53 protein-coding genes and 2 pseudogenes (2 of these 55 cut by a window edge) are annotated in these 57,671 nt (G+C 47.2%); 10 read left to right on the top strand and 45 right to left on the bottom strand.

Annotation, left to right across the window (positions count from 1 at the left end; all coding sequences use genetic code 11):
- The 18 genes from AAIH57_RS25940 to AAIH57_RS25855 form a co-directional block, all read right to left on the bottom strand.
- Positions 1 to 1,359 carry the 5' portion of a cbb3-type cytochrome c oxidase subunit I gene (locus AAIH57_RS25940; RefSeq protein WP_175395296.1) on the bottom strand. 612 nt of this gene lie to the left of the window's left edge, so 1,359 of the gene's 1,971 nt are visible here — the first part of the coding sequence; the start codon lies at positions 1,357 to 1,359; its stop codon lies beyond the left edge, outside the window.
- 21 nt (positions 1,360 to 1,380) lie between these two features.
- Positions 1,381 to 2,340 carry a ubiquinol oxidase subunit II gene (gene cyoA, locus AAIH57_RS25935; protein ID WP_175395295.1) on the bottom strand — a complete coding sequence of 320 codons (960 nt, stop codon included), beginning with the start codon at positions 2,338 to 2,340 and terminating at the stop codon, positions 1,381 to 1,383.
- A 318-nt stretch (positions 2,341 to 2,658) separates the two neighbouring features.
- Positions 2,659 to 2,922: a hypothetical protein gene (locus tag AAIH57_RS25930; protein ID WP_024631414.1), complete on the bottom strand. Its 264-nt coding sequence runs from the start codon at positions 2,920 to 2,922 to the stop codon at positions 2,659 to 2,661.
- Positions 2,923 to 3,254: 332 nt separating this feature from the next.
- Complete coding sequence (locus AAIH57_RS25925; RefSeq protein WP_175395294.1) at positions 3,255 to 4,601, bottom strand: GH1 family beta-glucosidase; 1,347 nt, start codon at positions 4,599 to 4,601, stop codon at positions 3,255 to 3,257.
- Between the two features lie 19 nt (positions 4,602 to 4,620).
- A complete protein-coding gene (locus tag AAIH57_RS25920; protein ID WP_430023537.1) occupies positions 4,621 to 6,999 on the bottom strand; it encodes a glycoside hydrolase family 95 protein in 2,379 nt (792 codons plus the stop codon).
- A gap of 278 nt (positions 7,000 to 7,277) precedes the next feature.
- On the bottom strand, positions 7,278 to 8,981 hold the full coding sequence (locus AAIH57_RS25915; protein WP_376768951.1) for an ABC transporter substrate-binding protein: 1,704 nt from the start codon (positions 8,979 to 8,981) through the stop codon (positions 7,278 to 7,280).
- Between the two features lie 338 nt (positions 8,982 to 9,319).
- The gene (locus AAIH57_RS25910; protein ID WP_175395292.1) at positions 9,320 to 11,017 is read right to left on the bottom strand and encodes an ABC transporter substrate-binding protein; all 1,698 of its coding nucleotides are present in this window, start codon (positions 11,015 to 11,017) and stop codon (positions 9,320 to 9,322) included.
- Positions 11,018 to 11,388: 371 nt separating this feature from the next.
- Positions 11,389 to 13,080: an ABC transporter substrate-binding protein gene (locus AAIH57_RS25905; RefSeq protein ID WP_430023536.1), complete on the bottom strand. Its 1,692-nt coding sequence runs from the start codon at positions 13,078 to 13,080 to the stop codon at positions 11,389 to 11,391.
- 183 nt (positions 13,081 to 13,263) lie between these two features.
- A complete protein-coding gene (locus AAIH57_RS25900) occupies positions 13,264 to 14,166 on the bottom strand; it encodes a carbohydrate ABC transporter permease (protein WP_175395290.1) in 903 nt (300 codons plus the stop codon).
- Between the two features lie 15 nt (positions 14,167 to 14,181).
- Complete coding sequence (locus tag AAIH57_RS25895; protein WP_175395289.1) at positions 14,182 to 15,165, bottom strand: ABC transporter permease; 984 nt, start codon at positions 15,163 to 15,165, stop codon at positions 14,182 to 14,184.
- Between the two features lie 279 nt (positions 15,166 to 15,444).
- Positions 15,445 to 18,327: a glycoside hydrolase family 2 protein gene (locus AAIH57_RS25890; RefSeq protein ID WP_430023535.1), complete on the bottom strand. Its 2,883-nt coding sequence runs from the start codon at positions 18,325 to 18,327 to the stop codon at positions 15,445 to 15,447.
- 191 nt (positions 18,328 to 18,518) lie between these two features.
- The gene (locus AAIH57_RS25885; protein WP_430023534.1) at positions 18,519 to 20,108 is read right to left on the bottom strand and encodes a response regulator; all 1,590 of its coding nucleotides are present in this window, start codon (positions 20,106 to 20,108) and stop codon (positions 18,519 to 18,521) included.
- Positions 20,101 to 21,891, bottom strand: coding sequence for a cache domain-containing sensor histidine kinase (locus tag AAIH57_RS25880; RefSeq protein ID WP_430023533.1), 1,791 nt, complete (start codon positions 21,889 to 21,891; stop codon positions 20,101 to 20,103). Before AAIH57_RS25880 ends, AAIH57_RS25885 begins: the two co-directional genes overlap by 8 nt.
- Before the next feature lie 321 nt (positions 21,892 to 22,212).
- Positions 22,213 to 22,635: an OsmC family protein gene (locus AAIH57_RS25875; RefSeq protein WP_076311998.1), complete on the bottom strand. Its 423-nt coding sequence runs from the start codon at positions 22,633 to 22,635 to the stop codon at positions 22,213 to 22,215.
- A 150-nt stretch (positions 22,636 to 22,785) separates the two neighbouring features.
- On the bottom strand, positions 22,786 to 23,532 hold the full coding sequence (locus tag AAIH57_RS25870; RefSeq protein ID WP_175395285.1) for an amino acid ABC transporter ATP-binding protein: 747 nt from the start codon (positions 23,530 to 23,532) through the stop codon (positions 22,786 to 22,788).
- A gap of 16 nt (positions 23,533 to 23,548) precedes the next feature.
- A complete protein-coding gene (locus AAIH57_RS25865) occupies positions 23,549 to 24,193 on the bottom strand; it encodes an amino acid ABC transporter permease (RefSeq protein WP_175395284.1) in 645 nt (214 codons plus the stop codon).
- A gap of 31 nt (positions 24,194 to 24,224) precedes the next feature.
- The gene (locus AAIH57_RS25860) at positions 24,225 to 25,052 is read right to left on the bottom strand and encodes a substrate-binding periplasmic protein (protein WP_376768952.1); all 828 of its coding nucleotides are present in this window, start codon (positions 25,050 to 25,052) and stop codon (positions 24,225 to 24,227) included.
- Between the two features lie 132 nt (positions 25,053 to 25,184).
- The gene (locus AAIH57_RS25855) at positions 25,185 to 25,817 is read right to left on the bottom strand and encodes a TetR/AcrR family transcriptional regulator (RefSeq protein ID WP_430023532.1); all 633 of its coding nucleotides are present in this window, start codon (positions 25,815 to 25,817) and stop codon (positions 25,185 to 25,187) included.
- A gap of 242 nt (positions 25,818 to 26,059) precedes the next feature.
- Between AAIH57_RS25855 and bacA the strand changes: the two genes are divergently transcribed.
- Entirely contained in the window at positions 26,060 to 26,848 is a 789-nt protein-coding gene (gene bacA, locus AAIH57_RS25850) for an undecaprenyl-diphosphate phosphatase (protein ID WP_246310831.1), read from the top strand.
- 70 nt (positions 26,849 to 26,918) lie between these two features.
- On the opposite strand, the gene AAIH57_RS25845 is transcribed toward bacA, so the two are convergent.
- The 5 genes from AAIH57_RS25845 to AAIH57_RS25825 all read right to left on the bottom strand — a co-directional run bounded on the left by AAIH57_RS25845 (position 26,919) and on the right by AAIH57_RS25825 (position 30,149).
- Complete coding sequence (locus AAIH57_RS25845; protein ID WP_413037295.1) at positions 26,919 to 27,245, bottom strand: thioredoxin family protein; 327 nt, start codon at positions 27,243 to 27,245, stop codon at positions 26,919 to 26,921.
- An 84-nt stretch (positions 27,246 to 27,329) separates the two neighbouring features.
- Positions 27,330 to 28,238, bottom strand: coding sequence for an aldo/keto reductase (locus AAIH57_RS25840; RefSeq protein ID WP_430023531.1), 909 nt, complete (start codon positions 28,236 to 28,238; stop codon positions 27,330 to 27,332).
- Positions 28,239 to 28,388: 150 nt separating this feature from the next.
- Positions 28,389 to 28,556, bottom strand: a complete 168-nt coding sequence (locus AAIH57_RS25835) for a hypothetical protein (protein ID WP_175395278.1) — start codon at positions 28,554 to 28,556, stop codon at positions 28,389 to 28,391.
- Positions 28,557 to 28,748: 192 nt separating this feature from the next.
- Positions 28,749 to 29,492: a 2,3-diphosphoglycerate-dependent phosphoglycerate mutase gene (gene gpmA, locus AAIH57_RS25830; RefSeq protein ID WP_175395277.1), complete on the bottom strand. Its 744-nt coding sequence runs from the start codon at positions 29,490 to 29,492 to the stop codon at positions 28,749 to 28,751.
- A gap of 72 nt (positions 29,493 to 29,564) precedes the next feature.
- Entirely contained in the window at positions 29,565 to 30,149 is a 585-nt protein-coding gene (locus tag AAIH57_RS25825; protein WP_175395276.1) for a DUF420 domain-containing protein, read from the bottom strand.
- Between the two features lie 378 nt (positions 30,150 to 30,527).
- On the opposite strand from AAIH57_RS25825, the gene AAIH57_RS25820 reads away from it, so the two are divergent.
- Entirely contained in the window at positions 30,528 to 31,718 is a 1,191-nt protein-coding gene (locus AAIH57_RS25820) for a cation:proton antiporter (protein ID WP_430023530.1), read from the top strand.
- A 202-nt stretch (positions 31,719 to 31,920) separates the two neighbouring features.
- Positions 31,921 to 32,566, top strand: a pseudogene (locus tag AAIH57_RS25815) (transcriptional regulator).
- 261 nt (positions 32,567 to 32,827) lie between these two features.
- Here AAIH57_RS25815 and AAIH57_RS25810 read toward each other — a convergent pair.
- The 10 genes from AAIH57_RS25810 to AAIH57_RS25765 form a co-directional block, all read right to left on the bottom strand.
- A complete protein-coding gene (locus AAIH57_RS25810) occupies positions 32,828 to 33,313 on the bottom strand; it encodes a DedA family protein (RefSeq protein WP_175395274.1) in 486 nt (161 codons plus the stop codon).
- A gap of 14 nt (positions 33,314 to 33,327) precedes the next feature.
- Positions 33,328 to 33,873 (bottom strand): CDP-diacylglycerol--serine O-phosphatidyltransferase, encoded by a 546-nt coding sequence (gene pssA, locus AAIH57_RS25805; RefSeq protein WP_175395273.1) that lies wholly within the window; start codon positions 33,871 to 33,873, stop codon positions 33,328 to 33,330.
- A 21-nt stretch (positions 33,874 to 33,894) separates the two neighbouring features.
- Positions 33,895 to 35,652 carry a sensor histidine kinase gene (locus AAIH57_RS25800; protein WP_430023529.1) on the bottom strand — a complete coding sequence of 586 codons (1,758 nt, stop codon included), beginning with the start codon at positions 35,650 to 35,652 and terminating at the stop codon, positions 33,895 to 33,897.
- On the bottom strand, positions 35,649 to 36,329 hold the full coding sequence (locus AAIH57_RS25795; protein WP_175395271.1) for a response regulator transcription factor: 681 nt from the start codon (positions 36,327 to 36,329) through the stop codon (positions 35,649 to 35,651). The genes AAIH57_RS25800 and AAIH57_RS25795 overlap by 4 nt, the downstream gene beginning before the upstream one ends.
- Positions 36,330 to 36,567: 238 nt before the next feature.
- A complete protein-coding gene (gene thiD / locus AAIH57_RS25790) occupies positions 36,568 to 37,380 on the bottom strand; it encodes a bifunctional hydroxymethylpyrimidine kinase/phosphomethylpyrimidine kinase (protein ID WP_175395270.1) in 813 nt (270 codons plus the stop codon).
- Positions 37,381 to 37,485: 105 nt separating this feature from the next.
- Entirely contained in the window at positions 37,486 to 38,184 is a 699-nt protein-coding gene (locus AAIH57_RS25785; RefSeq protein ID WP_175395269.1) for an ABC transporter permease, read from the bottom strand.
- A complete protein-coding gene (locus tag AAIH57_RS25780; RefSeq protein WP_430023528.1) occupies positions 38,177 to 39,100 on the bottom strand; it encodes an ABC transporter ATP-binding protein in 924 nt (307 codons plus the stop codon). Before AAIH57_RS25780 ends, AAIH57_RS25785 begins: the two co-directional genes overlap by 8 nt.
- Before the next feature lie 127 nt (positions 39,101 to 39,227).
- The gene (locus AAIH57_RS25775; RefSeq protein WP_430023571.1) at positions 39,228 to 40,151 is read right to left on the bottom strand and encodes a sensor histidine kinase; all 924 of its coding nucleotides are present in this window, start codon (positions 40,149 to 40,151) and stop codon (positions 39,228 to 39,230) included.
- A 5-nt stretch (positions 40,152 to 40,156) separates the two neighbouring features.
- A complete protein-coding gene (locus AAIH57_RS25770; protein WP_430023527.1) occupies positions 40,157 to 40,876 on the bottom strand; it encodes a response regulator transcription factor in 720 nt (239 codons plus the stop codon).
- Positions 40,877 to 41,048: 172 nt separating this feature from the next.
- The gene (locus tag AAIH57_RS25765; protein ID WP_175395267.1) at positions 41,049 to 41,891 is read right to left on the bottom strand and encodes a DegV family protein; all 843 of its coding nucleotides are present in this window, start codon (positions 41,889 to 41,891) and stop codon (positions 41,049 to 41,051) included.
- A 305-nt stretch (positions 41,892 to 42,196) separates the two neighbouring features.
- On the opposite strand from AAIH57_RS25765, the gene AAIH57_RS25760 reads away from it, so the two are divergent.
- The 4 genes from AAIH57_RS25760 (at position 42,197) to AAIH57_RS25745 (ending at position 45,536) form a co-directional block, all read left to right on the top strand.
- Entirely contained in the window at positions 42,197 to 42,973 is a 777-nt protein-coding gene (locus AAIH57_RS25760) for an ABC transporter permease (RefSeq protein ID WP_175395266.1), read from the top strand.
- Positions 42,970 to 43,770: an ABC transporter permease gene (locus AAIH57_RS25755; protein ID WP_175395265.1), complete on the top strand. Its 801-nt coding sequence runs from the start codon at positions 42,970 to 42,972 to the stop codon at positions 43,768 to 43,770. Before AAIH57_RS25760 ends, AAIH57_RS25755 begins: the two co-directional genes overlap by 4 nt.
- Positions 43,771 to 43,792: 22 nt before the next feature.
- Complete coding sequence (locus AAIH57_RS25750) at positions 43,793 to 44,761, top strand: ABC transporter ATP-binding protein (RefSeq protein WP_175395368.1); 969 nt, start codon at positions 43,793 to 43,795, stop codon at positions 44,759 to 44,761.
- 94 nt (positions 44,762 to 44,855) lie between these two features.
- The gene (locus tag AAIH57_RS25745) at positions 44,856 to 45,536 is read left to right on the top strand and encodes a deacylase (protein ID WP_430023526.1); all 681 of its coding nucleotides are present in this window, start codon (positions 44,856 to 44,858) and stop codon (positions 45,534 to 45,536) included.
- A gap of 167 nt (positions 45,537 to 45,703) precedes the next feature.
- Here AAIH57_RS25745 and AAIH57_RS25740 read toward each other — a convergent pair whose 3' ends face one another.
- From AAIH57_RS25740 to AAIH57_RS25730, 3 genes and pseudogenes are all read right to left on the bottom strand, one after another.
- A complete protein-coding gene (locus AAIH57_RS25740) occupies positions 45,704 to 46,168 on the bottom strand; it encodes a choice-of-anchor X domain-containing protein (RefSeq protein WP_430023525.1) in 465 nt (154 codons plus the stop codon).
- Between the two features lie 17 nt (positions 46,169 to 46,185).
- Complete coding sequence (locus AAIH57_RS25735) at positions 46,186 to 46,638, bottom strand: disulfide oxidoreductase (RefSeq protein WP_430023524.1); 453 nt, start codon at positions 46,636 to 46,638, stop codon at positions 46,186 to 46,188.
- Between the two features lie 129 nt (positions 46,639 to 46,767).
- A pseudogene (locus tag AAIH57_RS25730) lies at positions 46,768 to 46,968 on the bottom strand (winged helix-turn-helix transcriptional regulator); the annotation flags it as partial.
- A 467-nt stretch (positions 46,969 to 47,435) separates the two neighbouring features.
- On the opposite strand from AAIH57_RS25730, the gene AAIH57_RS25725 reads away from it, so the two are divergent.
- A complete protein-coding gene (locus AAIH57_RS25725) occupies positions 47,436 to 47,642 on the top strand; it encodes a hypothetical protein (protein WP_175395260.1) in 207 nt (68 codons plus the stop codon).
- Between the two features lie 12 nt (positions 47,643 to 47,654).
- Here the strand turns inward: AAIH57_RS25725 and AAIH57_RS25720 are convergent, their stop codons facing one another.
- A complete protein-coding gene (locus tag AAIH57_RS25720; RefSeq protein ID WP_430023523.1) occupies positions 47,655 to 48,530 on the bottom strand; it encodes a phosphotransferase in 876 nt (291 codons plus the stop codon).
- 219 nt (positions 48,531 to 48,749) lie between these two features.
- Here AAIH57_RS25720 and AAIH57_RS25715 point away from each other — a divergent pair, with 219 nt between their 5' ends.
- Both AAIH57_RS25715 and AAIH57_RS25710 read left to right on the top strand, forming a co-directional pair.
- Positions 48,750 to 49,853, top strand: coding sequence for a stalk domain-containing protein (locus tag AAIH57_RS25715; RefSeq protein ID WP_430023522.1), 1,104 nt, complete (start codon positions 48,750 to 48,752; stop codon positions 49,851 to 49,853).
- A gap of 196 nt (positions 49,854 to 50,049) precedes the next feature.
- A complete protein-coding gene (locus AAIH57_RS25710; protein WP_175395257.1) occupies positions 50,050 to 50,325 on the top strand; it encodes a WXG100 family type VII secretion target in 276 nt (91 codons plus the stop codon).
- A 79-nt stretch (positions 50,326 to 50,404) separates the two neighbouring features.
- On the opposite strand, the gene AAIH57_RS25705 is transcribed toward AAIH57_RS25710, so the two are convergent.
- The 8 genes from AAIH57_RS25705 to AAIH57_RS25670 form a co-directional block, all read right to left on the bottom strand.
- Positions 50,405 to 50,671 carry a DUF4176 domain-containing protein gene (locus AAIH57_RS25705; RefSeq protein WP_175395256.1) on the bottom strand — a complete coding sequence of 89 codons (267 nt, stop codon included), beginning with the start codon at positions 50,669 to 50,671 and terminating at the stop codon, positions 50,405 to 50,407.
- Between the two features lie 13 nt (positions 50,672 to 50,684).
- Positions 50,685 to 51,422: a hypothetical protein gene (locus AAIH57_RS25700; RefSeq protein WP_175395255.1), complete on the bottom strand. Its 738-nt coding sequence runs from the start codon at positions 51,420 to 51,422 to the stop codon at positions 50,685 to 50,687.
- Positions 51,423 to 52,385, bottom strand: a complete 963-nt coding sequence (locus AAIH57_RS25695; protein ID WP_246310824.1) for a hypothetical protein — start codon at positions 52,383 to 52,385, stop codon at positions 51,423 to 51,425.
- Positions 52,386 to 52,424: 39 nt separating this feature from the next.
- A complete protein-coding gene (locus tag AAIH57_RS25690; protein WP_430023521.1) occupies positions 52,425 to 53,249 on the bottom strand; it encodes a hypothetical protein in 825 nt (274 codons plus the stop codon).
- Positions 53,250 to 53,436: 187 nt separating this feature from the next.
- Positions 53,437 to 54,483, bottom strand: a complete 1,047-nt coding sequence (locus tag AAIH57_RS25685) for a hypothetical protein (RefSeq protein WP_430023520.1) — start codon at positions 54,481 to 54,483, stop codon at positions 53,437 to 53,439.
- Between the two features lie 51 nt (positions 54,484 to 54,534).
- Positions 54,535 to 55,317, bottom strand: a complete 783-nt coding sequence (locus tag AAIH57_RS25680; RefSeq protein WP_430023519.1) for a DUF6138 family protein — start codon at positions 55,315 to 55,317, stop codon at positions 54,535 to 54,537.
- Positions 55,314 to 56,240: a DUF6138 family protein gene (locus tag AAIH57_RS25675; protein WP_430023518.1), complete on the bottom strand. Its 927-nt coding sequence runs from the start codon at positions 56,238 to 56,240 to the stop codon at positions 55,314 to 55,316. Before AAIH57_RS25675 ends, AAIH57_RS25680 begins: the two co-directional genes overlap by 4 nt.
- Before the next feature lie 530 nt (positions 56,241 to 56,770).
- On the bottom strand, positions 56,771 to 57,671 hold the 3' portion of the coding sequence (locus AAIH57_RS25670) for an extracellular solute-binding protein (RefSeq protein ID WP_430023517.1). It continues 752 nt past the right edge of the window; 901 of the gene's 1,653 nt are visible here — the last part of the coding sequence; its start codon lies off the right edge, out of view; the stop codon is at positions 56,771 to 56,773.

Here is a 57,671-nt window from a genome sequence, read left to right as displayed (position 1 = left end):
GCCCAGTTTCTCTTCAAGTTGGAAACCGAACATTTTTGGCCACCAGTAGTACAGACCCGCGAAGTATCCGAATACTACACCACCGATCAATACTTGGTGGAAGTGGGCAATCAGGAAGTAACTGTTGTGGAACTGGAAGTCAGCAGGTGCAACGGACAGCAGAACCCCCGTCATACCCCCGACGATAAAGCATGGAATAAATGCGATTGTCCATAACATCGGGGTGGCCATCCGAATCCGTCCACGATACATCGTAAACAGCCAGTTGAAGATTTTAACCCCTGTGGGAATCGCGATCAACATCGTTGTTACAGCGAAGAAGGCATTAACGTCCGCTCCCGAACCCATCGTGAAGAAGTGATGCGCCCATGTGAAGAAGGACAGGAAGCTAATGATTAGCATCGCGAATACCATCGATTTGTAACCAAACAATTTTTTCTTCGAGAAGGTACTTACAATCTCGGAGAACACACCGAATGCCGGCAAGACCACAATGTATACCTCAGGGTGACCCCACATCCAGATCAAGTTGATATACATCATCGGGTTACCGCCCAAATCAAGCGTGAAGAAATGCGCCCCGCCGAATCGATCCAGGAAGAGCAATGCAAGTGTCACAGTCAAGATTGGGAATGCAAACAAGATGATAATACAAGTGGAGAATACCGACCATGTAAACATCGGCATTTTCATCCATCTCATGCCTGGCGCACGCATTTTAATGATGGTAACCAGGAAGTTGATACCGGTAGCCAGGGAACCGATACCCGATATCTGTATACCCCATATATAGAAGTTCTGCCCTACCCCCGGACTGTGTGACAGCTCCGATAGAGGCGGATAACTCAGCCATCCTGCATCAGGTGAACCACCGATAACGAAGGACAGGTTAAACAGCATCGCTCCCAGGAAGAATAACCAGAAGCTTAGTGCATTCAGGAACGGAAATGCGACGTCCCTTGCCCCTATTTGAAGAGGCACAATTACGTTAAACAAACCGAACATAAACGGCATCGCCATGAACAGGATCATGATGGTACCGTGAGTCGTAAAGACTTGGTTATAATGTTCAGGATGCAAGAAATCCATGTTAGGCATAGCTAGCTGAAGACGCATCATCAGCGCATCGACACCACCACGGAACAACATGATGATGGAAGCAATGATATACATAATACCGATCTTTTTATGATCGACGGTTGTTAACCAGTTACGCCAGAGCCAGCCCCATTTTTTGAAATAAGTCAGCACCGCTACGATGGTAATCATCGTAATCCCGATGGCCACGTCCGCACCATAAATCAGCGGGTCACCGGTAACGAAAAACTCCGATGCAAACTCCTTAAGTCTCTCTAACATTGGGGGCCTCCTTTCGAATCTTTAGTTAGCACTCTTGTCCACTTCAGTGGACACATTTTTCGCGGCGCCTGAAGCTTCTTCCGAAGTTCCATGATTATGAGCGCCTGAACCTTCGACAACATACTTGGTCACAATGTCTTGGAACAATCCTTCAGGGAAGGAAGAATAATAAGCGACATTGCTTGTTCCCGGTTCCGCCAATGTGTTATACGTCTCTTGCGTCAGCGGCTGGGATTGTTGTTTTACTTCAGTCACCCATTGATCGAATTCTTCATCTGATGTTGCATTGACGTCGAAACGCATTTGGGCAAAATGTTCACCAGTAAAGTTGGCACCCGAACCGAAGTAAGTCCCTTCGTGATCAGCTTGCAAATACAAGGTCATCGCCATACCCGACATCGTATAAATTTGTCCACCAAGCTGCGGAATCCAGAACGAGTTCATCGGTGAATCCGCAGTAAGCTCAAATTTCACGGGCCGGTCTGCCGGAATATTCAACGTATTGACCGTTGCAATGCCTTGCTCAGGATACATAAACAACCATTTCCAGTCCAGTGAAGATACTTGAATGGTAATGGGTTCTTTCTCAGAAGCCAGCGGCTTCGAAGGTTCCAAATCATAGGTATAGCGTACAGTTACGATCGCAAGCAAACCAATGATAACAATTGGAACCGTCCACCAGATAGCCTCGGCTTTGGTACTATGAGACCAGTTCGGCTCATAAGCAGCTTTATTGTCCGGCTTGTCGCGGTAACGCCAAACGATTACAGCAGACAAAATCAACACAGGTACGATAACGATCGCACAAAGAATCGTCGAAATGACAATCAAATCTCTCTGCGAAGCGCCAATTGGTCCCTTCGGATCCAGAACAACGTACTGCCCGCCTGCCAGCATTGGCCAGACAATCAATGCAATTGTAACCAACGTCAGGACAACCGGAATAATAATCCGGGCTAGCGACCTAGGTTTCTTGTTCATCTTGATCCCCTCTCCTTAAATTCGCTCATACTGAAAAATCAGTATACTACTCTCTTCCTTCTAAAGATATCAGAAATGAGCAACTTTTTTGTTCTTGTTAACAAATTTGTCGATTTTACACCTTAAATGTGTGAATTTTTTCTCACAAATCGCTTGCACACTTGATATTTCTTCATTGTAATCATTACACTTCGAGTCACAAAATAAAACCCTTTGCAGTCCCGTTGAACAGTATCAACGAATCCGCAAAGGGCTTTATTGACTGGATTCCGGGTACTCATCCAGTCTTATTATGAACGAAAGATCGCCAGATTATAATTAATCGGCTCCTTCGTCTTCCCGGCGTGTATGAACAAGACCAATCGATTTGGCGATTACATAAATAAACACACTACCTACCAGAAAACCAATACCGACCATCAAGCCAAGATTACGGTCATTAAAATCGTTCAGGTTAATCAGGCACATAACCACTCCCGTAATGAGAGCGATCCAGGCCAGAACTGTCATCGTCAAGACTGCGCGCCGCATATTCTTATCTTTGCGCTCCAATTGGCTTACCATTGCTGTCTTCGATGCCATAGTAAACACTTCCTTTTCCCTTTTTGTAAGTGCTTTCCTAATACCAATATACCACATCAGTATGATTTTTAGTCAACAAATGTTCAAATTTATTTCGCAATTTGGACACTTTATTTAAAATTAAACTGTTGACAAACGCTTATTTTATCTTCTTGTTATGTATAACCCAAAAACAACCTCTTCATAACAGGAATAAGGTGTAACCTTATGAAAGCTTTATGAACATGTCTCATTCCGAGAAAAACCAGAACAAAAAAACGGCGATCCGGATAAACCGAATACACCGTCTTTTATCTTTATCCTATAGTGTAATGAAGCGATAGATCATCCAACTAGTTACGCGTTTCCAGCCAGTTGTTCTTGATCACATTTTGGTACCAGTAAAAACTCTCCTTCGGTGTTCTAACCAACGAGCGATAGTCCACATGAACAAGACCAAAGCGCATCCGGTATCCTTCTGCCCATTCAAAATTGTCCATCAGAGACCACGCCATATATCCCTTCAGGTTAATGCCATCGTTAATAATCCGGTGAATTTGGGCTAAATGCTGTTCATAATAGGAGATCCGGCGATCATCATTGATCTTGCCATTGTCCAGATCATCATTGATGCAAGCACCGTTCTCGGTGATGTAGACATCGACGTTTCCATACTTTTGCAAATAATGCATGAACTCATACAGTCCACGGGATTCGATCGGCCAACCAATATCCGTCTTGGTCAGTCCCATATCCACTTCCTCAGACTGCAAAGCTCCTGCCTCCGGATTGAAGCGATTGATTCCCATGGTGTAATAGTTAATGCCCAGCAAGTCAATCGGCTGCGAGATGATCTCCATATCGCCTTCCTGGATCGGCACTGTGGCACCTGCTTGAGCAAACCAATCGACCATGAATTGCGGGTAGGTACCTTTGTAGATCGGATCAAGGAACCAGTCTGTGTTGAGCGCGATGGAGCGGTCGCATGCCGCCTGATCCTCAGGTGACTTGCTGTAAGGCTCAGCCCAGCACACATTTGGTGCAATACCGATCTGCCCCGTTATGCCCAGCCTGCGGAAGGATTGCACCGCTTTACCATGAGCAACAAGCAGTCCATGGGCCACATTAAGGGATGTCTGCAGATCCTTGTTCCCTGGTGCATGAACCCCCAATAGATTGGACAGGAATGCGATACACCATGGTTCATTAAACGTCAGCCAAAATTTGATTTTGCCAGTGAACTCCTTGAAGATAACTTCTGCATATTTAACAAACGCATCGACGGTTCTGCGGTTTCCCCAGCCCCCGTCATCCTCCAGCACTTGCGGAAGATCCCAGTGATACAGTGTGCAGAAAGGCTCAATGCCTGCCTCTAGCAGCTTGTCCACGAAGCGGTGGTAAAAGTCCAGGCCTTCGCGATTGATCTCACCATCTCCGTCCGGTATAATACGCGGCCAGGCAATGGAGAATCGATACGTGTTGATACCAAGTTTCTTCATCAGCTCGATATCTTCTTCATAACGGTGGTAACTGTCGCAAGCGACATCCCCATTGTCTCCATTAAATACTTTACCAGGTGTACGTGCAAATGTATCCCAGATGGATACTCCGCGTCCGCCTTCCTGTGCTGCTCCTTCTATTTGATAGGAAGCTGTAGCTGTTCCCCAGCGAAAATCTTGCGGAAATTGAAAAATAGTCATTGGTTTCTCCCTCGTCTCCTCATGATACGCGGACGGTCTGTCCTGCGGTCATGGTTAAAGTAATTACATAATCTCCTTGAGGTGTTAGCTCAGCCTGTTGCTGCTCCTCATTATCCACCCGCAGCACATGTGCGCTTCGAATGGTGATCGAACCATCACGTTCTGCCTTGATTTCGGCAGAAACCAATTGGCTGTCCGCCCACTCCATGGATAGGGTATAACCGCCTCGTGCACGCAAACCTGTTACGCTGCCTTGTGTCCATTGCTCTGGCAGGGCCGGCAGCAAGTGCAGTTCATTCAGATGGCTCTGCAGCAGCATCTCGGCAATGCCGGCCGTACCACCGAAATTGCCGTCAATCTGGAATGGTGGATGGTCATCGAACAGATTGGGATGAGTTGACCGGGCCAGCAGTGTACGCACAAACTCATGCGCCTGCCCGCCATCAAGCAGACGTGCATACAGATTGATCAACCAAGCACAGCTCCATCCGGTATGCCCACCCCCCTGCGATATGCGACGTTCAAGCGATATGCGTGAAGCCTCAACAAGCTCCGGCGTATGGATTCGATTGATCAGTTCTCCTGGATACAGGCCATACAGATGGGACACGTGACGATGTCCTGGTTCCGATTCAGCGAAGTCCTTAAACCATTCCTGCAGATGCCCTTCACTGCCAATCCGGAACGGATATAACCTGCTCAGACTGTTCTCCAGCTCAATGACCAATGCCCGGTCGACCTCAAGTGTCCCTGCTGCCTCAATACATCTGGTGAACAATTCACGAATCAATGTCATATCCATTGTCGACGCCATCGAAATGCTGCGGGCTTCTCCTTCTTCTGTCAGGAACTTGTTCTCCGGAGAGGTTGAAGGAGCAGTAACCAGATAGCCATCCGGTCCTTCAATCAACCAATCCAGACAGAATAGTGCTGCCTCCTTCATGACCGGATAAGCACGTTCTTGAAGAAAATCTTGATCCCCGGTAAATAGGTAATGCTCCCACAGATGGGATGTCAGCCAGACACCACCCATCGGCCAGAATGCCCAGCTGGCATCACCGCCTGTAGGTGTTGTCGTTCTCCAGATATCCACGTTGTGATGGGCTGTCCATCCACGTGCGCCGTACAAAATGCGAGCTGTTCTGCGCCCAGTTTGACTCAGGTCCTCCAACAAACTGAATAGCGGTTCATGACATTCGCTCAGATTGCATACTTCGGCTGGCCAGTAATTCATCTCGGTATTGATATTAATTGTATAATCACTGTGCCAAGGCGGCTCAACCTGATGATTCCATATGCCCTGCAGATTGGCCGGCTGGGTGCCCGGGCGCGAACTGCCCATTAACAGATATCTGCCATATTGAAAATAAAGTGCTTCTAGCCCGGGGTCTTGAACTCCAGACTGGTAAGCTATAAGCCGCTCATCAGTAGGCAGCTCCCCATTAGGCGTGGATCCCAGATCAAGACTGACACGTGAAAATAAAGACTGGTGATCAGCTTCATGCCGAATACGCAGACTTTCATGACCTAAGCTCATCGCTTTTGCTATGACATCTTTACAACCTTGTTCCAGCAACTGCTCATCCTTGGTTGGAATAACATCGTAATTCTCGAAAGCAGTAGCTGCCGCCAAGTAAAATACGACCTGTTTAGCTCCCTGAACATGAAGCTTGCCATCCATAGTAGAAACCTTTGCCTCTTTACCGATTACTGTAACAGCCAAACGAACCGCGTATGCAGTCCCCCGATCCTCTTCATAGATAACCGATTCGGGATGGTCCCGGAAATAGTTCGATTCCACATGACTTGGACAACGACTGAACATCGTCACTCCGTTTTCTGATTCCTGGGTTGTGTACGGATGCGGGCTGTCCAAATGAGCAATGGCATTCACAGCTCCGTCCCGATCAGCCGTAAGCGTACATACCATTAGATCATCCGGGGCACTGGTATACACCTCACGAACAAAACGAACACCTTCATAGGAATAACTCGCCTTAACAATTCCGGATTCCAGGTCAAGTTCACGTTCAAACTCTTCATAATCCTGCTCCCGAAGTCCCTCCTGCTGTATCATGAAATGACCCATCGGTTGGTAGGCTTCTACATCGCGACCCAGCATTTCACGGTTCAGAAGCTCTTCAGCTTCACTATATTGTCCGGACATAATGAGTTCGCGGGTTTGCTTCAAGTACCGCTGGCTGCTGTACTGAATGGTGTCACGCGGAAAACCAGACCATAGGGTATCCTCGTTTAACTGGATACGCTCTTCGGCAGCTCCTCCGTACACCATGCCTCCGAGTCGTCCGTTCCCAATAGGAAGGGCCTCTTCCCAGCGGGTGGCAGGCTGTCGATACCATAGACGATTTATTTTTGTTTTCTCATTGAATGGGGACATAAAATAACTCCTCTTCATGAATCATCTATTATTTTTATAAAGGATACTAAAACGTTTTCGGATACTACATTATGTAAGAAATATTTTGTATCCACAGGCTCTTTGCTTGGACAAATCCGCTGCCCTAATAGCCTTCAACTGAAAGTGCTTTCAGTAAGAAAAGTATATTGGATTTATATATCTGCGTCAATGTAAAACATCACAAGAAAAAGCAAGAAAGAGACCCTGAATCAGGGCCTCTTTCTTGCAATGGATGATTTTCCATCCACACGCTTATATTACTTCACTTCTTTGCCTGTCCACAGAGATATACGATCTTTAACCCATACCGTATATTGTTTCTCCATTTCCACTGCACCAGCTTTGTCCAGCTCTGCGAGGAAGTCATCATACACTTTATCGAAGTTCGCTGACGAGGTCAGAACAGCTTCAGGAATCCGTTTGCGTACGATATCCTGAGTTTTTTGGAATGTTACGTCATAATCTGTACCTGTAGGCACGGACATATTATATAATGCTCCCCAGTCTTTGAGTGGAAGTTCTTCTTCAGACGGGTAAAACTCTTTCCAAGTTGTAATGCCATAGGCTTTGAGCGTTTCTTTCTCAGCCGCTGTATAACCTGCTATAATCTGTTCAGGGAAATTGGTTGTGTAGTAGTTGTCAGTTGCATCCTTCACACCATCACCATATCTTGCACTGAACACATTGTACAGACCAATACCTGTTTCTTTACTGAAATTGGAATTGTCGTTAGTTTTACGATCCTGGATTTCATCCGGAATAACACGTTTGCCATCCACTACATTGTAGTGCTGACCCTCGATTCCCCAGTTTCGGAGCACTTGACCTTCGTCCGAAGCGAGCCAGTCCATGAATTTGATAATACGTACTGGGTCTTCCGCAGCCGTGGTGATTCCAATTCCGTAGCCATCAAATCCGGTTGGCTGGAACGTATGGTCCACGATATCTTCGTTCAGCGATACGGAGAAGTGAGCGTACGTGCTGTCATCCTTGCCAGCACCTTTCAGCGCATTTTCAGCTTCTTGATAGTTCCACTCTTGGTCAATCAGACCGAGTACACGGCCGCTGGCAATTTTGGATTTGTATTGGTCGTCTTTTTGAACAAATGTATCTTTATCAAGCAGTCCTTCATTATACATTTTGTTCAACCAACGGAAATATTCTTTTTCTTCTGGGCGTTTGTAGTGCAGCATCGCTTCATAAGTTTCTGGATTGACATAGTATTCACCATCATCCGGAGCCCCTGTAGCTTGGAATGCCGGGTTGGTTACCGTAATCATGATCTTCCAATCATCCGCATTCAATGTCAGTGGAATGGTTGGCTGGCCATCAATCGTTGGATGTTTCTCATAATAAGCTTTCAGTACATTTTCGTAATCCTCAAGTGTTTTTACCTCAGGATAGCCGAGCTCTTTCAAAACCTTTTGTTGAATTTCGAACCCACCTGTTGCGTCAAACGTCATATTATCTACACCCATATTGGTTGGGATCGTGTAGATCGCTGGATCTTCCGTGCTGTATTTCAAACGATTCATCTGATCGCCATAGATTTTTTTCAAGTTCGGCGCATGCTCCTCGATTAGATCCGTGAGGTCAAGCATCGCACCCGCATCTACGAGCTTAGACAAGTTACCTTTTGGGAAAATGATATCTGGATAATCACCACTGGCAGCCATGAGAGAGATCTTTTGTTCGCCGCCATTGTTTACATCATATTCCGCTTCAATCGTAACGCCTGTTTGCTTCGTAATTTCCTTGCCGACTGCATCTTGCATTTTGTTCCAAGTTGGACTTGCATCAGCACCAAAAAACGTGACTGTAATCGGATCAGTTCCACTGGACTCTCCGGAAGAAGCATCTTTGCTTCCCGAATTTCCGCAACCAGCAGTAACCAACAGCGCACTTGCGAGCATCAACATTGCAAAAGTCTTAGGTGTATTGCCTTTCATTTTGCCTCTCATTGTCTAGTTCCCCCTATTATTATGAAGGTTTTATCTGTATAACAGGCAGATGCCTGCGAATACCACTTTTGAAGCGCATTTCTGTATGCGCTTACCAAAATAACATTTCACACTTTTCGTAAACATATCAAACCTTGTAACTTACAAATCTTAAAATATCATTTAACAACGGTAAAACGTTTTCGTAAACTCATTTAAAACGCTTACTGAAAGTGCTTACATCAATGATTATATGCTATCCTACCCGTTCCGTCAACAACAAAAAAAGGCCTTTTTGATAGGCCTCTTTTTGTAAATGTAATGCTTTATTTTCACAAGTTATTTCCAGCGTTCTTTCGTTACTTCACATCTTTACCAGTCCACAAGGCAACACGTTCCTTCACCCATACGGTGTACTGTTTCTCCATCTCCACTGCACCTGCTTTGTCCAGTTCAGCCAGGAGGCTGTCGTAGACTTGGTCAAAGTTTTCCGGCTTCGCAAGAATGGCTTCAGGAATGCGTTTGCGGATGATATCCTGTGTTTTCTGGTATGCTACGTTGTAGTCGGTATCTGATGGAACCGGCATATTGTATGCAGCGCCCCAGTCTTTCAGCTTCAGTTCATCTTCAGAAGGATAGAAATCCTTCCAGGTCGTAATGCCATATGCCTTTAACGTTTCTTTCTCAGCTGCTGTGTAACCTGCCTGAATCTGTTCAGGGAAGTTGGTTGTGTAGTAGTTATCCGTAGAATCTTTCACACCATCGCCGTATCTTGCACTAAAGATGTTGTACAGACCAATCCCGGTTTCTTTGGTAAACGCCGAGTTGTCGTTGACTTTGCGATCCTGGATTTCGTCAGGAATGATACGCTTGCCATTTTCTACATTGTAATGTTGACCTTCAATCCCCCAGTTTCGGAGTACTTGACCTTCATCTGATGCGAGCCAATCCATGAATTTGATGATACGCACCGGATCTTTGGCCGTCGTAGAAATTCCGATTCCATAACCGTCAAAGCCGGTAGGCTGGAACGTATGATCTACAATATCTTCGTTTAGAGATACGGAGAAGTGGGCGTAAGTGCTGTCATCCTTGCCCGCACCTTTCAGTGCATTCTCCGCTTCGCCATAGTTCCATTCCTGGTCAATCAGACCAAGTACACGGCCGCTGGCAATCTTGGATTTATATTGGTCATCTTTTTGTACAAAAGTATCTTTGTCGAGCAGTCCCTCATTGTACATTTTGTTCAACCAACGGAAGTATTCCTTTTCCTCCGGACGTTTGTAGTGCAGCATGGCTTCATACGTCTCCGGGTTGATATAGTACTCACCATCATCCGGTCCACCCGTTGCCTGGAACGCAGGGTTCGTTACTGTGATCATGATCTTCCAATCGTCTGCATTTAGTGTCAACGGAATGGTTGGCTGACCATCAATGGTTGGATGCTTCTCATAATAGGTTCTCAATACGTTTTCGTAATCCTCGAGTGTCTTCACTTCCGGATATCCGAGCTCTTTCAATACCTTTTGTTGAATTTCAAATCCGCCCGTTGCATCAAAAGCAATATTATCTACACCCATGTTGGTCGGAATCGCATAAATGGCCTGGTCTTCCAGACTGTATTTCAAACGATTCATCTGATCACCATAGATTTTTTTTAGGTTTGGTGCATGTTCCTCAATCAGATCGGTAAGATCAAGCATTGCTCCTGCATCAACAAGCTTCGATAAATTTCCTTTAGGAAAGATAATATCAGGGTAATCACCGCTGGCAGCCATCAAAGGTATTTTCTGATCTCCGCCATTATTCACATCGTACTCTGCCTCAATTGTAACACCTGTTCGTTTGGTAATCTCTTGGCCCACTGCATCCTTCATATTGTTCCAGTTTGGACTTGCATCTGCACCAAAGAATGTAAACGTGATGGGACTGGTTGTATCCCCTGTATCCTCTGGTGTCTCTGAAGCAGTTGTACCTCCTCCTCCACAACCTGCCGTGATGGCAAGTGCGCTTGCGAGCAGAAGCATTGCGAATGTTTTTGGTGTTTTGCCCTTCATGTATAATCCCCCTTATGGATAAAATGAAGCTATCTATTGTATAACAGGCTGGCCTGCGCATACCGGAAAGAACTGAATGTAAATCTTTTGTTTTTAATACATTAAAAGCGCTTACTTATTGTTTTGAAGTTTTCCTGATCACTCTTAAACCTGCTCGCACTCTCTTTTTCAAACTTGAATGAAAAGCTATTTTGAACTGTCACACCGCAGATGTAAGTGCTTTCATATTTGCATCATAATCCCTCCACAAGTCCTTGTCAATAGTGAAATCGTAAAATTGAAAACGTTTTTTAGAAAACGTTTTAGACATAGAAAAAGAACCCAGGTAACTGGGTTCTCCTCTTTCGAAAATTAACGATACACATGACTGATTATTGGCTCGCTTCACCGTTCCACAATTTAACCCGGTTTTGGACAAGCTCGGTGTATTGTTGTTCCATTTTTTCAGCTCCGGCTTTGTTTACCTCCGCAATCATTGCGTCGTAGATGCCGTCAAACTGATCCGGTGAACTGAGAATAGCTTCCGGAATTCGTTTACGGATAATATCCTGAGTTTTCTGGAAGATGACGTTGTAATCGGAATCACCTGGTGTCGGCAAATTGTATGCCGCTCCCCATGGCTTAACCGGGAACTCATCTTCACTTGGGTACAAGTCTTTCCAAGTTGTAACACCATACGCTTTCAGTGTTTCTTTCTCTGGCTCGGAATATGCTGCTACGATTTGTTCAGGGAAATTCGTCGTATAGTAGTTATCCGTTGAATCCTTAACACCGTCTCCATAGTGACCCGACATATTGGTGTATAGACCAATACCTGTCTCTTTTTGGAATACGGAAGCATTGTTTGTCTTTTGGTCCAGAACATCGGCAGGAATAACACGTTTGCCATCCTTCACTTCGTAGTGTTTGCCTTCAATTCCCCAGTTCATCAACACTTGGCCTTCTTCAGAAGCCAGATAATCGAAGAACTTGATGGTACGAACCGGGTCCGGATTCGTGGTTGTAATACCTACACCCCAGCCGGATACGAAGCCGGTGTCCTGATAGGAATGATCCTTGATATCCTCAGACAGCGTCACAGGGAAGTGTGAATATGTTGCTTCAGGCTTGCCAGCTGATTTCAATGCGTTCTCCGCATCGGAATAACCCCAATCCTGGTCAATGACACCAAGCACACGTCCACTTGCGATTTTGGATTTATACTGGTCTGTTTTTTGTACGAAACTGTCCTGATCGAGCAATCCCTCGTTGTACATTTTGTTCAACCAACGGAAATACTCTTTTTCCTCTGGACGTTTGTAGTGAAGCATCGCTTCATATGTTTCCGGATTGATGTAGTATTCACCGTCATCCGGTGCACCCGTTGCCAAGAAAGCTGGGTTCGTTACAGTGATCATGATTCTCCAGTCATCTGCGTCCAGTGATAATGGGATCGTTGGCTGACCATCAATCGTCGGGTGTTTCTCTTTGTATGCCTTCAGCACATTTTCAAAGTCCTCCAGCGTACGCACCTGAGGGTAACCCAGCTCTTTCAGCACACGGTGCTGAATACCGAACCCGCCGCCTGCATCAAAGTACTTCTGGTCTACCGCATAGTACGTCGGCAGCACATAAATGGCCTGATCCTCATTACTGTATTTCAACCGATCCATGTAATTACCATACAGCTTCTTCAGATTGGGAGCATACTGGTCAATCAGATCTGTCAGATCCAACATCGCTCCTGCATCCACCAGTTTGCTAAGCTCTCCTTTGGGTGACACGATATCGGGATAATCGCCGCTCGCTGCCATTAAGGATATTTTGTCCTGACCACCGCTGACGGCAAATTCACCGTTAAGTGTTACTCCTGTTTTTTCCGTGATAACCTGGCCTACCTCATCCCTCATGCCATTCCAGTTTGGACTGGGATCGACACTAAAGAAGCTGAATGTGAGCGGAGACGTGTCGCCACTTGTGTCTTTAAACGACGTTTCGCCGCCAGTTCCTCCACCACCACAACCTGCGAGCAAAGACATCGCAAGTACAGGAGCCAGTGCCCCTTTCATTTTAAAACTTGCCATAATGGTAATCCTCCCTGTTTCATATGTCTGTCTTGTCCGGGATTTTTTTGTCCCTGTCTATAGCTTCATGAATGCCGCTCCGCAGCCCTATACGGTGAGGCGCAAACCTGTTGGTCACGCCTCGGGCACCTGATGCTTTTTTTTAGTGTACGGCTGCTCTTTTTGGCAGCTCTATAGTGTTGCTTATGCTTTTACTGCACCCAATGTCATACCACCTACAAAGTACTTTTGCAAGAATGGATATACAACCAGGATTGGAACGGTAACGACAATCGTAATGGCCATCTTGATCGATTCTGGTGAAATCTGTGTCATTTGCTGTGCCATATCATTGGCATTCCGTCCAGCGCCAGACCCTTGCTGAGTACTCTGCAGCACTTTCATCAGCTCGTATTGGAGTGTTGTTAGATGTGCCTTGGAACCGTTGTACAGATACGTATCAAACCATGCGTTCCATTGACCTACAGCCAGGAACAATGCAATCGTCGCAAGTACCGGTTTACAGAGCGGCAAAATGATTTTGTAGAAGATCTTAAAGTCATTTGCACCGTCCAGTTTTGCGGATTCCTGCAGCGCATACGGCAATCCATCAATGAATGAACGGATGATGAATACGTTAAATGCACTGATCATGCCTGGCAATACATATACCCAGAATGTACCGATCAGGTTCAGGTCACGCATCAGGATGTACACCGGAATCAGACCACCGGAGAAATACATCGTGAGTGCCAGTGTAGTCGATACAAACTTTCTCAATTTGAAGTCAGGACGGCTCAGTGTAAAGGCGATCATGGATGAACTGATCAGTCCGAGCAGTGTACCTACAATCGTACGCAGGATGGAAATCTGCAGACCTTGCAGCAGCCCGTCATATTGGAAAATCGTTTTGTAGTTCTCCAGCGTAAAGTCCCGCGGCCACAAGTATATTCCGCCACGCACGGTATCGGTTGAGTTATTCAGCGAGATCGCAAGCACGTTCAGGAATGGATACAGCGTTACGACCAACACCAGCGCCATCGCGATATAATTGAATATATCGAACAGTTTATCGCCCCGTGTAGCATTGAATGATTTGTTCGCCATAATGTTTCCCCCTCCCTACATAATGCTTTCTTTGGTGAATTTTTTGAACAACCCGTTCGCTGTAAACAGAAGGATGATACTGACAACGGAGTTGAATATACCTATGGCTGTACCATATGAGAATCGTCCCATATTCAAACCATAATTGAGCGCGTAGAGATCAAGGACTTCCGAGTAGTCTAATACCAGACTGTTTTGCAGCAGCATCTGCTTCTCGAAACCGATACTGATCAAGTGTCCGATGGACATGATGAATAGTACGGAAATCGTGGTCCGGATGCCCGGCAGCGTGATGTGCCACATTTGTCTCCAGCGGTTTGCTCCGTCGACACGGGAGGCCTCGTAAAGCTCCTGGTCAATGCCTGTAATCGCAGCCAGATAGATGATGGCATTCCAGCCCGTTTCTTTCCACATATCTGAAGCGGTTACAATGTACCAAAACAGGTTCCCCTTCGCCATGAATTGAATCGGCTGATCGATAATATTCAGGCCCATCAAGATGTCGTTGACAATCCCTCCATCGGTGGAGAGCATCTTGGTAATGATCCCGGCTACAACGACCCAGGATACAAAGTGAGGCAAGTAGGATACGGTTTGGACCGTCCGCTTGAAGAACATGCCCTTCATTTCATTCAATAGAATTGCAAAGAAAATCGGCACGACAAAACCGACAATCAGCCCCATTAAGCTCATTGCAAGTGTGTTTCGTAGTACTAGATAAAACCGTTCATCACTAAACAGCTCTACAAAGTGTTTAAAACCAACCCACTCTTGATCGCCGAATGATCTGGCCGGTTTATAATTTTGGAAAGCCATCGTCCATCCCCATAGTGGCAGATAGTTAAATACAAAAACCCAAACTACGAATGGCAGTGACATGAGATAGAGATATTTCTGCTGCTTGATGCTATCCCAAATTCCGTTCCGCCGTCTCTTCGCTGGCGGCTTGGGGTTACTGCTTCTTTTCGCGGAAGCGGATTTTTTTGTTAGCGTTTCCATCTCCGTTCCCCCTCCTCTGTTTTATAGATCAATCATACCTGATAGAGCGTTTTCAAAATACCATCTGGATTTTAGAGAAAATCATATAAAAATTAGATATCTCCCCATCTAATTCGACATCATCTGATAAAAATCGGATGTTTTAAGCCCTTTCATCTACAATAAACGCCATAAAAAGGTAGAAACATTTGATAATGTTAATTCCCGAAAACGTTTTATGTAAACCGTTTACTTCCTATTTTAGAGAATGAAAAAAGGACCTGAAACAGGTCCCGGCAATTACAATGTGAACTGAATGGTCTGCAGCTTGATCATGCCCAATAATTCACCAGCTGACACGGCAGCTTCAGGTTTGAATTGGTCTCCCAGCAGGTAAGCGACCATCTCCTGAAACAGGTAAGCGGCCTCGGGGCGTTTCATCATGGAGACATCGGCAAACGGGAATGATGATACAAGCACACTACCCTGCCCCACCTTAGCCTCAAAGGCATATGCCAGACGTTTGGCCCTGTGAAAATGATCAATTACTTCGATTAACGGACGAACCTCGTTCAGCGAATCAAGGCATATCGCAGGAGTGCCATTCACCAGATGGTACCAATGCCAATCGGAAGCCTGATCATGGGGGAAATTGCCCAGCAAAGGCATATGCTTCTGCAAGTTCATCCCCATCGTTGCTCCTGGCTGTGTTGCAAACATGAGATAATTCCAGAATACAGGCAGATACTTGGTGTCTACCGCATCATATAGTTCATCCGGTTTAACCTGAAGCCAGACATGTCCACCATTCATCAAATAATCGAGGACATTGGGTGTAAGTGAGGAAGTAATCACCAAATCCATCTCACCTTGGCTGAGCAGTTCCTTCCCATCCAGAACATGCACCTGATTATGACAGGAATCTAGTAGAAATGGCTGCAGCTCCTTCACACTGTTCCAGATCCGGTGAGATTGATCGTGAGAATGATAGAGAGGAAACGACCAACCATGCCACACGTTGGCAGCCATGTGTTCCGAATGACCCGATTTTATCTCAGCTTCAATGTGAAAGGCAGCCGCACCCTGATGGGGTGCATGTATGGTCAGACGCCCAATCGAAACAACAGAGCCACAGCTGATGTCTCCACATGCCCACTCGCCTTCGTCCTCGATTATATTATTGCAGATCAGTCTCCAATGCATGGATGCATCCATAATCGGCTGCTGTCCATAATGGGATATACCCGCTTCAATGTGAATGGGCTCTCCTGCATAGAAAGTCCGCTGACTGCATCCCAGTAGCAGTACAACGCTCGCATTAAACTGCCTGAATGCTGCTGGCTCCGTTATCCCCTTGCTCTCCCAGAAAACATCCAGAAAACCCGTTGTGGCATGCCCCTGTCCAGGGAAGTCACGGATATCAAGCAATTGTATGCCCGCTGCATCAGTTGTCCGCCGGACACGCTCCATCGCTTCCTTTAACGACCGAATCAGATGTATTCCACTGGCGTGTTGAAAAGATTCCACATCAGCTGCCAAACCTTTGCGCGCTAATGATTCCTCGATTGATTCCAGCCAGCTCGGACGCAGGACACCTGTGTATTTATCCTTCTCCTGGGGACGTACATACATGGTGAACTGTGCATGCTCATGTCCAATGACCGGATAATCCGTAAGTCGGGTGACATCATGGTAATCCAGTGTGGTATCGGGTACCGCAGACAGCTCTGACTCAAGTGGAGGATGCCAGTTCAGCGACTGGATGTAATAATCTGCACTTCGTCCTTGAGCCGGCAGCTGACCAAACCCTGTATTATCCGTATACAGCCGGGTTGGATCAAGAGAACGAGCCAGTTCCACCAGTTCATTCAGTTCAGGGTGGCCATTAGCCCCAATCAGTTCATTCCCCATCGAGAACATGACAAAGGACGGATGTGTGTGCAAGGAGTGTAATAACCCCTTCAATTCACGGGTCAGAAATGTCATGATCTCTGCAGGTGCGGTCACATCACGATTCTCAAACCAACGCGACCAATGGGGAAGTTCAGCCTGGACTAACATGCCTTCCTCGTCCGCTGCCTCCCAGAACGGCCGGGGTGCACTCCAGCCATGCAGACGCACATGATTGAAACCGTATGACTTAGCCGTACGAAACTGCTGTACATAATGCTGCTTGTCCCAGACCGGATAACCCGTTAGCGGGAAAATGCAGCAATCCACGTAGCCGCGCAAGAAAACAGGCACATTGTTTAACTCAAGCTTTTTTCCATTCGCTCTGAAGGAACGCATGCCAAATGTTCGACCCACCCGATCCAGTTCCTGCTCCTCATCATGCAAGGAAAGAGCGAGCTGATACAACATCGGGGATTCATCCGACCACAGTGCAATGTCTTTTTCCTGCCCAAGCTCCAGCTCCCACTGCAACCTCCCACAATGACCATCTAATAACGTCTCCTCAACCGGGGGAGATACCAAATCAATATTACGGCTCTGTCGGGTAAACCAACTTCCGTCAGGGTGCCTGATATCCACATGAAGATGATATGCACGAGATTTCGCTGACTCTTTAACGCTTACATCATACTGTATCGTTACGATCCCTTTCCCAGCATCCGGCTGGATATGCAATTGCTGAATTCGACAGGGCGGCAGCTGGTGCAGATAAGCCCCACCTGTTATACCACCCCACGCTGTAGCCGTATGAATAGAATGAATATGACTTCCAGCCAGAGGCAGTTTCATGGTGTTATCCACGCGCAGCTCCAGCCGATTCAACTTTCCCGAATGGATTAGCGATGTAATATTCCATTCTTGTGCAAATAGCAGACTGTCCCGCTGCCCGGCATGATGCCCATTTACCCAGAGGTCTGATGTCCACCTTACTCCCTCAAGTCTAAACACATACTGGCAGTCCGTCTCTGACGCTGTGAGATCCACGTTAGTTGCATACCACGCAGCACCTTCATATTCACGTACCTTGGTCCATGTATCCATCCTGTGATAATCCGGCTCGTTCCCGTATCCCTGCTCTTCCCAGGAGCCTGGAACCTGAATGTTCCCCCATGCGGAGTCATCAGGATGGGGAGGCCTCTGGTCATTGGCGAGGTCCGGCTCCAGACAGAACTGCCAGGTTCCTTTCAAGTCAAACGTATGTCGAACAGCGTGTATGCCCGATGATTTCATCTGCTTGTCTCTCCTTGTCTCGAATAAGATACACCCAGTTTATGATGTATAGTCGGAAGACTCCATCGCTTATTTAAGGAAGAGGATGGACTATATATGGATGACAAGCAAAACCAAAAACAATACGAAAACGTTTTATAAAAAATCATGTGTAAAATAGAACTGCATAAACCATATGTGCCTGCTGCTAATTACACTCCATCAGGCTCTTCGGACTGATCCTTAGACTGGGATCGGGCATGTTTATACGCTGAAGGAGACTCTCCTACGTATTTCTTGAACTTGCCGTGGAAATAATCCACGTTGGCGTACCCTACTCTTGCGGCAACCTGATGTACCTTCAATCCTTCGTCAAGCAGTTCCTTCGCTTTTTCCATCCGAACCTTGTCCAAAAATGCATTGAAGTATTCTCCCGTATGGTTTTTGAACAGCTTACCCAGATAACTGCTGTTGTAGTTAAACACCTCGGCAAGGACCTCCAGCTTAAGATTCTCCCCCGGATTACGCCGGATAAAATCGATCATCTGTTTCAGTACCGTGTCCTTGCTGCCACCGCCCATACGCTGAATTAGCCGCGTCAAATGGCCTTCAGCCATGACTTTCAGATCAGATACCGTTAATTGGTGATACACTTCGTTGATCAGGACGGAATGTTCCTGCGTGATCGATTGCATGTGCTGATTCGATGCAGCCAGCTTATTGATCGCCATGGAAAATACCTGTGAGAACGCTGTTTTGATCGCCTGCTCTGTCCGATGGTAAGGAACAATTCGTTCTTCAATCTCGCTCAGCACCCGGATGACAGATTCAGTGCTGCGTATGTCGAGTGCGTAATACAGCTTGTCCGCCAGTTCTGACTCCACCGCCTCAGCACTTTCATCCTCATCTATTATTGATGTAGCGTTTACTTCCGCCGTGAGTTCTTCACTCCATAACATGATACGTTGCTCCGTAAACAAAAAACGTTCTGCAAGCAGTCCGTTGGCCTGTTTATAGGACCTGATAATGTCGGAAGTGGTATTCACCGGTTCACCTGCTGCCCCGTACATGACGATGTTCCATTCTCCCAACAAACGCTTCAGCTCATCATAGAGATGCTGGGCAGACTGGGCCGATATAATCGGCTCTCTGCACAACAAAGCAAGTCCGGAATGATAAGAGAAGACGATCCCCCGATCCTTCTGATCGAAAGCTTCCGCCAATTTGCGTTTGACTACATTTCCGCGCTGTATATCCGGTGCAGCATGCATCTCAAGCAGTACAACCTGATACTGCGGCCATTTCAATCCTAATGCATCCTCGTCAATGGGCCCAACACCCTCCAGATTATCAAACAGAAGTGCCTCAATCTGATGCTCCCGATAAGCCGTATCTTCACCTGCATGACGTGCCAGCGTCTCCTGTTCACGTGTAAGCACTGTGGCAATACGCTGAAGTTCCCCAATCATTTCTTCTTCATCCACAGGCTTGAGCAAATATCCGTCCACACCGAAACTGATCGCTTTCTTGGCATAATCAAAATCTGCATAACCACTCAGGATTAAAAAATGTGAGCCGGGATGTTGTTTCCGCACCTCTTCGATGACATCCAGTCCGGTCATCCCGGGCATTCGGATATCTATAATGGTCAGATCAGGCTTAAGCTCATCGAATCGTGCTATGGCCTCACGACCATTCGCAGCTGTAGCGATGACCTCAAAACCATACTCTTCCCAATCGATGATTGTTGTCAGTCCCTCGCGTATGCTCGGTTCGTCATCTACCAAAAATACTTTATACATGCTGTTCCCCTCCTGAAGGTAAGTCAAAAGAAATCTCTGTTCCTTCCCCATACACACTTATAATCTGTAATCCGTACGGTTCACCATAGGTCAGCGTCAACCGTTGATGCACATTACGCAGACCAATCCGGCTCCTCTCCGGCTCCTCGGGTCCGCGGATAAATTGCATCACCTCAGCCAGACGCTCCGGCGTAATGCCTGCACCGTCGTCCTTGACGTGAACCTGTACAAAATCGTTTACCAGATGAATCGTTATATTTACATGGACTGTTCCTTCTTTATTTTCCAATCCGTGCACAATGGCATTCTCCACCAAAGGTTGAATGATCAAAGGCGGAATATATATCTTTTCTGCATCAGGATCAATATGAATCTGAAAGGCGAGCCGATCGCCATAACGGAACTTCTGAATTTCCAGGTAGGAACTCACCATTTCGAGTTCGGCCTGAAAGGTGGTTTTGCCACTGCCGATTTCCAGGCTTTTGCGCATCAGTTTGCCCAGCAGCCTGACGATATTGGCTATCTCAGCCTCCCCTTTGATATGAGCTTTCATCCGAATGGACTCCAGGGCATTAAACAGAAAGTGGGGATTAATCTGACTCGCCATCATTTTCAGTTTAATCTCTTTCTGCGCAATTTCCAATTGGTTGTTCTGCTCGGTCGCTTCAACGACCTGGGTCATCAATTCATTTATGCTTTTGACCATGTAATTGAATTGTCTGGACAACTGTCCAATCTCATCATTTCCGTCGATTCTGGAGGAAACATTCAAGTCCCCCAAGGCAAGCTTGTTCAGATGTTTGCTAAGACGCAGCAGCCTGTTCGATGTAAGAAATGAGATAATGTATACGAGCAAAAGTGCAATGACCAGAACAAGGGAGATAAACACCATCCCGATCAGACTGATCGTATTAGCATCCTTGACGATATTTTTGGTGGCAAACACCGAGATCACCTTTAAGCTGTTCATACTCGACACGGGACGCAGCTCATCAATAACGATGTTGGATGGTTCTCCCTGAAAATCGGCTTCCAATGTTCCTTTGGCCTGATTCTGCAAATCCACGCCAAAATCCAGTTCATCCAGCGTTTTGCCAACCAGGTCGGTGTTTTTAGCGGCCACAACGTAGCCCTGCTCATCTGCAATCAGGGTCTCAAAAGGTTCCTGACGCAGCAGTTCGTTCAACTCGTCCTGGTTAATCTCAATCATCAGTACTCCCTCGGTACGATATTCGGGAAAGGGTACTTTACGGACCAGACTGAGCTTGTGCACCGGATTATCTTCCTTGTCCGGAATGTAGAACCATCCTGTACTCGTGGATAACAGCGCTTTCTGGTACCAGTAACTTTCCTTGGTCTTCTCATCCAACGGGATAAACTCCAGATTGTTGATCAAAGTAGGGTTGGCGGAATAAAAACGAATTCCTGCCACCTCACGGTATTGTCGCTTATACTCCTGAAAATCCTTGTAGGCCAAATAAGCAGAGGTCAGTTCCATCACGCTTGTATAGCGTTTGTTCACAATCTCCTTCAGTTCGTTATTGAACATCAGGATATCAGAAATATCCGTCGGCACACGCAGCAGCGTGGCGGTCTGGCTTTTGATTTTATCCACGTTATTAATGGTCTGTCCAATTGCGTTATCCAGTGCCTGCTGCCGGAAGTATCCTGTCACGGCAAGTCCGATAATGAGAACCGGAATCATGACGACAAGGACATAGGAAATGAGCAATTTATGCTTCAATTTGAGATTGTTGGATATTCGTATGAGCCTCTTTAACATGTCTGCACCTTCCGTTATCTATATAAGCGCTTACATATAAGGAGCAGGATTATACTGTCCCTGTCCTTCCGTTTATCATACCATACAACCTCACAGGTCTGTTCTTCCGCCAACTATTTCCTTAGATTAGCACACATTCCTGCTCATTTGCAGTGAACAATGGATGTACTTGTGATGCGAACATGCCAAAAAGGCCGCCATTCGCATGGCGACCAGGCTTGCAATTTATATTTCTTGCAACCGTGCGATGATATGAACATGCACCCGTTTGCAGACAGCTGCCCTTCAGCCTGGAACCGGGGGGGGAGCTATCCTGATCTCTTAAGGACGGGGTGTCTCTACCCCATTCAATATCAATTTAGGATGAATATCAGCGCTCAGGGAAGCGGATACGGCACAATACTTCTCTTCAGCCATTTGAATGGCTTTCCAGATGCGGTAATCCGGGATATCTCCGTCGACTTTGAAGATCAGATCAATGGAAGTAAAACCTTTCGGCATACCTTCGCTGCGAGTCCCCTGAGCTTCAATTTCGATTCCTGTAATTTTGTCTAGAAAGGCATCCAGAATCATCGTAATATCGATCCCCATGCAGCCCCCAAGGCCTGCAAGTAACAGTTCCATCGGTGTAGCACCCTTACTGTCACCACCATAAGCAGCCGTGGCATCCATGCCTACAGCATAGCCAGAGGGTCCTTCGGAAGTAAACGCACGTTTGCCTTTCCATACGGTTGTTACATTCATGTTGTTATCCTTCTTTCTTAGAATAGTTTACGTTCTGCAGATATCCGTTCCAGGTACGGCTCGTTCTTCCGTCGCAGACAAAGGCGAACGCTACGCTTCCTCAGAATCGATTCCGTCCCTTTCACTCAGTCTGCTTATCTCTGAGAATTCTTAGAATTCAGTAATTTGCTGCAGAAATCTGCGTGTTCGTTCCTGTTCCGGATGTTCAAAAAATGCCTGCGGACTTGCTTCCTCCACAATCGATCCATCTGCCATAAATACGATCTTGTTAGCCACGTTACGGGCAAATTTCAGTTCATGCGTCACCACCAGCATGGTCATGCCTTCTTGTGCCAGTTCCTTCATGACGGAGAGAACCTCGCCCACAAGTTCGGGGTCAAGGGCGGAAGTTGGCTCATCGAACAGCATCACTTCCGGCTCCATGGCGAGTGCACGGGCAATCGCAACCCGCTGCTGTTGACCACCGGACAACCGGGATGGATATGCATCCTGCTTGTCCGACAGTCCTACCCGATCCAGCAGAATCCGGCCGCGTTCGGCCGCTTCGTCCCGCTTGATTTTTTTCACCGTCACGAGCCCTTCCATCACATTTCCCAGGACTGTCTTGTGCGGATACAGGTTAAATTGCTGGAACACCATGCCGGTTTGACGGCGAATCTCAAGCACCCGCGCGCGCTGGACTCGGATTGGATCGGCGCTGTCTACGACAATGCCGTTCACTTCAATCTTCCCGCCGGACAGTTCCTCAAGTCCATTCAGACAGCGGAGCAATGTGCTTTTGCCGGAGCCGCTGGGTCCCAGCAGCACCACAATGTCTTTTGCATCCACGTGCAGGTCAATATTCGTGAGTACTTCATTATTTTGAAAACGTTTCGTCAGTCCTGTCGTTGTAATCATCGGTTCTCTCCTCCCATCAGTAAGCCCGGGCCAACCGGCGCTCCACTTGTTCCAGAATGGCCGAGAAGCCGATACTCATAATCCAGTAGATCACACCGATCGCCAGATAAAATGGCATATTCAAAGCGTATTGTGATACCAGCAGCTGCGCTGACCGCAGTAACTCCGTAACGCCAATGGTTGCCACGAGTGATGTTTCCTTCAACATGCCTATAAACGTATTGCCCATTGGTGGAATGGCAATGCGTACAGCCTGCGGAAACACAATCCGTCTCATCGTCTGAAAAGGGGTCATTCCCGTTGCATAAGCTGCTTCTGTCTGCCCTTTCGGTACAGCTTGAATGGCCCCCCGGAATGTCTCGGACAGGAATGCTCCTGCATTCAAGCTCAGTCCAAAACAAGCTGCTGTGAGCGATCCCAAGGTTACGCCGTAATCAACCAATCCGTAATAGATAACGAATAATTGCACCAACAGCGGGGTCCCCCGCATGATGGATACGTAAAACCTTGCGATCATCCGAAGCCAGAGTGGACCTTTCAGTCGGACAACGGCTACAATCACACCGATCAAAAATGCAAAAAACATTGAAATTATGGTCACATAAAGCGTGTAATAAGCCCCCTTCAAAAAGAAGGGGATATTCTCAAATACCAGTTCCATGGATCAAACTTCCCTTCGCCTTGCAGGTTCATTATTGCGCAGGCTCTTCACCGAACCATTTTTTGAAAATGGTATTGTACGTACCATCATCCTTCATGCCTTGGAGTGCTTCATTCAGTGCTGCAACAAGTTCCGGATTGTTTTTACGAACGGCAATACCGGCTTGGTCACTCTTAATCGGTTCACCTACTGCTTTAATCTTGAATCCGTTGGAATCCACAATGGGTTTAAGCGCGTACAGGTTGTTGATTGTTGCATCAATTCGTCCTGCATCCAGATCTTTCAGTGATGTAATGACATCATCATAAGTCTTAATGGTAAAGTCGCCCACTTTCGGCAGCACTTCATTGCGCAGGTAAGTCTCATCATTCGTGCCAAGACCTACACCAATCGTTTTTCCTTTAAAATCTTCAAGCTTGGTGATATCGTTATTATCCGTTTTTACAATAATTTTGACTTGGTTTGTAATATAAGGATCACTGAAGTCCAGTGCCTGTTTACGTTCATCGGTAATCGTCATCTGGCTGATCACCGCATCGATTTTCTTGGATTGCAGACTTGGTGTCAGACCGGAGAATTCCTGGGATACAAATTCAACTTCAACCCCGAGACGCTTGGCAACTTCACGTGCGATATCCGCATCAAAGCCGTCCATTTCTTTGTTTTCATTCAGGAAGTTATATGGACGGTAGGTGCCCATCATACCCACTTTAATGGTGCCAGCCGACTTAATCTGTTCCAGTTCATTGCTCGCTTGTGCTCCATTAGTACTGTCCGTATCGGTTGTTTTGCTGCCACAAGCACTTACAACCAGCACGGTCATAAGCAGAATTGCTGTAAGCATCCAGCTTTTGCGCATTTTTTTACCATAACGTTGTGTTCCATTATTCATCACGTTAACTTCCTCTCATTCATGTGGTTAATAGTTGTACCCATTATTCCCTGATCCTGCATCAATCATGTAAAAAGGCCCCCGGTACCAGCACGTCCATTACGTGCCCAGCAAACCGTAAAATTCAAAGCTTGATGCTTCGACAGCAAGTGATTGTGCCGTTTTGGTTGATATTCCTTCATGCAGCTCCGCGGAGCCAAACAGCCAGCGGGAGATCATGCCTTCAATCATGCTCACCAGTAATGCAGCTCGTACCGGCACATCCATCGATTGTGGCAGCATGCCAAGTTCAATCGCGCGCTCCATGTTATGGCGGAACGCTGACTCCACAGCATTACGAGTCTCTTCAACCAAACGACGTACTGACTCTTCTGTCACGATACCCTTCAGCAGCAGCTCCATAAAATAACGATTGTCGGCAGCAAATGAGAACAAATTGATGAACAGTCGCTCTGAAGCCTTGACCATATCCTCAACCGAGCCTGCGTCCTTGCGATAACCTTGACCGATGGCTTCAAGCAGCTTCTCTCTGCCCGTTAACACAATCTCTGCAGCGATGGCTTCTTTGCTCTTGAAATGCCAATAAAACGTCCCTTGGGCTACGCCAGCTTCACGAACAATATCCGAAATTTTGGTCTGATGGTATCCGTGGGTCGCAAATCGCTGCAACGCAATACGTATAATCTGATCCCGTCGTTCTTCACCGGGTTCCTTATGATTTACTTTGGACATTTCAGTACCCTCCCGATTGATCAGTCAGTCAGTTAAGTATATCCTATTGGATAACTAGGTTTTTGTCAATATGGTTTTAAACAATCAATTCAATGCATAAGTTGAAGTTGGACACGTTTCTGATCATAATAGATGATAGCCTTGTTCTGCTGAACAAGTGTTGTCAGTCAAGCAGAGCAGACTGCATTCTGTCATCTGCATTTCAAGGAGGAAGAGAATTGGACATTTTATCATCCATTATTATGGGCATCATCGAAGGTTTGACTGAGTTTTTGCCCGTGTCCTCAACCGGACACATGATTCTGACTGCCCACCTGCTGGGATTATCGGAGGACAACGAGTCAGTCAAAACGTTTGAGGTGGTTGTTCAACTCGGTGCTGTACTTGCTGTCGTTGTGCTCTACTGGAACAAATTCATTGACATGTTCCGCTTCACCGGAGGGAAGAGGAGCTATTCCCAACGTCTGAACCTCGTACATATCTTTTTGGCGATGGTACCGGCTGTAGTCATTGGACTTGTTTTCCGTGACTGGATCAAGGCACATCTTTTCGGGCCAGAGACCGTACTGTACAGTTTGGTCATCGGTGGGATTTTGATGATTGTAGCTGAGCGCTGGAGCAACCGCAGTGATCGAATCACCACACATGATGTGGACGATATTACGTATAAACAGGCATTTGTTGTGGGTCTTTTTCAGATTTTGGCGTTATGGCCAGGCTTCTCCCGTTCCGGATCAACGATCTCCGGTGGATTGTTCGCAGGTGTGAGCCGCGTTGCTGCTGCTGAGTTTACCTTCCTTGTGTCCGTACCCATCATGATCGGAGCAACAGGATACGACCTCTACAAAAGTATCGATCACCTGAACGGTAGTGATTTCCCTATCTTTGCGATTGGCTTTATCGCTGCATTTATCGTAGCCATGCTCGCAATCAAGACGTTCCTGTCCATTTTGAAAAAACTCAGTCTGACTGTCTTTGCGATCTATCGCTTTGTGTTGGCAGCCGTGTTCTTTTTCATTTTGATGATGTAATTACAGTAAAAGCAAACCCAAAAAGGCGACACGCGTTCCAACCGGAACCTGTGTCGCCTTCTTCATACCTTTATACTTTGGATTCCAGCGTCTCCAGATACTCGGAGATTTGTGTAGGTGTTTTTGCCCATTTACTGTGCAAATGTGCGATCTTTTTGCCATTCTGGAATACGAGCAGACTTGGAATGCCGCGTACTGCGTTCTCTTCAGCCAGCGGCTGGAACTTCTCGGCATCCATCGCATAGAAGGTTTTATCCGCGTGCTGATCTACGACTTCGCCAATAAAACGATCGAGATTTTTGCAGTCCGGGCACCAGGTTGTATCGAATTTGATGACGGTCAGCCCGTCTGAATTAATGGTATCACGGTATTGTTGTTCACTTTGTATTCTTTCCATATGTCTTCTCTCCTTGTACGATTCTTTAGTGCTGATCTCTATTGTACCTCTAATAGTTACAATTGCAATAGGTAGCTCGGCAAATCAGCGGTGCTGCTTGTACCGATTGGCCGGGTACTGCTCCCGTATCGCTTGAATCTCTGCATCCGTAAGTGGGGCAGATTTCGATGCCTCAATATTGTGCAGGAGCTGTGCTCGTGAACTTGCTCCAGGGACTACGGCGGCTACTGCAGGATGCGACAGGGCATATCGGATGGCGGTTTGTGCCATGCTCCGATCGTCTGTAACAAGACGGCTCAAGCCTTCACGAATGGCAAGCAGTTGCTCCGGAGTATAATCCAGGTATCCCTTGTCCACCTTCGCAGCACCGGAATCTGCGAGCACCCCGCTTGCGACGGGTCCGCGGGCAATCACACTGATCCCCTTTTGCTCCAACAAGGGCAGCACTTCCTCTTCCGCCCGGCGATCCGCAACACTGTACTGGTTCATAACACTGACAATAGAAGCTCTTTGTACATATTCCCGAATTACATTGGGGCGTATCGAGGATATTCCATAATACCGAATCAGCCCTTCCTGCTTCAGCTCCTCGAACGCTTCAATCGTTTCCTCGATGGGATCTTCCAATGTACCTCCATGCAGTTGATACAGATCGATATAATCCGTTTGCAGGCGTTTCAGGCTGTCATGGACAGCTTGCTTGATATACGCTTTGGACGGATCCCATGACCAGCCCTCTTTCCCAGGCAATCGGCGATTGCCTACCTTGGTAGCCACTATGACCTGCTCTCGGCGTCCCTTGATAGCCTCTCCCACGATTTCCTCATTGCGTCCTGCATCGTACAAGTCGGCTGTATCCAGCAGGTTGACACCGTGGTCCAATGCCTCATGAATCAGGTTTACAGCGGGCTTCACTTCAGTTCCGAGCGACATACAGCCCAGCCCAATTTCCCCGACCAATAGTTCAGATGAGCCTAGACGGTTTTTCTTCATGTGTATATCCCCTTTCATACGTTCTGCAAGTATCCATTGTATCATTCTTCCCCGCAAAAATCGCACCTCGATAATTGAACAGAATCACAGAAAAACCCGGAACCTTTACAGCTCCGGGCTTCATTTGTGTAATTACATGGTGTACAGAGTCTAATTTACATCTACACGTTGGACCTTTTTACTTCCATTAGACGAACTTGAGCTTTTCATCATTCCGGAAACCGTTGAGAACAGCTTATCCCGCGCCTGCTTGTTTCTCATAAGATAGGTAACGCCTGCCCCTATCGCCGTCATAATAATTCCGCTTTTTTTAGACATGTGTTTTCCTCCTTTAGGGATTAATGTACATCGTGTCTTGCTTGGAATTTACCCTTTGTGGGGAAAACGAAACGCAGTATGTAAGACCATCCATATCATATGAGTTAGAAGAAGATCATGAATTGTGACCAAGAAGCGAAAAAGATGACCTCTAAAATTCAGAGGTCACCTGCATTGCACTTCGCCACTAGATCAATCCGACGGAGGTGCTACATGGGTCATTTCTTCATGTTTAAACGTAGAACCGTCGGCAGTGAGGTAAAAGTGTCCGATGGGATGAAGATTTTCATCCAGCTCATAGACCAGCGGAATGCCCGTCGGAATGTTGAGTGCCATGACATCGGCTTCCGACATCTCATCCAGATGCATTACCAGTGAACGGAGTGTATTACCGTGCGCAGAGATCAGCACCCTTTTGCCAGCCGAAACCATGGGTTTGATCTCGCTGTTCCAGTACTCCAGCACCCGCTTGGATGTGTCCATCAGGTTTTCGGTACGCGGAATCGTGCAGCCAAGCCGCTTGTACTTGTCCAGATCCTGCACGTAACGCTCATCCTTCTCATCCAGCGGCGGTGGAGATACGCTGACGGAGCGCCTCCACTCCATGACCTGGTCTTCGCCGTACTTGACCGCAGTCTGCTGTTTGTTCAATCCTTGCAGAGCACCGTAATGGCGTTCATTCAGCTTCCACGTCTTCGTAATCGGAATCCACATCCGGTCCATCTCATCAAGCGCAATGTCAAGTGTTCGTATGGAACGTTTGAGTACCGAAGCATAAGCGTAGTCAAAATCAAAACCCTGTTCCTTTAAAATTTTGCCAGCTTTACGGGCTTCACCATATCCGTCCTTTGTCAGATCGACATCGGTCCAACCGGTAAAACGGTTCTCTACATTCCACATACTCTGTCCATGGCGAATCAATACCACTCTGTACATAGCCGTACCTCCTTCCTTGAAACCATTACCCGCAAGTCCTTCGAGATATAACCTGATAAACTACAAGCTGCATTAATAGTAAGGTGCCATCATCAGGTAAACGACTACACCTGTGGAACTGACGTACAGCCAGATCGGCATCGTCCAGCGTGCAATTTTGCGGTGTTTCTTCAGTTGATTTGTCCAGCCCCAGACGAGGGTGAACAAAGCCAGCGGCACAATAATGGCGGCAAGGATACTGTGAGTAATCAAAATGAAGAAATAGATGGAGCGAACGATACCTTCCCCGCCGTATTTAGACGTTTCGGGAGAAAGATAGTGAAACGACAGATACGTAACGAGAAACAGTAGGGTTGTTGAGAACGCGGCAAGAATAAATCTTTTATGCAGCTTTACATTCTTTTTGATAATGGCAATCAGTGCAGCAAGCAAGAAGATAAATGTGAAGCTGTTAAACACGGCATTAAATCGCGGCAGTACCGTAATATCAAAGGCCACATCCCCTTTGTATCCGATCGAAGGTGCGAAGAACAACAATAAAATAATGACATTGGCGAGAATGGAAATGGTAATAATGAGACCTGCAAAATTTTTATTACTGGTAGGGGCAGCCGAATTCGATTGAATATTCGAATCCCCTTTGTTATGTTTGCCCAATGCAAAATCCTCCTTATATGCTAACTTCTATGTTCTATGTCATTATATCTCGCCATCTGCCCCCTGTTAAGTGACAACACTCTGAACAAAAAGCGCTTCATATCCATATAAAATACCCTTAACAGCTCGTTTTCATCCGATTGTCTGCTGCTAATGGTTTACCCAAAAGAGTCTTTATGGTATAATTAATGCAATTAATCACATACGCGTTGAAATCGGAGGAGCCTGTCACCAAGGGCCCCTCTTTGTCTTTTTTATGGCATATTAGGGCACGGTTGTTTACGCCCTTCTATGCCATTTTTTGTTTTGCAGGCACGGAATGAAGCGCCCTTGGTGAGGCAACCTTATAAACGCCTACTGCTGGAGAGGAGCACACCTATGGAATTTATTTTGTCTCTTGCATTAATTCTGATTTTCACTAAGCTTGCTGGAGATCTCTCCGTAAGACTTGGTCAGCCCTCGGTACTTGGGAAGCTCATTATCGGTGTTGTTCTCGGGCCTGCTATTCTGGGTTGGGTTCAACAAACCGACTTTGTCCACTATATGGCGGAGATCGGTGTTCTGTTGTTGATGTTTATCGCCGGACTTGAGACGGATCTGGAGCAGCTGAAGAAGAACTGGAAGGCCGCTTTTGCCGTTGCAGTCGGTGGAATCATTCTTCCATTTATCGGGGGGTACGGTTCTGCCATCGCCTTTGGCATGTCACAAGCTCATGCTCTTTTCTTCGGACTTCTATTCTGCGCTACATCTGTAAGTATTTCTGTCCAGACATTGAAGGACATGGATCAGCTCAGTTCACGCGAAGGTACAACCATACTTGGTGCAGCTGTTGTTGATGACGTCCTGGTCGTTGTATTACTCGCTGTCATGATGAGCTTGCTGGGTACAGGAGCAGGTGACACTTCAATTGGTCTGCTTATTGGTAAGAAGCTGCTGTTCTTTATTATTATTATTGCAGCCAGCTGGTTCCTTGTTCCTCGAATCATGAAATGGATGGCACCACTGAAGGTTACTGAAACAGTTATTACGACTGGGCTGATTATCTGTTTCGGATTTTCCTATTTTGCCGAATGGATGGGTGTAGCGGGTATCATTGGAGCATTTGCTGCCGGTATTGCAATTTCCCAAACCACTTTCAAACATGAAGTCGAAAGCAAAGTGGAACCCATTGCCTACAGTATTTTTGTGCCTGTATTTTTTGTAAGTATCGGTCTGAATGTTACGTTTGACGGTGTCGGTTCTCAGATCTGGTTCATCATCGTGATCAGTTTAATCGCTATCGTGACGAAGCTGCTTGGCGGTGGAGTCGGTGCACGGCTTACCGGGTTTGATCGGACTTCGTCCCTGGCCATCGGGTCTGGCATGATCTCACGGGGTGAGGTGGCATTGATTATTGCCTCAACCGGACTTGCTTCCGGCTTGCTCGACTCTGAATATTTCACCAGCGTTGTCATCATGGTAATCGTCACTACACTGGTTACTCCACCTCTGCTCAAAATAACCTTTGCCCGCAAAAAAGGGGAAGCCCGTATTGAAAAAGGGATTGAAGAAGCTCATCTAAATGGATAGTTAATCAATATCACCGGGAATGAAACCACTGTTGAATTCAGTGAAGTTTAAAGCTATGATTTCATCAGATTAACCATTTAGGTCGTGAAGCACACGCCGCTTTGAACCATTGTTCACCTTCGAAGCCGAAGGAAGGAACATGTTCAAGGCGGCTTTTTGTATTGTTTTGTTTTGCACAATTTATTAAGGAGTGACGAGTACGATGACAGCTGGATTTGAGCAAGCTTATGAGGAATGGTTGCACTCCCTTTTGATAAAAGAGGATAATCAGAGAATTCGTGCGAGAATAGAAAACGGCCTCGAACATGGAACTTTAGAATTTTTGCGCTCAGTCTGGTTCCCCGTAGTAAGAAACTTCAACCGTCTGTACCCAGAGTGGGAGGTTCGAGACTTTCATAATGGCTACCGTTATTTGGATTTGGCTTATCTGCCTGATAACGGCATTAAGGGAGGTATTGAGATACAGGGATACGGCCCTCATGCCCGTGACCTCGATGTCCGCCGTTTTAAAGATCTATGCTGGAGGCATTGTTTACTGGCACTCGATGATTGGATTTTTTTACCCCTAGCATATCTTTCTATCAAGGATTAACCGAAACGTTGCCAACAGCTTGTACTTGCTTTTATAGGGAAATTCGTTGCTACGGACACACCCGCATCATTAAACTGGCTCGAAGCTGAGACGCTACGGTATGCCAGACGTGTTCTTCGTCCCTTTACACCTTCCGAACTAGCAACGCACCTTCGGATCACGGATCAGCATGCCCGACGAGTACTTCATGGTTTGATCGAACAACGAGTATTATGTCGCTAGTGGCAAACAACGCTATCGGACCTACAGCTTATGAACTTGAGGAACCCTATTTCACTACATACAATAATGTTCATTATCTTACGAATCATAGACACGTTATTACGAGTTACCACGACGATCTACATCATTTCTTCCTGAAATAAGAGTTCTCAAGTTCGTTAAAGATCTATTTTTGCGCATATCGCCTAATTAAGCACGGTCAAGTTCGTTAAAAGTCCGCAGGGCAACAAAAAAAGACCGCTCCATTTACAAGTGGTCTTTATCCTCAACCTGGATCTTACACAGGTTGTCCATTTTAAGTTAATACACCAACGTAGAATCCAATCGAGATAAACACAACACACCAGATGAATGCCCCGATACCTGAGATCAGTACATATCTCCCTATTGCCATGCGGCTGATGCCGGAGAAACAACACATCAGATGACGAATGCCCGGAATAAAATATCCCAGAATAATGGACCAATACCCGTATTTCAGGAACCAGCCCTCCACCCTCCCCAGCCGTTTGGGGTTTACGCCTACCCACTTGCCATACTTGACTACGAGGGGTCTACCCGCCTTCTTGCCGATCGCATAGCTGAGCAGCCCTCCCGTAAATGCACCGCCGAAACTGACAATAATTGAGACTGAATAATTAAGGACCGAGATGGAGGCGAGATAACCGACAAAGGTCATCATCACCTCATCCGGAATGGGCATGCCAATGACACCAAGAGCGAGCAATCCATAGATTGCAAAATATCCATATTGACCAATAAATTCTTTAGCAATTTCCATGACTGACTCGCTCCTTATTTCGGTTCCACGACGTCCTTCTCATGAGGCGCCAACACCTGTTTCAGAGATGGGAATCGAATTTGGCTAACCATTAGACCGGATAATACAACGATAACAAGATAGGCTACACCATGAGTGAAATAAGGACTCCAGAGCGCGAAAAAGGACATCAGTCCGCCTGCGAATGTAATTGGCATTCCGACAAAACCCGTGCTTGCTGTCTTCTGACAGTTGTAACGGGCCAGACGCAGCGCGCCGCACACCGGAAATAACGCCGTCAGTGCCATGCCGAGCACATTCACTTCGTTCATGGAATTCAGATACAAAATTAGTACGGGGGCCGTTCCGAAGGAAATGACATCCGCCAGCGAATCCAGCGCCTTGCCAAACTCCCCCTCGCAATGCAATTTTCGTGCGGCAAAGCCGTCAAACAAATCAAAGAACATGGCAACCCAGATCATGGTCACCGCCAGCGCGAACTCGCCATGAATAGCCATAATGACTGCGAGCATGCCTGATGTTAAGTTGCCCAAAGTTAAGATGGACGGTAAAGATTTCATAAGACTTGACTCCCTTTCTTACTAAGCATTTGGAAAAATGATATAGAAGCGGACTCCGTCCGGCGTGTTCTCTACTCCATAACTGCACCCGTGCAGATCCAGAATCTGCTTCGCTATAGCCAGGCCCAGCCCGGTTCCTCCCATTTTGCGATTGCGTGATCGCTCTACCCGATAAAACCTTTCCCAGATATATTGGCGTTCAGCTTCCGAAATGCCCTCGCCTTTATTCTCGATGGAGATTCTTACCTGCCCTTCCAGTCTGCTGATCTCAATCATTATATCGGTCTGCGGCAGCGCATGACGTATAGCATTCATCATCATGTTATAAAATACTTGCTCCAGCTTGCTGCGATCTCCCTCAACAGTCTGCTCCGTGGTGGAGACAAGCACGATATCCAGCCCTTTTTCCTTCAGCTGAGGGCCGAGACGACCGGCAATTTCCTCGATCATGTCTCCAAGGACAACAGCACCGGTGTTCAGCTTGATGGCCTGGGACTCCAACCTAACCAGATCCAGCATTTCTTCGACCATGGTTTCCATTTTGACTGCTTCATCGGCAATGATCTCAATGTAACGCTCGCGCTTGTTCTCGCTAACTCCATCCTTCAGACCTTCCGAATACCCTTTGATGATGCTGATGGGTGTTTTGAGTTCATGCGATGCATCGGCAAAGAATTCACGCTGCCGCTGTTCAATCCGCTGCTTCATTTCCATATCCGTCCGCATTTGACGATTTGCCTGCCTGAGTTCTTCCAAGGTCTGCCCTAACGTGGTTGAAAGAGCGTTCAAGCTATCGGACAAACTGCCGATTTCATCATTACGTTTGATCGGTGATTTCACGGTGAAATCAAGGGTCGACATCTTTTTGGCAACATGGTTCAGGGCCAGCAGAGGTTTCGTGACAATTCTGGACAATAGCAGGGACAGGAACAGAATCAATACAAATGCACCCATACCAAAGTATGCATAAAACAAACGAGTTGCTTCATTCGCCTCCCTCATTTCCTGTAGGGAAGTCAGAGAGAAGATAAGCTGCTGCTGTGGCCCGTTCTTATGGACCGGAGCTATGGTAATCACATTCCGGACTCCACTCCAGCTATCGGTCCATTCTTCAGCAAGCATTTTACCATTGGCCAAACTTAGCTGGTCCTCCGTAGTGAGCGGGAAGCGGCTGTTCAGTGCCTGCACAAGCAAGCCCTGTCTCTGACTCCATGTACCCAGATTGGGAAGCACCACTTCGGTTAACACACCAGACCATTCCTGAACCGGCTCAGAGAGCTCCATAAAATCCTCCGTACCTCGCACAGCAGAGTTTTCGTCCTGAATTTTCACCGGATAGACCATCGGTTTGTTCAACCCACTGGCTGGACCTGTGACGGTCAGTTCCTGACCGTACTTCAGATGTGTGGCAATCCAGCCCGCATTCTCACTATTAATAAACAGGGACAGCGACACGTTCACCTGACTGCCGTCCTCACGGAGCAGTGTAATGTGGAACGGGTCATTGACCAGTTTCCCCGTGTTCGTCAGAATCACCAGATGTGACTGATTTTGACGCATAAATTTCCCGGTTTCCTTGGCCAGCTGTACACTATCCCAATGCCCGCTAGAATACTGCTGTTCAAATTTCGCCAGTTTTTTCTTCATGCTGCTAATCTTCTGATGCTGATAAAAGTCCGGGAACCAGACCAACTGGGCAGTCACCGTTGTTCCGTATAGCAGGAGCAGGAAACCCGCCATCACCAGAAACAGTTTCATCGTTACACCATTACGTCTCATGCCTCAGCCTCGAATCGATATCCCGTGCCGATGACTGTACGGATACACTTGGCCTCATCTCCGAGTTTGCTGCGCAGCTTCTTGATATGTGTATCTACAACGCGAGAGTCACCGTCAAAATCATATCCCCATACCCGGTTGAGGATGGCATCCCGGGATAAAACGATTCCCTGATTGCGTGTCAGGTAGAGCAGCAGTTCATACTCTTTCGGAGCAAGCTCTACCTCCACTCCGTCCTTCTCCAGTCGTCTTGCCCAAGGATCAAGCACCGCGTGACCAAACCGGATCACACCCTGTTCCCTGCTGATCGCACCTTCGACTCGCTTCATTAATGTCTCGGCACGCGCGACCAGTACACGAGGGCTGAACGGTTTCGTTACATAGTCATCCACACCAAGGTTAAATCCGTGGATCTTGTCATCATCTTCAGACCTTGCGGTCAGCATTATAATAGGTACGGTGGATTGGGACCGAATATGCCCGCATAGTGTCCATCCATCCATTTCAGGCATCAGTACATCCAGAATGACCAGATCCACTTCATGCAGATCCAGCAATTGGAGCGCTTCAACACCATGTTCCGCCTCAATCACATTCCATTGTTCCTTTATAAAATAATCGGCCACAATTTCACGAATGCGGCTTTCGTCTTCCACGAGAAGCACTGTTCTAACCATGGCCGACTCTCCTTTTATCTTTCTTTTGTTAACATAACGATTTCATGTGTCGTTCGTGTGTCCATCCATGTTCTGGAATGAACTCCATCTTATATACGATTAATAACCATCATAAGTTACTGAATTTTCAACAATCCACACAAAAAGGCGGTTACCAACGAGCCACCTTCGCCCATTGACAACCACCCTTTAGCTGAATCCCATGTTCTCTTTCCGGTACCACTTACAGCATCCGCTATTAGCGTTGGTGCTCCATGCGGTGTGCCGCGTGCAACGTCGGGCCAACAAAACGATTAAGCGGGAATCCGCCAGCAATCGCTTGAGTAATGAAGGCTTTCCCTTCACGTACAGCCTCTTTTACAGACAGACCGCGCGCCAAACCTGCGGTGATCGCTGCAGAGGTTGTGCAACCCGCACCGTGCGTATAACCGGAACCAACAACATCGGCTTCATACCATTCGTAGTTTTTGCCATCATAGAGAAGATCCATCGCTTTGCCTGGGGTAATGACGCCTCTGTCCTTGATCAGGACATGCTTCGCCCCATGGTTGTGAATTACAGCAGCAGCGGCTTCCATCTGTTCCTTGGAACGGATCGGTCCGCTCTTGGCCAGTTGGGAAGCTTCAAACAGATTCGGAGTTACAAGGTCCGCACCCGGCAGCAAAAATTCAATCATCGCTTCCGTGTTCTCAGGCTGCAGCACCTCATCGGTACCTTTGCAGACCATCACCGGATCAATGACGATCTGCGGCAGGCCACTGCGGCGGATATGCTTTGAAACCAGTTCAATAATATCTACGGAACCCAGCATCCCCGTCTTCATGGCATCAAAACCGATTCCGTCCAGAACGGTACGGAGCTGTGCTTCCACTACATCCAGAGCCACAGGGAAGACCTGGTGATCCCACGTCTCAGGCTCCATGGCCACAACTGTAGTCAGTACGGTCATACCGTATACACCAAGCTCCTGGAAAGTTTTCAAATCAGCTTGAATTCCTGCACCACCGCTCGTATCCGAGCCGGCTATTGTCAATGTTTTTGGAATCGTCATGGTAGTCGCATTCTCCTTCGTGTTTCAGTTGACATTATCCTATCCCTTGTACGAGCGGATGTCAATGGCATCTGAAGCCATACGGAGCATGGTTTTGCGAGCATTTTAGTTTACATCTTTTGTCTCCAGTCGAACCATGGACAGTGAAGCGATCCAAAGGCCGATAGCGCCAAGAGTTAATGGAATTACGATAATGGAATTGATGGAAACACTCGGTCCATTAACACCAGAACACACGACCAGAACCAGGAAGATGGATGACACCATTGTAGTCGTGGTTGAGTGTTTCCTCATGCCGAACAACAGAGGGATTAATGCCATCGCAGCAGCAGACAGCGAACTAATCGTGTATTTGATCAGCAGTTGAAGCGCCTCATTACCTGTCAGTTCGCTTGGAATGAAGTGATAGAAATGATCTGTTGCCAGTAGGATTGCTCCCATCAGCAAATTGGTGAACATAATCATGAAAAAGGTAAACAGAAAAACAATAATCAACTTTGCTGCAATAATTTTGTGACGTTTAATTGGATAGGTGAACATCACATTCATCATTTTATTTTTATATTCACTAATGACCAGTTTCGATAATAAGGCACCTGCAAAGATGATAAAGGTTGCCCGTGAAAATGTGTCAATCAACATAAACGAGAGGGGAAAGGTCTTAAAAGCATAATCCTCAGCTCCCCAGTCCACCAAACCGATCATGAGCAGGAACAAGAGGATACCCACATTGGCAATTGCTGCATATCCGAAAAATCGGGCAAATTGATGCTTACGCATTTCCAATAAAGCAAGTTTAAGCAACGTCCCCATCCCCCTTCACAATGTTCAAAAAATATTCCTCCAGTGAATGGGACCGCTTGAAAATGGATTCAATTTCGATCCCATGCTGAACAAGCTGGCCCGTCAATTCTGATGGTGCCACACCGGGGTCATATATGCGAACTGTACGTTCATCGACCAACTTATAATTATTCAGAGTGAGCTGGTGCTCAATGACATAGATCGCTTTACGGGCATTGATCACCTGCAGCTCAATGTATTCGCTCTGAGTGCCGCGAATGCTCTCCATGGACACCTCTTCTATTAGGCGACCACCACGAATCACCCCTACCGTATCGGCAATTTGCTCAATCTCGCCCAGAATGTGACTGGAGATGAGCAAAGTAATTCTATATTCCGCACTAAGGCGTTTGAACAGGTCTCGCATTTCTTTGATTCCAACAGGATCGAGTCCGTTAATAGGTTCATCGAGGATGAGAAATTCAGGCGTGGTAATCAGTGCACGAGCAATACCCAGCCTCTGTCTCATACCGAGAGAGAAATCACGTACTGGTTTATTGTCTGTATTTTTCAGTCCTACACTCTCCATCATCTGATCAATAACCTTTTTATTATGAAACCCCATATACTCACAGTGGAGCTCCAAGTTATCCCTGGCGGACAATTTATCGTAGAAAAAAGGATATTCAATGATGCTGCCTATTCGCTTAAGTACTTCATAAGAGTTGGGGGTAAGCTTCTCACCGAACATTTCAATCTCCCCTACGGTGGGCTTAACCAGATTGGTCAACATTTTCATAATTGTCGTTTTCCCTGCACCGTTCGGCCCTAAAAATCCGTAAATTTCACCTTGCTTGATATTCATATTGACGTTGGATACGACCTCCGTGCCTGCATAGGTTTTGGTCACACCGATGGTGCGTGCAATATAGTTCATCTCTTCTTGTTCTCCTTTACGATCCCTGATGGGTTCTTATATCTGTATTGTAAAGAGAAAAGTCTGCTTTTTTATTAATCAAATCTTACAAAAAGCTTAAGTTCGTCAAAATACACAAAAAAGGTAACTAACGAGATTTTAGAGTGACTTTAAATGAAGTCCGCTCATAAGGTACACTGCGCAGATCAATGCGTCCCCCCATCCGTTCGACAAGTCGCTTCGTGATGGTGAGGCCAAGCCCGCTTCCATGATAGAGACGGTTACGGGAATCCTCCAGAGTATACATGCGTTCAAAGACACGGTCATGTTCCCTTTCCGGAATGCCTTTGCCCCTGTCCCAGATTTGAAGCATGACCTCTCCGTTATTCGTTTGTTCAAGCAAAAGGCCCAATACCTTACCATCCGCACCATATCGCATCGCATTGGTAATCAGATTATCCAGCACCCGGTCGAGTGCATCCTCATTACCGGTCACGAAGAAATCCCCCTCAGGAATGGACAGCTCTACCTGCAGGCCCTGATTCGTTAACATTTCATAAAAGGAAAGCACCTTCACCCTGCATAGTTCACTAAGATTTATCCGAGTTAATGCAAGTTCGGTATCCCCAGACTCCAGTTTTGCCAGATCAAAAAAGGAATGTATCAGACGCAGCACCTCCTGCGCCTTATCCTGGATCTTGCTGATCATCACTTCCCGCTCCTGATCGGTTAATGAAGAGCTGTGCAGCAATGTCTCACTGTAGCCCAGCACTACCGTAAGTGGTGTCTTCAAGTCATGCGAGATGTTGGACAGCATGTTGCGTATCTCCTTCTCCTGATTAGCATACCGGGCTCCGGTCCGGTGTGCATAATCCAGTAACTCGTTAATGTCGGCCAGAAGCTGACGGATCTGGGCATCGCTGCTGAACACCAGCAGCCGTTCATAAGTCTCTTCATCCAGAATGCCTGCGAGTTTCTGATGAATATATGCCAATTGCCGGCTGCGTTTGGTCAGCCTTATCGCCAGTAGAATGATAACAATGATGAGAACGCCAACCAACATGCCCAAAATCAAGGTCACTTCTGTTCCACCTCCAGCTTGTAGCCGATACCCCACAACGTCTTGATGTATTGGGGTGCCGATGGGTCTGTCTCAATCTTTTCGCGCAAACGGCGCATATGTACGTTAATAATATTCTCGTCCCCATAGTAATGATCATTCCAGACGGACGCGTAGATCTGGGCCTTCGTAAACACTTTGCCAGGATGGGTAACAAACAGTTTCAGAATGCCGAATTCCTTGGATGTCAGCCTTACGGGTGCCCCCTCTCGCTCAACCTCATAGGTTTCCATATCGACCACCAACCCCCCGATTTCAATACGTTGATTCTTGGCTGCGACTTCATTAACAGGTGGTGCAGCATAGTTGGCACGACGAATGGCGGCCTTGATTCGGGCAGTCAGCTCAATTAACGAAAATGGCTTACTCAGATAGTCGTCTGCGCCGAAACCAAGTCCAAGTGCCTTGTCCACTTCCCCATCCTTCGCGGATAGTATTAATACGGGTACAAGACTGGCAGCCCGTATAGTCTGCAGCACTTCCATGCCGCTTCGGTGAGGCAGCATAAGGTCCAGAATTACAAGATCATACGCAGGCTGTGCTTCCTGAAACTTGCGCTCTGCCTCTAATCCGTCATATGCATAAGTGACGTTGTAGCCCTCCTTTTCCAGATATGGCCCAACCATCTCACTAATTGAACGATCATCTTCTACGAACAGCAAACGGTAACTTGACACGTCAATTCCCTCCAGCCTCTCTATTTCTTTTATTACCTCACAGTTCAGTTGAATTGGCAATGCGTGGAATGACACTTCTTCAAACGTCACTTCAAAAATGAATCACAAAAAAACCGGCAGGAGAGCCACCTATCTTCAAGGGTGGCACCCGCCGGGTCTATGGTCAATCTCTTTATATCGTCTCACTTCGTATCCAGCATAGTCCAATCGTACCCGCACCTGCATGGATGCCCACCACAGGGATAAAAGGCATAATTTCAGTCTTAAGCCGGGGAAGCAGATCGGCAATTTGCTGTTTGATCGTGAGGGCTTCTTCTTGGTTGTTGGCATGCATGATACATACATGTTTAACTTTCTCCATGTCCACCTTGAGTACCTCCAGCATGCGCTGTTTGGCACGTTTAAAAGTTCGAATCTTCTCGCCTACAACAACTTTGCCCTCATCAAACCGCAGGAGCAGGTGAATCTTCAACAATTGGCTGAGCACCAGCTGTGTGCCAGACACGCGGCCACTGCGGTGGAGATGCTGAAGACTGGCCGGAATGAGGTAAAAGGACATGTTATCCATCATCTGCTCAATGTGCAGCTTAATTTCAGTTACCGTACATCCCTGTTTCTGCTTTTCCAAGCCTTGCAAAATCATCTCCCGCAGCGGGTAGGCTCCTGCTCTGGAATCAATTGCAGTCACCGACACTCCAGCAATCTCTGCAGCCTGCATCGAAGTATGCAGCGTTCCGCTAAGCGCGGTTGAGCAGTGAATGGTGATGATCTCGTCATACTGTCCTTTTAGCGATTCATACAGTTCGATAAATTCACCTATAGGCGGCTGAGAACTGCTTGCTCTTGAAACCTCAGCAAGCCTCTCATAGAACTGTTCTGATGAGATATCCTCCGTCTCCCGATAACATTCTTCTCCTAATACGACGCGCAGCGGTACAATGTATACGTGATTCTGCTCTGCAAACAGCGGATCAAGCGTGCTGGTACTATCGGTAACCCATGCAATTTTTTTCATTCCAACCTTCTCTCTTGCCGGATTGTTGAAGCTGTATCCCCCATCGTCAGGCACATGCCCGGCGGATTATTTAAAATTTGAATAGTTCAGATTGTAAACGTTTACGTCCTTGCTCCTCCATTATAAAGGACTGAACAGACCGCTGTCTTGTGGCGCATTGTTGAACAGCCCTGTTTCTTCCGGGATATCCCAAAAAAATGTCTTGCCTGTGAAGGAATAAATTGGTATGCTGTTGTCCTTCTCTCTTTTTCGCCTTGACTGAAGTGAACGGGACCGCCGTTCAACCAACTTATCGGAGGTGTCACATGCTTTATTTCACTCTGGCTTCCAAAGCCTACTCCCGGAACCTGCAATACCGCGGGGCCCACATGGTACATAACCTGGCAAGCGCCATGTTCGGTTACATGTATGCCTGTCTCTGGATTGGCATCGGGGCCGACCACTCTCTCGGAGAATACGGGACACAGGGGATGGTCAGTTACATTGCGTTTACGCAATCCTCTCTCTGGATCTCCGGATTTCTCACCAATGGACTGGGCATTCCACTTACTGTCAGGACAGGGCAGATCGCGCTGGATCTCATGAGGCCAGTGCATCTGTTTACCCACCTGATGGCACGTGAATGGGGGCAGATTGCCTACCAGTTCGTGTACAAAAGCATTCCGATTTACCTGCTATTCTCCATCGTATTCTCACTGCAATGGCCCACGGAAGCTTCAACCCTGCTATTTGCCGCACTTGGTCTTGCCGGCGCATCCTATTTATCCATCTGTATGAATTACATTATTGGTGCCACCGCGATGTGGACTACAGAGTCCTCCTGGCTGCATTGGGGCAATCACGCCTTGATGAATCTGCTCGCCGGTTTCTTCATCCCGCTGGAATGGCTGCCAAACTGGCTTGAACGAATTGCCTGGCTATCGCCCTATCCTTTCCTGCTCTATGTCCCAACCCGAATTTATCTAGGTTACGAAAATGGCTACTTGTTATGGGGAACCTTGCTTTGGTGTGTCCTCATGACTTTAATCTGTCTGGCAATCACACAGGTACTGCGCCGTAAAGTGGAGGTGCAGGGCGGATGAAAGCCACTTCCTGGTTCACCTTATATAAAATGCTCATTCGAACAAGCATCCGCAGCCGGATGCAATACAAGTTCAATTTCATCATGGCCTCCGTTCTGGCCGCATTGATTCAAATCTCCGAGTTTCTGATGGTTGCGCTCGTGCTGCACAAATTCGGAGCGATTAAAGGCTGGTCTCTTCATGAGATTGGTTATCTCTTCGCCATCATGACCTTATCCAAGACACTGTATCGGACGTTCGGCAATGAGGTGCATCATCTGGAAAAATATTTGGTCGACGGCGAACTTGATCAACTATTAACCCGTCCCATGCCCGTATTACTGGCACTGCTCCCACAAAACTTCCGCATCATGGCTGGTGAAGTGTTACAAGGCGGGTTTATTCTCTGCTGGTCTCTGGCAGGCATGATGCATAGCGGACAAATCGGCTGGACAGCCATTCCGTTCTCGTTACTTATCATTCTGACCGGGGCAGTTATCCTATTTTCCATCGGACTTGCTACCGCAACACTGGGCTTCTGGACTACACGCATCGAGGAGCTGCAGACCATCACCGAGGATGCAGCGCGTACGGCTGCCCAATATCCACTGACGTTATATCCCAAGTGGATGTCTGGCATTCTGTTAACCGTGATCCCGGTTGGTTTTGTCAACTATGTTCCATCCCTCTACCTGCTTCGCGGTCAATTAGGTGCATGGGTTCTTGTTGCGATTGTTGTTGTAGCCGCCCTGAGTCTCATCATGAGCCTGCGTTTCTGGAAATTCGGCATCACCAAATATCAAAGTACAGGTAGCTGAGGAGGAGAATATCGTCATGACTATGATTACAGCGCGGCATCTGCAAAAGGAATTCAAAACCCCTGTGGTACGTGAGGGCCGGTTCTCCGGGCTTCGCACCTTGTTTTCACGTGAGTATCTGTCCAAGGAAGCCGTTCGAGACATTAGCTTTGACATTGCCAAAGGGGAATTTGTTGGTTATATCGGGCCGAACGGGGCTGGCAAATCCACCACGATTAAAATGCTGACGGGTATCCTTCATCCGACCTCGGGTGAAGTCTTGCTCGCAGGGATGAATCCACATCAGGAAAGGCGCCGAACAGTCGGACGCCTGGGGGTGGTGTTCGGACAGCGCAGCCAGCTCTGGTGGGATCTGCCCGTGAAGGATTCGTATGATATTTTGGCCGAGATGTACGGAGTCCGTGCCGAGGACAAAACGAAACGACTGGCCCAGTTCGCGGAGCTGCTGGATCTGGAATCGTTCTGGGCTACGCCTGTCCGGAAGCTCTCGCTTGGACAGCGGATGCGTGCCGATCTGGCAGCTTCCATGCTGCATGACCCCGAACTGCTTTTTCTCGATGAACCAACGATCGGGCTGGATGTGAACGCCAAACGGAACATTCGGCAGTTTCTGCGCACCTTAAATGAGGACTTTGGCAAAACCATTTTGCTCACGACTCATGACATGGACGATATCGAGCAATTGTGCAGTCGCGTGATGGTGATTAATCACGGTCAGCTTACGTATGACGGAAGCATCGACTCTCTGCGGGATACGATTGGTCTCCCCACACGTATTCGGGTGACTTATCGAGGTTCGTTTCACATCCCGGACAACGTATCCCCTGTAATTCAGATGACGAGTGTGGAGGGCCAGATCGTTACCATTGAAGTGAACCGAAAAGAATGGAGCACCATGGACATTCTGAAACAGCTCGAACACTGGGGCGAAATTGAAGATGTGGAGATGAAAGAACCTGATTTTGAGGATATTATCCACCGGGTATATTGAATGACCCATTTTGTCCGGATCTGTGCCAGAGCCTGTTCGGATGCCGTTACATGCCAGATGGACATGACGTACTGTAATAGCGGAGGTGATGTACATGCTTGTCACAAAACATGTACTTGCAGTAGCGTCCAGCACGCACGCCACTCCCTATTATCTGATACGCGGAGCTCATCCCGGACCGGTGATGATCATTACATCCGGGGTACACGGCAACGAGACGGCGAGCATGGCTGCTGCGCAGAAACTTGCTGACGATTGCATGGCAGGACGCCAAACTATCCAGCGAGGGCTCCTGATTATCATTCCGCGCGTGAACCAGAAGGCTTATGAGAAGAGGATTAGAGGCAATCCTGATCTAAACAGAACATTTCCACGACGAGTATCTGGAAAGGGCAAGCACCCACTTGCTTCTGCTGTCTTTCGCATCGCTCGTGAATATGGACCGGACTGGTGGATTGACCTGCACGAAGCCAACGGATTGTCCCAGCTCAGTTCTCGTGTATTGGGGCAAACGTTGATCACCAATCCTGGAAGCCGCGCCGTTCCGGTATGCAAAAGAATTATTGGTCAAATGAATCGTTCAATCGCAAATCGTGATCGGCACTTCAATCTGAAGCAGCATGAACTCCCGGGATCTGCCCGCACAGCTGCCGCCAGGTTGCTGCAGGCCCGTTCGGTTACCGTCGAGACCTGCTGGAGCCTGAAGCGCTCGGTACGGATCAAGTATCAGACGAGAATTGTACGTCACTTTTTGTGGGAAGCAGGCTTTGTATGAAATGAAATAACCTCCCAAATTCCATCGCCTGTGTGCGTGGAAGGGAGGTTATTCGTTTATCCTTATCCTCGATTAGTGCCTGCTCCTGGTAAACGACGCCATACAGCCAGAAGGCTGATGCTTATCATTTATCGGGTTGGAAGCTTACGCATATACGGATAAGGATCTTATTGAGCAGCTGCTTCGCCTGAGACAACCGTTACCTTGGTTCTCGGCATCGCATGCATTGACCCTGCGGTAACATGGACCTGAACGACATACACGCCCGCTTCTTCAAACGTATAGTTGGCTTCGTATATCCCATCTCCTGCTGATGCAGCAGTAATTGCTCCCTGAGCTTCCAGGTCTTCAGGATTCATCATGCCCTTATCTGCAGCAGGGACAGCTGGTTCATTCTCTTCATTCCACACCTGAAATTGCACATGATCCGCATCATACACAGGTCGATCTCCCTGTGTCAGTTTCATTTGCAACGCGACATCTTCCTTGATTGACACCTCGTCCGGCACCATGAGCTGCACCTTAATCATCTCCAGCGGTTCCGTCCCCTGGGATTGCTCTTCGTTGGAGCAGCCCACCATCGTGAGGAGCAGGATGATTACGGGCATGAACCAACGGACTTGTCCACTCATCTATCATCTGTCCTTTCTTATGAAGAAGATTTTGGTGTTTTGCCAATCCCCCACAACATCACAATAATGATGATAAAAGCAATCAGTGCAAGTAGTGGAATCGTGATGAAACCAAACCAGTTCAGATAGTCGGTGTAACAAGGAATCCGTCCACAAGCCACGGAATTTCCTGTGGCCGAATAGATGCGCTGAATCGTAACATGATATAACGAGATCCCGCCTCCAATGAAACTTAGTGGCAGCACATATTTGGTAATGCCCACGTCATCCTTAAAGTAGGCGATACCGAGCACCACAGTCAGTGGATACATGAAAATCCGCTGGAACCAACATAGATCACATGGGATATACCCCTTGATCTCGCTGAAATACAAGCTTCCTCCCGTCGCGATGACGGATACGGCCCAAGCGATAAACAGCCGGGTATCCACATTTCTTGCCGGACGCTCGGGTTTTGATGATGCACTCATTCATCTGGCCTCCTTTGCATTTTGCTCATACCGAAATATCATACCTCATTCGTGACTCGAAGGGCTAACCAAACCATTATGTAGGGTGTTACATGATGATCATTATACCAAATATTTGATATTTTGAGTTCATTTAGGATCACATTGAATGTGTTCATCCTGCTCCATTCCTTTGGTTCTTGCGTACGTATTTCCCCATTCACACATCGTGTTTAATACCGGAATAAATGATTGTCCAAGTTCAGTCAAACTATATTCCACTTTGGGCGGCACCTCTTTAAATATTTCCCTACGGACAAGTCCATCGCCTTCCAATTGTTTCAATTGATCGGTTAGGAGCCGTCACTCCCCAATAGATACTTTAATGTGCCTATACCACCTTTTTGTGCGTTATTTTCTCATTTGTTATTGCCTACTATAATTCAAAAGAGTCTTAAATAACAACGATGGAGATGGTCTGAAGCGCTCAGAGATTATCTCGCAAATGCTGCAATACAGTATTATGCAAATAAATCGAATGAAGAGCTGAAGCTCGAGTTAGGCCGGGATGTAAGCCTGGCATCGATGTCATTTATTCTGTTGGCAAACGAATCCGGTTTTGAAACCATTACCATGTCAGGTTATGATTCCGCCCAATTAAAAAACAGCTACAGCTGTACGGGCTGCCGAATCGTTGTTTTTAATGGCTAAGACAGGCACTTTATTTTCCTTTATCTCACAATCACACCTTACATCACAGGTCATCCTGGGGTACAATAAAAACATAAAGATCAACCCTTTTTGAAGGAGGTCTACTCATGTCATGGCTGCCTTATATTTTAATTATTGGTATTGCGCTGGTCGGTGGAATTGCTACAGTAATCATCGGAAATTCCAAAGCCAATCAGACCAGCAACCCTGAATATGACCGCCGGACCAAGCAAAACTTAAGTCGATTAACCTATGTATACGTTGGTGCAATCGTGCTTGGCATGGGCGGACTGATCCTGTACCTAGTGAACTAAACCAGCAAGGGTTCAGTTAAGTATGGCGTTAAACGTTTGTAATACTTCCAAATTCCGTCGTACATATGGGATGGTTTGGGGAACAATTCCCCTCTCCCTGATTACCGCCAGCAAGCCCCGCAGCATCCATACATGGATTTGTTGAAATAATTCTCCCCTGTTAAACACAGCATCACCCTGCACATATCCGCGTTCAAAGTCTGCCACGATGGTTTCCAATTCTCTTACAGTTACGGACGGACGTATTGTGGAAGTCAGCACAGCAGCCAGATCAAAATGATGATTGCCCCTTCTTACTTCGCCCATATCAATAATCTGAACAGCCTCCTCTGTAAACAGAAGATTCCAAATCCCCAGATCTCCATGAATGACCGCACTGTACTCCATGTTGTACTCCATGCATCTCTCGGTATGCCCCGCTAGTGCTCGTATTTCTTCGGATAATGAATTGTTCACTTTAGCGGATACTTCGCTCCATAATTGAGGTAATGCAAAACGATCTCCCTGTTGAGGGATATCCAGATGTTTCGTGAATTGATGAAAGTTGGAGAGCACCTTTCCTAACCGGACAAAATCAACGCGAACCTGATCATGCGGAATCGTATGGTCTATGTAGGTTTGCAAATTATAAATCTTGTGGTTGTAGAGAATATAGGGCAGACCTCCTCTAGCTTGGAGCATGTTTGGAGAAATACGAACGGATGCTAGTACCTTATAAAGTTCATGTTCAGACAGGGCCTGCTGTTCATTCCTGAGCTCACGCAGCACATATTTGCCCGTGGTGGCATGGATCAGCATTGCGTTCGAACTGCTGCCTTTCTGTAAGGCCTTTCTGCTTAAAATTTTGCCAATATCATAATGATCCGCCACAAAATCAAGGTCAGTCATGACTCCTCCCTCCTTTGCTTTTCTTTGGAGTCTTGTCCGGATGATAAATGGTCGATGTTTACAAGTTGGAGATAATTCAGAATTATTATGGATACCTTCTGGGTTTAATATAAAGCCATAAGGGACAGCGAGCCCATTCAAATTACAACCATATAAGTTGATCCTGACATTTTACACTAAAACGTAGAGTGCAGAACCAATCTGAAGGAGAGATATAATATGAAAAAAAACCTGAAGAAATCCGCAGCAACGATGATGGTACTCGGCATGACACTAACAGGAGCTGCTGGTGTATTTGCCGGTACTCAACTGGAAAAAATCTCGGCTTATCTTAACCACGGCATCAGCTTCAATGTAGACGGTGCAGCTTATACACCAACCGATGGCAACGGCAACAACCTGGCTCCGATCACCTACAACAATTCAACTTATCTGCCTGTACGTGCCATTGCGGATGCGCTGCACGTACCTGTATCGTATGACGGCAAAAAAGGCCAAGTCACCATCGGCGAAGCGACAAGCAATCCCTCGACGCTAACCAATGTATCCTATAGCGCTGCACAAAAGGAAGCCATCCAAAAAGCGTTTGCACAGTTTGATGGTTTTGAGACAGCTTACGCACCTCAGCAAAGCGTCTCGGGTGATACTTTTAAAAGTGTAGGTGCTGGTGGCGATGGTGTAAGCTTTATCTTCAGCCATATGAAAGTAAGTGTAACTCCGAGAGATTATTCGGATGGTTACAGCAGCAAGGATGTAAAATTGTCTAACGGCGTTATCGCCAAATGGTACACACCGGATCAAACGGGCATGCTCACATTCCAGTTGGATGACCGTTATGTAACGCTCAGCTCCCCTGATCATAAGCTGACTCAGGCACAGCTTGCACAAGTAGCTGTATCTGTACAGAAAGTAAACAGCAATGATCAAGGTGTTACCGGGTTTGCTGATGTAAACTACACCAAGAATCAAACAGCAACCATCCGTAAGGAGTTTGCCAAATTCCAAGGGTTTGAGACAGCTTACGCACCTCAGCATATGATTGCCGGTGATGCATTCAAAAGTGTGGGTGCTGGTGGTGACGGCGTGAACTTCGTCTTTAACCAAATGAATGTTACGGTATCGCCGAAAGACTACTCCTTCAGCTATGATGGAAAAGAAGTAAAACTGTCCAATGGCGTAACTGCGAAGTGGTATACACCGGACAAAACAGATATGCTCACGTTCAAACTCGATGATCGCTATGTTACGCTCAGCTCACCAAATAACACACTGACCCACACACAACTGGAGCAAATGGCTGTATCCGTGCAAAAGTTGAAATAAAATAAACACATCAAGCACACATCATTTTGCTTCCCCATATGCTTGGGGCTCATTTGATGTGTGTTTTGTCCTATTCAAGACGTAGCAACTGCTGAGAAAACAAGGCTTTCGTCCAGCTTCATTTCGTAAAAAAAGGGGTTATAATGAATGGTATATGTACGATTGGCAGACGTATAACAGATAAGGAGTGAATCCGATGAACCAGCGAATCGATCTATCGCCTGAGGAGCTGCAGCAGCTAGCAGGTGAATTCAGCAAGGCATCCCAGAACGGCAATGATATTCTCGCTCAGCTCAAAACGATGGTCGAGCAGGCCGAAGGCCAGTGGGAAGGTGAACGGCAGCGTGAATTCATGCAGCGCATTAATGACAGCATGACATCGATAAGCAATTACCTGCTCGGTTTGCAGGAAACCAGCACCAGCCTGCAGCAGACCGCGACCCGTTTCCGTGAAACGGATCAGTCACGATAGTGCTGATCCGTTAGGTTGTATTCAAAAGAATTTGCAGCCGTTAGCCTTTGCAAAGATAGCATTCTTTTCTCCAAGTAAATCACTCACTCAAGCTAGCAGCAAACACTTCTTCTTCCTCATCCACATATCCTCTAAAAATAATCTCCTCAATATCTTCATGATTGAACACATACGTATAATCCGGATTAATGTATCCTTCCGGATACAAACAACCAATATAGTCGAACTGCCGAGGCGGTTCGGTCATTAACATTTGCTTGCGTCCATAGATGACAAGCTTTTTGGTGCCTTCCTTCAGCCGGATCACGGAGCCGTTGGGCAATAAGGTCGGTGTTTCTTTTTCCATGTTTTAACCTCCATTAACTATTCTGTGTCTTGTGGACAGAAGTTCCTTGGGCGATGCTCATTACCCGGCGAAGCCAGTAATAACGATGCACATCCATGATAAAGTGAAATACAACAAAAGCCAGCATAATATATACGCACATGAGGACAACCGCAACCGTCTGCTGCGTTACAAAGGCCAGTGATAGGTTGGCCAGCAGATACCCGGCTCCGGTTAACATGGTCAGCGTGGCCACAGGCATGCGTGAACCTGCACCCGCTTTTGGGCGATGCGGGGACTGCTGCAGTTTACGCAGGTGAAACTTGGCATATTGATACAAGGCGAAACCGTACACGGCAAACGACCCAATCGCATACCACGGAGTTGTCAGTCCGAGCATGCCATAGGCAAACTTTTGCACGATAATCATGAATCCCAAGGAACAGACAATCCCGAATACTCCCCGGAACAGAACATAATTCAACTGCAGCCTGCGCGGGGCCACAATCAGAGCTACAGCCCACACATTCATTACCGCCAGAGGAGGCAGCAAAATATAGACGTATAAGGACTGGAACGGAACACTGAACACAGGGATCAAAAGGAATACGTTAAGAAAGAACAGCACAAGCGTACCTGCACTGAAACGTATTCCATCCACTGCATATACAGCAAGATAATTCTCAAACGCATCCTGATGGAAGGAGGTTCCTTCAGCCCTTTTTGTAACTGAAGTGGTCGTCGATGACGTGGAACGTTTCTGGCGCGCCATCTATTTGAACCATCCTGAGACGGTAGACCAGGCCTTCTTCGCTCCGTGTTTCACCACATCTTTCACGGAATCATCCTGTCCATCGCCATCAAGGTCCATGTTCATGGTTACCCCTTCCGCGAGATAAGTCAGACCTACGGATACGCCCAAACCAACTGCACCTACAGCCAGCACGGGTGCTGCTGCAGGCAGAATGGCAGCTGTCAGGAGCGTTGCCCCTACCGTCGTCGCCCCACCGACAACAACGTTTCCGATGATATCCCCGGCGATCTTGTCACTGGATGCATTCTGGCTGATGTTCTCCTGGGTATCCGTAAAAACATCAATCCCTACGCTGGCCCAGCCCAGTTTGTCCGTTAATGCTGACCTGACCGCATAACCTGGTTTGATCATCGAGGCAATTTCCTTAATCTGTGGCGTAGCTGTTCCGTTTGCTATTTTGGCTTCAATGTCACGGACATAATGGATTTTGTAATCCCTTGGTCTGCCGTTGACTACCGTGTTGCCCTTGACGGAATCATAACTTTCACGAACCAAAATACGAGGTGTATTCCGATCGAGCTGCTGCTTCACCATATAACCATTCCTGACCCGATACCCCAGCTTGGCAACGGCTGCAGCAGCGGTCACTGTTCCTACCGTGCTCCCCGGCCCATCAAATGGAGCAAGTGGATTAAAGCCGGTAAGCCCGAATGTGCCCCCGGATTGGTCCTCCTGCTCCATTCGCTCACGTGTCGTTTTCACATATGCAGCCAGCTGCTGCATGCTCTGTCCAGCGGTCTGAAACCGCTGCTGGTGGGACTGGTACAGACCGATAATGGTCTGCCGATTCCCCGACTGCCAGGCTGCTCCCTGGATGGAGCGCTGAAGAACACCATCTACCTGCTGCAGCTGTGCAGTAACCTGTTCAATCTGCTGTGCGAGCGAATTCAAGTACTCTGCCTTCATGACAATTTTGGTCAACTGGATTTCCCCCTTTTAGCTTACCTACGTTCTATGGGATTAAACTACAGGCAAGATGGATAACGTACGAGTCGTCAGCAGAAAAAGGCTTTGAATCAGTTCTTCTTCCGTTATCTTGAACGCTGTAAACGTCTCTCTTTGTTTGTTTTCCTTGTTTTCAATGAATAACCAGTTACCTGTACTGCTGCCGATAAAACAAATCATTTGTGGACTGTCCTGCATCCCCCGTGTGGATACCTCAAACTGCCCGTGTTTTTGGATGTTTGCAAATGCCTGGGCCAGTTCCTGGATTGCATTTGAATGCACATGCTGATCCTGGCGCAGCGCGAATGTTATCCTTTCCATCCCTAGTTGTTTCAGTGTCAGCAGCATCTGTAATGTGTCCTTCTGAATGGAGGTATCCAGTGATTCCTCGGCAGAGTCAGGCAATTCAATTCGATTTCCCATGATGTGGTACAAATCCTGCAGGCTTTCAAACGTAGTCAGAGTTACCTGGTCCCGTGCAGGGCGCCAAACCCATTCAACAATGTTTGTACCGGATATGAATCCATATGTCATCGATGGATCACTCTGCTCAGCGTTTGTTGTATGCAGGTGGAGCTTGATCACTGCACTACTGAGCTTGCAGCTCTGAAGCAGCTGATTCACCTGTGGATGTATGATAATCTCGTTATTCTCGGATTCTATAACTCCATCCTTGATCAGATCGTTTTTAATTTTTTCATAAGTGCGCTCGGCCTGCTCACCCTGTAATGCCGCATCATTCAGATGTGCCAAGAGTACCTCAGCTTCCGGAATATTCATTAACTGAAACAGAAACAGGGCCTCCCGGCCAGAGCAGGTAAACGATGTATATGTAGGCACAGTCATTCCTCTTTTCCATGAAATGTACAGCCAACTCCAAGGGAAGAGCCTATCTTTTTATTGTAAAAGGATAGACAATCAGGCTCAATGCGCCCCCACTCCTGTTATTGGGACGTTAAACCTGATTATATTTACCCACTAAGCCGGGGAACGGCACAGGGTTGAACCATGAATACGTTCAGGGCGACTACACGGTCAAATCTGCTAAACGAATGACTCGTCTATAGTACATGGAATCCATCAGATCCTCCCAATCCAGTTCACCGGCATTGCTGTCACGATAATAAACGGCTGCAGCTGGCAGAAAACTGACCAATGGCCCCATGCCGCCACAGATCATTCCACCACCATCTCCGCCTTTAGGGAACATCTCTCCAGCATGGCCAATCGTCAGTTCATACTTATAGGGATCCCCGGCAAACCGGACGCCAAAAAAGTTAGGGAGCTCCAGATCATACGGGCGGTCATCTTCTTCAAATAACATGGGGGGCAGCTCTGCGGATTCATCCACCATTCCATTCAGCCCTTCCATACTTCCAAAATGCCTCAACTTCATCGTGTAATCAAAACTGTCCCCCCAGGGGAACAACGTACGACAGCCGCCCCCATACAGATACTCCCATTCATCTTCGGTAAGCAAATCAAAACCCGCTTCAGTATTTTCTTCAAGCAAGTCCTCGAACGTGAGCCCTTCATTGTATAATAGGATCCGCACATCCTCACCTAGACGAACCAGGCGGAAGGCCTGAGACCGTTCGAATCCACCCAGTCCAGAATGCTTGAATTTCTCCAACTCTGCTGCAAAATCAGGTTCATTTTGTGCCAGAGCTTCTTCTTCCGTAACTTCAATCCACCCAAGTGATTGTGTACCACATTCCACCAGCATGGGGGCGATATCTACTTCTCTCATAGGAGACATTTGGCTTGCCAGAAAAGAGTCCACGTCCTCAACGCCATACTCGATTACCGTCTCATGCAGATCTGCCGAGGTTTCTTGATTCATGCCATCCTGCCACCGATTCCACCCTAAGGTAACACGATCTCCCGGCACAAAGACAAAGCTTCGCCCTGCGTGCGAAAACATCCCCGTCTCGATTCGCTGGCCGTATCGTTCGAACGCTCGTACACCTGCATATTCCATACCTGCTGGACCCCGGTCGACCATTCTGCGCAGCAGTTCTTCTTTTGCCAGAACAGATAACCCCGCCCATATGCCACGAGTCAATAAAGCCATTGCTCTCCCCTCTCCCTGTGCAAGTTACCCAGTATCCAATGTTGGATAAGTCTACTTTCCTGCGGCCTGCAGCAGCTCCAGCAGCAGCTCTTTCCGTTTCCCTTCAGCCTTGCGGGCCAGAGCTGCAAGCTTCTCCACCTTGCCCCAGATTGGATATAACACACGCTCTACTTCATATTTTTCCAATCCACTTATTTGCTGCACATAAAGCGCCAGCTTCTCTTCGTTTTCCAGTTCCGGCTGAATTTTCAGCTTCAAGTCATCCGTTGAACGCCGTAAACAGGCAACCAATGCAGGTACAGAGCTGGCAGTTATGCCGTGTTTTTCAGCAAAGGCAACGGTGAATTTGTCCTGCACCAACTGGTGCTCATCGTCCACTTTTCCCATATAAAATTCAACCAACGGGAAATACCGCTCATCTGCGAGTCCAAGACCAAATGTGGCATAGGTGCCCGGCATGCAGCTCTTTTCGCCTTCCGTATCTGCGTACCATTCAAATTCCTCGATGGCTTCACGAGCGTACTCTTCAAGAAGAGGATGCAGGTCCGGGTACGCCAGTGCATTTGCGAAAAATCGGTGAGTGTCCGACTTCGCGAGTCCCTTAACCGGCAAATACTGCTTCACGCTGGATTTGAGCTTGATCTTGTAATTTTTCGGAAAGCCTTGCTTCAGCAAACGAATCATAAAAGCAAGAGCCTGTTCATAGGCAGATGCTTCCTCCTTGCGAATCATGATGGTCATGATGGAGAACACATCGTTGGCAGTGCATTCCACCTGTTCATTTTTCACATGAATATCTTCCTCCGCATAGGTGCCGCTGCCTTCCGTCATCATCCGGGCTGCACGGCTGCTGCACGGCTGCTGCCCAGCTGTTTCGCCAGTTCCAAAAATGTAAGCCCTCTCGGTTTGCTGTAGCTGGGTTCATAACGGAGAATCATGACAGCTGCGTACAGCAGCAGATCAATTGGCTGTGCTGCCTGCTGTTGGCTCTCACCTCCAGCCTGAGACTCGTTCTGTTCCAGTACTGCGCCTGGCTTAAGTTTATATTCATTGGACCTGTACGCTGATGACTGGACATCATAATACTGAGGCAAAAACCGATTCTCTGCCCAATCCGTCAACGCACGAATAATGTTACCGCGATGCTCTGCCAAGGCATCCTGACGTCCTTTATTTAATTCCTGGATACGCTCATATTGAGCGATGACCCAAGCAATATCCAGTTCTGGAAAGAGTTCCGGATCAACCAGATGACGCGTCAGAAAAAAGGATTCCAGCGGCTTCGTTGGATATGTACCGTGTTCCAGCTTTTGTTCTACGTACGTATGAATTCGTTCAAGCAACTGCTCTTTCTTCTCTTCATTGATATATTCAAGCAGCGTCAATTGCAGCTTTCCTTCTGTTGTCGGGAATTTTCCGCGAAAGGTGAAGCGGTAGTCGATCAACGGTGAATCCGTCAGCTCGTCCAACCTTCCCTGAACCACTTTTACAAGCTGAGGCTGGAATTCATTGCGCACCTGCTCTGCGGTAAAGGGGCCCGTGTTCTTTGATTTCAAGCCGTCATCCAAACCAAGATCCACACTGTCAACAATGGTACGCCCCGGCTTGTATTCCAGTAGAATATCATCGAAGATACCCATCTGCAGCGTGGTTCGCTTCACGGTCTTCTCTAGGTCGTTCCGCTTCGCCTGTTCGTCAAACCATTCATGAATGGCCTCAATCATCTCTTCCATCGCCTGATCATAAAGTGTGCTCATCTACTCTCCCTGCCTTTCAACATCTAAATTCCCTGAGTAATATTCATTGTTATATTCATCCAGGATCGCTCCATAGCCATGCATGTTCAAAATGCGTATTGATGTTCGCATAACACCTATTATTTTACTCTCTCATACACGGCCGGAACAATAAGACCTAGGCACGGTTGTTAAACCTATTGAGATACAACAGAACTCTCTATCTCGTCTTCTCCATTCTTCCCGTATAAGAAAATACACCGGAATTAGGCGATTTCCCACCCAAATCCGGTGTATTCACGAAACGTTCTTCCCTCTTTTAATACTTTAGTATGATTCCATCTGCATAAATAGAAACAGATTGTACATATAGCCACTGCGAGTACAGAAAACCTTCCGATTGCTGTTATCCCCAGATTTCTTTGATTCGATTACCAGAGGAAGAAATCCGGTGATAAAGGCAAACGCTTCGCTTCTCCAGGTCTTTTCTGTCCTCTCCGTTCTCATGTCAATTTCAACATTTCAATTCATACCATGAACTATTCACCGCATTAATTCACGGTTTTATACCATTCGTTCACTTCGGCGGTAATATCATCGCCGCCCATGGACTTCCACTTCGTTACAAAGGCATCGAATTCCTCAATGCCGACTTGGCCGTAGATAATTTTGCTGAACGTATCCTTTTCCAGCTTGTCGAGTGCATCCTTCTTCATCTTCATCGTATCGGTTGGCGCACCCGTGAATTTGTTCTTGATGGCATCGTCCTTATGAGCTACCACGACTTGAGCCGCAGCGAACACCTCGGGTTTGTTGGCAATGCTCGTATTTTTCTCAAAAGGTGTCTCAGGCTCCTTGCCTGTCGCCAGCTCTGCCAGCGTATCCATCATCAGGTCGGGAATCCGTGCACCATCATAGGTAATCGTGTATTTCAGCGGCGATACGCCATCTTTTACTTCAGCTTCGCCAACGACTTTCCCGTCCACAATGTCAAAATCATACCCTTGGGCAAAACCATGCTCAAATTCGCTGCCGACTTCCGGGTTGGCAAAGTTGTCGAACAGATAATTCTGATATGTGAAGAACACTTCCGGGTTAGCCATATCCTTGTTGATCAATACAACCCCGTTGCTTGCGCCGGAACCATGGTGATGGCTCTCGCCCGTTGGCCCGGTTGGCAGGGCAATGGCTTTGTATGTGGCACCGTCCACATTTTTCTTCACATCATCAATCGGCCAGTTCGGCATCCAGTGCGGACCCACAATGATTCCGGCTTTGCCTGCTGTAAACAGCTCTGCCGCCTTGATCTCATCATATACGCCAGCTTCCTTAGGCAGATAGCCTTTGGACAGCCAATCCTTCATCGTGGCAAGGCCTTCCTTCACTCCCGGTTGTACCGAGCCGTATTGCAGTGTTCCGTCCTCTGCCTCATTCCATTGCCCAGGCATCGTG

Origin of the sequence: Paenibacillus sp. MABNR03, assembly GCF_050455445.1 — a bacterium.
In the GTDB taxonomy this organism is placed as follows: domain Bacteria; phylum Bacillota; class Bacilli; order Paenibacillales; family Paenibacillaceae; genus Paenibacillus; species Paenibacillus xylanilyticus.
Note: the sequence above shows the minus strand (reverse complement) of the source record. Positions and strands in the feature narration are given on the sequence as shown.

Excerpts from the sequence above, each read along its gene's own strand:
- cyoA (WP_175395295.1), bottom strand. The coding sequence starts at position 2,340 with ATGAACAAGAAACCTAGGTCGCTAGCCCGGATTATTATTCCGGTTGTC.
- AAIH57_RS25930 (WP_024631414.1), bottom strand. The coding sequence starts at position 2,922 with ATGGCATCGAAGACAGCAATGGTAAGCCAATTGGAGCGCAAAGATAAG.
- AAIH57_RS25925 (WP_175395294.1), bottom strand. The coding sequence starts at position 4,601 with ATGACTATTTTTCAATTTCCGCAAGATTTTCGCTGGGGAACAGCTACA.
- AAIH57_RS25920 (WP_430023537.1), bottom strand. The coding sequence starts at position 6,999 with ATGTCCCCATTCAATGAGAAAACAAAAATAAATCGTCTATGGTATCGA.
- AAIH57_RS25915 (WP_376768951.1), bottom strand. The coding sequence starts at position 8,981 with ATGAGAGGCAAAATGAAAGGCAATACACCTAAGACTTTTGCAATGTTG.
- AAIH57_RS25910 (WP_175395292.1), bottom strand. The coding sequence starts at position 11,017 with ATGAAGGGCAAAACACCAAAAACATTCGCAATGCTTCTGCTCGCAAGC.
- AAIH57_RS25905 (WP_430023536.1), bottom strand. The coding sequence starts at position 13,080 with ATGGCAAGTTTTAAAATGAAAGGGGCACTGGCTCCTGTACTTGCGATG.
- AAIH57_RS25900 (WP_175395290.1), bottom strand. The coding sequence starts at position 14,166 with ATGGCGAACAAATCATTCAATGCTACACGGGGCGATAAACTGTTCGAT.
- AAIH57_RS25895 (WP_175395289.1), bottom strand. The coding sequence starts at position 15,165 with ATGGAAACGCTAACAAAAAAATCCGCTTCCGCGAAAAGAAGCAGTAAC.
- AAIH57_RS25890 (WP_430023535.1), bottom strand. The coding sequence starts at position 18,327 with ATGAAATCATCGGGCATACACGCTGTTCGACATACGTTTGACTTGAAA.
- AAIH57_RS25885 (WP_430023534.1), bottom strand. The coding sequence starts at position 20,108 with ATGTATAAAGTATTTTTGGTAGATGACGAACCGAGCATACGCGAGGGA.
- AAIH57_RS25880 (WP_430023533.1), bottom strand. The coding sequence starts at position 21,891 with ATGTTAAAGAGGCTCATACGAATATCCAACAATCTCAAATTGAAGCAT.
- AAIH57_RS25875 (WP_076311998.1), bottom strand. The coding sequence starts at position 22,635 with ATGAATGTAACAACCGTATGGAAAGGCAAACGTGCGTTTACTTCCGAA.
- AAIH57_RS25870 (WP_175395285.1), bottom strand. The coding sequence starts at position 23,532 with ATGATTACAACGACAGGACTGACGAAACGTTTTCAAAATAATGAAGTA.
- AAIH57_RS25865 (WP_175395284.1), bottom strand. The coding sequence starts at position 24,193 with ATGGAACTGGTATTTGAGAATATCCCCTTCTTTTTGAAGGGGGCTTAT.
- AAIH57_RS25860 (WP_376768952.1), bottom strand. The coding sequence starts at position 25,052 with ATGCGCAAAAGCTGGATGCTTACAGCAATTCTGCTTATGACCGTGCTG.
- AAIH57_RS25855 (WP_430023532.1), bottom strand. The coding sequence starts at position 25,817 with ATGTCCAAAGTAAATCATAAGGAACCCGGTGAAGAACGACGGGATCAG.
- bacA (WP_246310831.1), top strand. The coding sequence starts at position 26,060 with ATGGGCATCATCGAAGGTTTGACTGAGTTTTTGCCCGTGTCCTCAACC.
- AAIH57_RS25845 (WP_413037295.1), bottom strand. The coding sequence starts at position 27,245 with ATGGAAAGAATACAAAGTGAACAACAATACCGTGATACCATTAATTCA.
- AAIH57_RS25840 (WP_430023531.1), bottom strand. The coding sequence starts at position 28,238 with ATGAAGAAAAACCGTCTAGGCTCATCTGAACTATTGGTCGGGGAAATT.
- AAIH57_RS25835 (WP_175395278.1), bottom strand. The coding sequence starts at position 28,556 with ATGTCTAAAAAAAGCGGAATTATTATGACGGCGATAGGGGCAGGCGTT.
- gpmA (WP_175395277.1), bottom strand. The coding sequence starts at position 29,492 with ATGTACAGAGTGGTATTGATTCGCCATGGACAGAGTATGTGGAATGTA.
- AAIH57_RS25820 (WP_430023530.1), top strand. The coding sequence starts at position 30,528 with ATGGAATTTATTTTGTCTCTTGCATTAATTCTGATTTTCACTAAGCTT.
- AAIH57_RS25810 (WP_175395274.1), bottom strand. The coding sequence starts at position 33,313 with ATGGAAATTGCTAAAGAATTTATTGGTCAATATGGATATTTTGCAATC.
- pssA (WP_175395273.1), bottom strand. The coding sequence starts at position 33,873 with ATGAAATCTTTACCGTCCATCTTAACTTTGGGCAACTTAACATCAGGC.
- AAIH57_RS25800 (WP_430023529.1), bottom strand. The coding sequence starts at position 35,652 with ATGAGACGTAATGGTGTAACGATGAAACTGTTTCTGGTGATGGCGGGT.
- AAIH57_RS25795 (WP_175395271.1), bottom strand. The coding sequence starts at position 36,329 with ATGGTTAGAACAGTGCTTCTCGTGGAAGACGAAAGCCGCATTCGTGAA.
- thiD (WP_175395270.1), bottom strand. The coding sequence starts at position 37,380 with ATGACGATTCCAAAAACATTGACAATAGCCGGCTCGGATACGAGCGGT.
- AAIH57_RS25780 (WP_430023528.1), bottom strand. The coding sequence starts at position 39,100 with ATGAACTATATTGCACGCACCATCGGTGTGACCAAAACCTATGCAGGC.
- AAIH57_RS25765 (WP_175395267.1), bottom strand. The coding sequence starts at position 41,891 with ATGAAAAAAATTGCATGGGTTACCGATAGTACCAGCACGCTTGATCCG.
- AAIH57_RS25760 (WP_175395266.1), top strand. The coding sequence starts at position 42,197 with ATGCTTTATTTCACTCTGGCTTCCAAAGCCTACTCCCGGAACCTGCAA.
- AAIH57_RS25755 (WP_175395265.1), top strand. The coding sequence starts at position 42,970 with ATGAAAGCCACTTCCTGGTTCACCTTATATAAAATGCTCATTCGAACA.
- AAIH57_RS25750 (WP_175395368.1), top strand. The coding sequence starts at position 43,793 with ATGATTACAGCGCGGCATCTGCAAAAGGAATTCAAAACCCCTGTGGTA.
- AAIH57_RS25745 (WP_430023526.1), top strand. The coding sequence starts at position 44,856 with ATGCTTGTCACAAAACATGTACTTGCAGTAGCGTCCAGCACGCACGCC.
- AAIH57_RS25740 (WP_430023525.1), bottom strand. The coding sequence starts at position 46,168 with ATGAGTGGACAAGTCCGTTGGTTCATGCCCGTAATCATCCTGCTCCTC.
- AAIH57_RS25735 (WP_430023524.1), bottom strand. The coding sequence starts at position 46,638 with ATGAGTGCATCATCAAAACCCGAGCGTCCGGCAAGAAATGTGGATACC.
- AAIH57_RS25725 (WP_175395260.1), top strand. The coding sequence starts at position 47,436 with ATGTCATGGCTGCCTTATATTTTAATTATTGGTATTGCGCTGGTCGGT.
- AAIH57_RS25720 (WP_430023523.1), bottom strand. The coding sequence starts at position 48,530 with ATGACTGACCTTGATTTTGTGGCGGATCATTATGATATTGGCAAAATT.
- AAIH57_RS25715 (WP_430023522.1), top strand. The coding sequence starts at position 48,750 with ATGAAAAAAAACCTGAAGAAATCCGCAGCAACGATGATGGTACTCGGC.
- AAIH57_RS25710 (WP_175395257.1), top strand. The coding sequence starts at position 50,050 with ATGAACCAGCGAATCGATCTATCGCCTGAGGAGCTGCAGCAGCTAGCA.
- AAIH57_RS25705 (WP_175395256.1), bottom strand. The coding sequence starts at position 50,671 with ATGGAAAAAGAAACACCGACCTTATTGCCCAACGGCTCCGTGATCCGG.
- AAIH57_RS25700 (WP_175395255.1), bottom strand. The coding sequence starts at position 51,422 with ATGGCGCGCCAGAAACGTTCCACGTCATCGACGACCACTTCAGTTACA.
- AAIH57_RS25685 (WP_430023520.1), bottom strand. The coding sequence starts at position 54,483 with ATGGCTTTATTGACTCGTGGCATATGGGCGGGGTTATCTGTTCTGGCA.
- AAIH57_RS25680 (WP_430023519.1), bottom strand. The coding sequence starts at position 55,317 with ATGATGACGGAAGGCAGCGGCACCTATGCGGAGGAAGATATTCATGTG.
- AAIH57_RS25675 (WP_430023518.1), bottom strand. The coding sequence starts at position 56,240 with ATGAGCACACTTTATGATCAGGCGATGGAAGAGATGATTGAGGCCATT.